The 57296-nt window shown below is 64.6% G+C and carries 54 protein-coding genes (1 of these 54 running past the window's edge); 16 read left to right on the top strand and 38 right to left on the bottom strand.

Annotated elements, in window-relative coordinates; translation table 11 throughout:
- Positions 1-698, top strand: partial view of an SLC13 family permease gene (locus QMA10_RS11030; RefSeq protein ID WP_290168332.1) — the 3' portion only. It extends 823 nt beyond the left edge of the window; only the last 698 of its 1521 coding nucleotides appear in the window; its start codon lies off the left edge, out of view; it ends in the stop codon at positions 696-698.
- A gap of 27 nt (positions 699-725) precedes the next feature.
- Entirely contained in the window at positions 726-1928 is a 1203-nt protein-coding gene (locus QMA10_RS11025; protein ID WP_290168329.1) for a glycerate kinase, read from the top strand.
- Positions 1929-2026: 98 nt separating this feature from the next.
- Here QMA10_RS11025 and QMA10_RS11020 read toward each other — a convergent pair whose 3' ends face one another.
- From QMA10_RS11020 to QMA10_RS11000, 5 genes are all read right to left on the bottom strand, one after another.
- Positions 2027-2950 carry a F510_1955 family glycosylhydrolase gene (locus QMA10_RS11020; RefSeq protein WP_290168327.1) on the bottom strand — a complete coding sequence of 308 codons (924 nt, stop codon included), beginning with the start codon at positions 2948-2950 and terminating at the stop codon, positions 2027-2029.
- Positions 2951-3003: 53 nt separating this feature from the next.
- Positions 3004-3645, bottom strand: a complete 642-nt coding sequence (locus tag QMA10_RS11015; protein ID WP_290168325.1) for a DUF305 domain-containing protein — start codon at positions 3643-3645, stop codon at positions 3004-3006.
- A gap of 99 nt (positions 3646-3744) precedes the next feature.
- On the bottom strand, positions 3745-4224 hold the full coding sequence (locus QMA10_RS11010) for a hypothetical protein (protein WP_290168323.1): 480 nt from the start codon (positions 4222-4224) through the stop codon (positions 3745-3747).
- A gap of 73 nt (positions 4225-4297) precedes the next feature.
- The gene (locus QMA10_RS11005) at positions 4298-6439 is read right to left on the bottom strand and encodes a 3-hydroxyacyl-CoA dehydrogenase NAD-binding domain-containing protein (RefSeq protein WP_290168321.1); all 2142 of its coding nucleotides are present in this window, start codon (positions 6437-6439) and stop codon (positions 4298-4300) included.
- The gene (locus tag QMA10_RS11000) at positions 6439-7686 is read right to left on the bottom strand and encodes a thiolase family protein (protein WP_290168318.1); all 1248 of its coding nucleotides are present in this window, start codon (positions 7684-7686) and stop codon (positions 6439-6441) included. The genes QMA10_RS11005 and QMA10_RS11000 overlap by 1 nt, the downstream gene beginning before the upstream one ends.
- Positions 7687-8030: 344 nt before the next feature.
- On the opposite strand from QMA10_RS11000, the gene QMA10_RS10995 reads away from it, so the two are divergent.
- The 6 genes from QMA10_RS10995 to QMA10_RS10970 all read left to right on the top strand — a co-directional run bounded on the left by QMA10_RS10995 (position 8031) and on the right by QMA10_RS10970 (position 16652).
- Complete coding sequence (locus QMA10_RS10995; protein WP_290168316.1) at positions 8031-9380, top strand: hemolysin family protein; 1350 nt, start codon at positions 8031-8033, stop codon at positions 9378-9380.
- Entirely contained in the window at positions 9377-10417 is a 1041-nt protein-coding gene (locus QMA10_RS10990) for a hemolysin family protein (protein WP_290168313.1), read from the top strand. Before QMA10_RS10995 ends, QMA10_RS10990 begins: the two co-directional genes overlap by 4 nt.
- A gap of 196 nt (positions 10418-10613) precedes the next feature.
- Positions 10614-11285, top strand: a complete 672-nt coding sequence (locus tag QMA10_RS10985) for a hypothetical protein (RefSeq protein ID WP_290168311.1) — start codon at positions 10614-10616, stop codon at positions 11283-11285.
- Between the two features lie 266 nt (positions 11286-11551).
- A complete protein-coding gene (gene uvrA, locus QMA10_RS10980) occupies positions 11552-14107 on the top strand; it encodes an excinuclease ABC subunit UvrA (protein ID WP_290168310.1) in 2556 nt (851 codons plus the stop codon).
- Positions 14108-14204: 97 nt separating this feature from the next.
- Positions 14205-14735: a GNAT family protein gene (locus QMA10_RS10975; RefSeq protein WP_290168381.1), complete on the top strand. Its 531-nt coding sequence runs from the start codon at positions 14205-14207 to the stop codon at positions 14733-14735.
- A gap of 123 nt (positions 14736-14858) precedes the next feature.
- Complete coding sequence (locus QMA10_RS10970) at positions 14859-16652, top strand: 5'-nucleotidase C-terminal domain-containing protein (RefSeq protein WP_290168307.1); 1794 nt, start codon at positions 14859-14861, stop codon at positions 16650-16652.
- 128 nt (positions 16653-16780) lie between these two features.
- On the opposite strand, the gene QMA10_RS10965 is transcribed toward QMA10_RS10970, so the two are convergent.
- Genes QMA10_RS10965 through QMA10_RS10955 form a run of 3 tightly spaced genes read right to left on the bottom strand, consistent with a single transcriptional unit; the run spans position 16781 to position 18236 of the window.
- A complete protein-coding gene (locus QMA10_RS10965) occupies positions 16781-17281 on the bottom strand; it encodes a hypothetical protein (RefSeq protein WP_290168306.1) in 501 nt (166 codons plus the stop codon).
- Complete coding sequence (locus QMA10_RS10960; protein WP_290168305.1) at positions 17278-17808, bottom strand: hypothetical protein; 531 nt, start codon at positions 17806-17808, stop codon at positions 17278-17280. Before QMA10_RS10960 ends, QMA10_RS10965 begins: the two co-directional genes overlap by 4 nt.
- Entirely contained in the window at positions 17805-18236 is a 432-nt protein-coding gene (locus tag QMA10_RS10955) for a GNAT family N-acetyltransferase (protein WP_290168303.1), read from the bottom strand. The genes QMA10_RS10960 and QMA10_RS10955 overlap by 4 nt, the downstream gene beginning before the upstream one ends.
- 309 nt (positions 18237-18545) lie before the next feature.
- Here QMA10_RS10955 and QMA10_RS10950 point away from each other — a divergent pair, with 309 nt between their 5' ends.
- Entirely contained in the window at positions 18546-20294 is a 1749-nt protein-coding gene (locus QMA10_RS10950) for an immune inhibitor A domain-containing protein (protein WP_290168302.1), read from the top strand.
- Positions 20295-20408: 114 nt separating this feature from the next.
- Here QMA10_RS10950 and QMA10_RS10945 read toward each other — a convergent pair whose 3' ends face one another.
- From QMA10_RS10945 to QMA10_RS10910, 8 genes are all read right to left on the bottom strand, one after another.
- Positions 20409-21704 (bottom strand): HRDC domain-containing protein, encoded by a 1296-nt coding sequence (locus QMA10_RS10945; protein WP_290168301.1) that lies wholly within the window; start codon positions 21702-21704, stop codon positions 20409-20411.
- Positions 21705-21792: 88 nt separating this feature from the next.
- A complete protein-coding gene (locus QMA10_RS10940; protein ID WP_290168380.1) occupies positions 21793-22422 on the bottom strand; it encodes a DUF3000 domain-containing protein in 630 nt (209 codons plus the stop codon).
- A 91-nt stretch (positions 22423-22513) separates the two neighbouring features.
- Positions 22514-22684: a hypothetical protein gene (locus QMA10_RS10935; RefSeq protein WP_290168300.1), complete on the bottom strand. Its 171-nt coding sequence runs from the start codon at positions 22682-22684 to the stop codon at positions 22514-22516.
- Positions 22685-22816: 132 nt separating this feature from the next.
- The gene (locus tag QMA10_RS10930; RefSeq protein WP_290168298.1) at positions 22817-23908 is read right to left on the bottom strand and encodes a low specificity L-threonine aldolase; all 1092 of its coding nucleotides are present in this window, start codon (positions 23906-23908) and stop codon (positions 22817-22819) included.
- Between the two features lie 61 nt (positions 23909-23969).
- Positions 23970-24743 carry an SDR family NAD(P)-dependent oxidoreductase gene (locus QMA10_RS10925; protein WP_290168297.1) on the bottom strand — a complete coding sequence of 258 codons (774 nt, stop codon included), beginning with the start codon at positions 24741-24743 and terminating at the stop codon, positions 23970-23972.
- Positions 24744-26135: a DUF6421 family protein gene (locus QMA10_RS10920; protein WP_290168296.1), complete on the bottom strand. Its 1392-nt coding sequence runs from the start codon at positions 26133-26135 to the stop codon at positions 24744-24746.
- A gap of 181 nt (positions 26136-26316) precedes the next feature.
- The gene (locus QMA10_RS10915; RefSeq protein WP_290168295.1) at positions 26317-26637 is read right to left on the bottom strand and encodes a hypothetical protein; all 321 of its coding nucleotides are present in this window, start codon (positions 26635-26637) and stop codon (positions 26317-26319) included.
- 100 nt (positions 26638-26737) lie between these two features.
- A complete protein-coding gene (locus QMA10_RS10910) occupies positions 26738-28318 on the bottom strand; it encodes a peptide chain release factor 3 (protein ID WP_290168378.1) in 1581 nt (526 codons plus the stop codon).
- A gap of 314 nt (positions 28319-28632) precedes the next feature.
- Here QMA10_RS10910 and QMA10_RS10905 point away from each other — a divergent pair, with 314 nt between their 5' ends.
- Positions 28633-29799 carry an acetyl-CoA C-acetyltransferase gene (locus QMA10_RS10905; protein WP_290168293.1) on the top strand — a complete coding sequence of 389 codons (1167 nt, stop codon included), beginning with the start codon at positions 28633-28635 and terminating at the stop codon, positions 29797-29799.
- Positions 29800-29947: 148 nt separating this feature from the next.
- Here QMA10_RS10905 and QMA10_RS10900 read toward each other — a convergent pair whose 3' ends face one another.
- The 15 genes from QMA10_RS10900 to QMA10_RS10830 all read right to left on the bottom strand — a co-directional run bounded on the left by QMA10_RS10900 (position 29948) and on the right by QMA10_RS10830 (position 43145).
- The gene (locus tag QMA10_RS10900) at positions 29948-31294 is read right to left on the bottom strand and encodes a M14 family zinc carboxypeptidase (protein ID WP_290168291.1); all 1347 of its coding nucleotides are present in this window, start codon (positions 31292-31294) and stop codon (positions 29948-29950) included.
- 468 nt (positions 31295-31762) lie between these two features.
- Positions 31763-32362, bottom strand: coding sequence for a V-type ATP synthase subunit D (locus QMA10_RS10895; RefSeq protein ID WP_290168290.1), 600 nt, complete (start codon positions 32360-32362; stop codon positions 31763-31765).
- 7 nt (positions 32363-32369) lie between these two features.
- The gene (locus QMA10_RS10890; protein ID WP_290168288.1) at positions 32370-33851 is read right to left on the bottom strand and encodes a V-type ATP synthase subunit B; all 1482 of its coding nucleotides are present in this window, start codon (positions 33849-33851) and stop codon (positions 32370-32372) included.
- Positions 33838-35673 (bottom strand): V-type ATP synthase subunit A, encoded by a 1836-nt coding sequence (locus QMA10_RS10885; RefSeq protein ID WP_290168286.1) that lies wholly within the window; start codon positions 35671-35673, stop codon positions 33838-33840. The genes QMA10_RS10890 and QMA10_RS10885 overlap by 14 nt, the downstream gene beginning before the upstream one ends.
- Entirely contained in the window at positions 35658-36185 is a 528-nt protein-coding gene (locus QMA10_RS10880) for a hypothetical protein (protein ID WP_290168284.1), read from the bottom strand. The genes QMA10_RS10885 and QMA10_RS10880 overlap by 16 nt, the downstream gene beginning before the upstream one ends.
- Positions 36185-36412 (bottom strand): hypothetical protein, encoded by a 228-nt coding sequence (locus tag QMA10_RS10875; protein ID WP_290168281.1) that lies wholly within the window; start codon positions 36410-36412, stop codon positions 36185-36187. The genes QMA10_RS10880 and QMA10_RS10875 overlap by 1 nt, the downstream gene beginning before the upstream one ends.
- Positions 36409-36867 (bottom strand): ATP synthase subunit C, encoded by a 459-nt coding sequence (locus QMA10_RS10870; protein WP_290168278.1) that lies wholly within the window; start codon positions 36865-36867, stop codon positions 36409-36411. The genes QMA10_RS10875 and QMA10_RS10870 overlap by 4 nt, the downstream gene beginning before the upstream one ends.
- Positions 36864-38306 (bottom strand): V-type ATPase 116kDa subunit family protein, encoded by a 1443-nt coding sequence (locus tag QMA10_RS10865; RefSeq protein ID WP_290168277.1) that lies wholly within the window; start codon positions 38304-38306, stop codon positions 36864-36866. The genes QMA10_RS10870 and QMA10_RS10865 overlap by 4 nt, the downstream gene beginning before the upstream one ends.
- A complete protein-coding gene (locus QMA10_RS10860; RefSeq protein WP_290168276.1) occupies positions 38293-39339 on the bottom strand; it encodes a hypothetical protein in 1047 nt (348 codons plus the stop codon). The genes QMA10_RS10865 and QMA10_RS10860 overlap by 14 nt, the downstream gene beginning before the upstream one ends.
- Positions 39336-39821: a hypothetical protein gene (locus QMA10_RS10855; RefSeq protein ID WP_290168275.1), complete on the bottom strand. Its 486-nt coding sequence runs from the start codon at positions 39819-39821 to the stop codon at positions 39336-39338. Before QMA10_RS10855 ends, QMA10_RS10860 begins: the two co-directional genes overlap by 4 nt.
- A 146-nt stretch (positions 39822-39967) precedes the next feature.
- Positions 39968-40306 (bottom strand): hypothetical protein, encoded by a 339-nt coding sequence (locus QMA10_RS10850; RefSeq protein WP_290168273.1) that lies wholly within the window; start codon positions 40304-40306, stop codon positions 39968-39970.
- Between the two features lie 215 nt (positions 40307-40521).
- Positions 40522-41067, bottom strand: coding sequence for a flavin reductase family protein (locus tag QMA10_RS10845; protein ID WP_290168270.1), 546 nt, complete (start codon positions 41065-41067; stop codon positions 40522-40524).
- 4 nt (positions 41068-41071) lie between these two features.
- On the bottom strand, positions 41072-41515 hold the full coding sequence (gene msrB / locus QMA10_RS10840; RefSeq protein ID WP_290168268.1) for a peptide-methionine (R)-S-oxide reductase MsrB: 444 nt from the start codon (positions 41513-41515) through the stop codon (positions 41072-41074).
- A gap of 14 nt (positions 41516-41529) precedes the next feature.
- Positions 41530-42021: a hypothetical protein gene (locus QMA10_RS10835; RefSeq protein WP_290168266.1), complete on the bottom strand. Its 492-nt coding sequence runs from the start codon at positions 42019-42021 to the stop codon at positions 41530-41532.
- A gap of 71 nt (positions 42022-42092) precedes the next feature.
- Positions 42093-43145 (bottom strand): dipeptidase, encoded by a 1053-nt coding sequence (locus tag QMA10_RS10830; RefSeq protein WP_290168264.1) that lies wholly within the window; start codon positions 43143-43145, stop codon positions 42093-42095.
- 210 nt (positions 43146-43355) lie between these two features.
- Here QMA10_RS10830 and QMA10_RS10825 point away from each other — a divergent pair, with 210 nt between their 5' ends.
- A complete protein-coding gene (locus QMA10_RS10825) occupies positions 43356-44642 on the top strand; it encodes an alpha/beta fold hydrolase (protein WP_290168262.1) in 1287 nt (428 codons plus the stop codon).
- 81 nt (positions 44643-44723) lie between these two features.
- On the opposite strand, the gene ybaK is transcribed toward QMA10_RS10825, so the two are convergent.
- From ybaK to QMA10_RS10810, 3 genes are all read right to left on the bottom strand, one after another.
- Complete coding sequence (gene ybaK, locus QMA10_RS10820; RefSeq protein WP_290168260.1) at positions 44724-45233, bottom strand: Cys-tRNA(Pro) deacylase; 510 nt, start codon at positions 45231-45233, stop codon at positions 44724-44726.
- A gap of 47 nt (positions 45234-45280) precedes the next feature.
- Complete coding sequence (locus QMA10_RS10815; protein WP_290168258.1) at positions 45281-45745, bottom strand: SufE family protein; 465 nt, start codon at positions 45743-45745, stop codon at positions 45281-45283.
- An 80-nt stretch (positions 45746-45825) separates the two neighbouring features.
- Positions 45826-46725, bottom strand: coding sequence for a sulfurtransferase (locus QMA10_RS10810; protein WP_290168257.1), 900 nt, complete (start codon positions 46723-46725; stop codon positions 45826-45828).
- 295 nt (positions 46726-47020) lie between these two features.
- Between QMA10_RS10810 and zapE the strand changes: the two genes are divergently transcribed.
- The 5 genes from zapE to QMA10_RS10785 all read left to right on the top strand — a co-directional run bounded on the left by zapE (position 47021) and on the right by QMA10_RS10785 (position 53119).
- Complete coding sequence (zapE, locus tag QMA10_RS10805; protein ID WP_290168256.1) at positions 47021-48058, top strand: cell division protein ZapE; 1038 nt, start codon at positions 47021-47023, stop codon at positions 48056-48058.
- 70 nt (positions 48059-48128) lie between these two features.
- Complete coding sequence (locus QMA10_RS10800) at positions 48129-49079, top strand: AraC family transcriptional regulator (RefSeq protein WP_290168255.1); 951 nt, start codon at positions 48129-48131, stop codon at positions 49077-49079.
- 156 nt (positions 49080-49235) lie between these two features.
- Positions 49236-51062, top strand: coding sequence for an FAD-dependent monooxygenase (locus tag QMA10_RS10795; protein WP_290168252.1), 1827 nt, complete (start codon positions 49236-49238; stop codon positions 51060-51062).
- Entirely contained in the window at positions 51059-52135 is a 1077-nt protein-coding gene (locus QMA10_RS10790) for a maleylacetate reductase (RefSeq protein WP_290168250.1), read from the top strand. Before QMA10_RS10795 ends, QMA10_RS10790 begins: the two co-directional genes overlap by 4 nt.
- 123 nt (positions 52136-52258) lie before the next feature.
- Positions 52259-53119 (top strand): dioxygenase, encoded by an 861-nt coding sequence (locus QMA10_RS10785; RefSeq protein WP_290168376.1) that lies wholly within the window; start codon positions 52259-52261, stop codon positions 53117-53119.
- Between the two features lie 43 nt (positions 53120-53162).
- Here QMA10_RS10785 and QMA10_RS10780 read toward each other — a convergent pair whose 3' ends face one another.
- From QMA10_RS10780 to QMA10_RS10765, 4 genes are all read right to left on the bottom strand, one after another.
- Positions 53163-53852: a phospholipase gene (locus QMA10_RS10780; protein ID WP_290168249.1), complete on the bottom strand. Its 690-nt coding sequence runs from the start codon at positions 53850-53852 to the stop codon at positions 53163-53165.
- Positions 53853-53859: 7 nt separating this feature from the next.
- Positions 53860-54822 (bottom strand): VOC family protein, encoded by a 963-nt coding sequence (locus QMA10_RS10775; RefSeq protein WP_290168247.1) that lies wholly within the window; start codon positions 54820-54822, stop codon positions 53860-53862.
- A 301-nt stretch (positions 54823-55123) separates the two neighbouring features.
- A complete protein-coding gene (locus tag QMA10_RS10770; RefSeq protein WP_290168246.1) occupies positions 55124-55381 on the bottom strand; it encodes an antitoxin in 258 nt (85 codons plus the stop codon).
- Positions 55382-55489: 108 nt separating this feature from the next.
- Positions 55490-57151 carry an HNH endonuclease signature motif containing protein gene (locus QMA10_RS10765; RefSeq protein ID WP_290168244.1) on the bottom strand — a complete coding sequence of 554 codons (1662 nt, stop codon included), beginning with the start codon at positions 57149-57151 and terminating at the stop codon, positions 55490-55492.
- Between the last annotated feature and the right edge of the window lie 145 nt (positions 57152-57296).

Below are 57296 nucleotides of genomic sequence, written 5' to 3'. Positions count from 1 at the left end.
CCGCGCTTCGGCAAGGCAGCAGGCAGCGCCTTTCAGGACCGCTTGACCTGGATGAGCAGCGCTCGGTCCTGCTGTTGTGCGCGGTTGTGGCGTTGTGGTGCACCGAACCCATCCACGGGCTGGACCCCGCAATTGTGGCTTTGGTGGGAGCCCTGGTGGTATGTCTGCCGGCCTATGGTTCCGTAAATCTGGGGACGGCGTTGAAAAAGGTGCCCTGGTCCATGCTGATCTTCATGGCGGCGACGCTGGCGCTGGGATCCAGCCTGGTCACCACCGGTGCCGCCGACTGGCTTGCCGCCTCAATGCTGGCACCGGTGCAGGCGCTCGGTGCCGCCACACCGTATGTCTTCGTGGCAGTGGCGGTCCTGGTGTCGACCGCCGCGCACCTGGTGATCCAGTCGCGCTCAGCCCGTTCCGCCGTCCTGATTCCGGTCATTGTTGCCGCAGCCGGTCCCATGGGTGTAGATCCCATGGCTGCGGCGTTTGCCTCCACGGCCGCAGCCGGTTTCTGCCATACGCTGACCAGTTCCGCCAAACCGGTGGCGATTTTCGCCGAAACGGACGGGCAGCCCAACTATGAGCCGGGCGATCTGCTGCGCCTCTCCAAGTGGCTGGCTCCCCTGAGCGCGGCACTGGTCATCCTCTTCAGTTTTGTGGTGTGGCCCCTGCTGGGCCTTCCGCTTCTCATTCAATCCTAATCCCAAGAAAAAGGTGTCCTCATGGTCATGACCATTCCGCAGCGGATTCTTGTTGCACCCTCAGGATTCAAGGAAAGCCTCGACGCGGTGGAGGTAGCTGCTGCTATTTCCGCCGGCATCAGGCGGGCCATTCCGGGTGTCAGCATCACGTCCCTTCCCATGGCCGACGGCGGTGAGGGGACGGCAGCGGCTCTCGCCTGTGCCACGGCTGGACATCTTGTTCCTACGACGGTTACCGGGCCGGTGGGGCAGCCGGTGGAATCCCACTTTGCCGTCCTCGGCGGCACCGGGCTGCCGACTGCCGTCGTCGAAATGGCAGCGGCGGCCGGGCTGGCGCTGGTCCCCGCGTCCCTGCGCCATCCGGGCAGGACCACCACCAGGGGAGTCGGAGAACTGATTCTGGCAGCCCTGGACTGCGGCGTGCAGAGGATTGTGGTGGGCTGCGGTGATTCCGGCACGTCCGACGGCGGCGCCGGTGCCCTGCGGGCGCTGGGGGTGAGGATTCTTGACGCAGAGGGCCTCGAGCTGCCCGAAGGCGGAGCAGCGCTGGCGCGGGCAGCGAGCGTCGATTTCTCCGGACTCGACCCCCGGCTCGCCGGGTGCAGCCTGGAACTGGCGTTGAACCCCTACAACGTGCTGTGCGGCCCGCAGGGCGTCGCGAGGGTATTTGGCCCGCAAAAGGGAGCATCGCCGCAGGAGGTGGAGGAGCTTTCCCTCGGCTTGGAGCACTGGGCCCTGCTGCTGGCCGGTGCTTCCGGGGTGACCAAAGACTCGTTGCGCTACGGTGCCGGAACAGGCGCTTCCGGGGGACTCGGAGCCGGACTGGCGGCCATCGGCGGGAAGCTGGTGCCCCGCTTTGAGCTCCTGCTCGATTCCGGACTGGCGGGCATTGACCTGGATGCCGCGATTGCGACGGCGGACCTGGTGGTTACGGCCGAGGGTGCCATTGATTTCCAGACGCCGCGGGGGAAAGTGCCGGCGGAAGTGGCACGGCGGGCGCAGCGGGCAGGGGTGCCGGTGCTGGCGTTCGCCGGCTCGATCGGCAAGGATGCCGCCGATGTTCATGCCGCGGGAATTGACGCGATTGCCGGCATCATTCCCATTCCCATGGGTCTGGACCAGGCCGTGGCGGAGGGTGCCGTCCTACTGCAGGAAGCTGCCGAACGCACCTTTCGGGTACTGCTGCTGGGGTCTGCGATTTCCTCGCGGGTGGCGGCGGCAGCAGCCTGAGGCGGAGACAAAATGCAGAGAAGCAACGCAGAGAATGGAACAGCCAGAGCCTGCAGCAGGCTTCGCCTGACGGCGGCAGCCTGCTGCAGGCCAACGGGCTAGGAAGCGGCGCCGGGTTGCTTCACCACGGTGTGGAACTGCTGCCCGCCGTCGATGGAATGTTCCAGCCCGGCGTCCGTCATAACCCAGATGTGCAGCCCGTCCGGAGTTTCGGCTGCTGTTACGGCGACGGGATAGCCGGTGACCGAGCCGGCCGCTGCCCACGTACGTCCCTCGTCCGCGCTGGTGACGATTCCGCCGTCGGGCAGCACCCCTACGATTCGCGAGGAGTCGGTGACGGCGGCAACCACGATGACCGGAGCGTCCGGAAGCGCGCTCCACTGGTCGCCGGCATCCCGCGAAACATACGGACCGGATTCCGAGGTGGCGACGGCCAGGGGGCCGGCCGGGGAACCGGCCAGGCTGTAGGGACGAAGCTGCGTCCGAGCCTCGGTCCAGGTCTTGCCGTCGCGGCTCAGGCGGAGGGTGCCGTCAAAGCCGATGATTCCGCCGCTGGTGGCCGTCAGGGCATGGAAATCAGATTCCCCGCCCAGGGACTCCACACTCCAGGATTCGCCGTCGACTGAGCTGATCAGCCCCGCGGGTTCCGGCAGATCGACTCCCGGCCCGGGATGCCCCGAAGCCAGATAGTCTCCATCAGCGGCAACCGTGAAGCCCATCAGGTCTACGTTGGCGCCGGTCGCCGTGAGGGCATCGCCTGAGACCTCGAAAATGCCTTCATGGCTGGCAATCAGGACCTCGGTGGTGCCTGGCTTCAGGGCGAGGGCATGGACGTGGGTGGGAAACGACGGGGCGGCACCGGCTCCTTCAGCGCCCGCTGCCGCGTCCGGAGCTGACGTGTCGGTTGCGGACGGGGAGCAGGCGGCCGCAGCCAGCACCAGCAGGACAGCTGCGGCTGCCGGCGCATACCGGCGCCTTCCCTGCCAGGATGTGTGCCGGCCAGGGCCGGCAGGAGGGGTCATGGACAGGAACGGAAGGGCATGGAAAATGTCCGATCTTCGAGGTACGCAACGAGTCAGAGGTTCCGCAGCAGATTGTTCATCTGCTCGATCTCGGCGTTTTGGTCCTCGATGATGGCCGTAGCCAACTCCATGGCCTCCGGACTTGATCCGTCTTCGAGTTCGGTCCGGGCCATGGCCACTGCGCCCTCGTGGTGGGCGATCATCTGCTGCAGGAACAGTCGGGCAGCCGCTGTATCCCGCGCAGCGTCCAGCTCAGCGAGTTCCTGCGGAGACAGCATTCCGTCCATGGAGTGGTCACCGCTCATCTCCCGAGGTTCGTCCCAGGCAGCGAGCCAGTCTGCCATTTTCTGAATTTCGGGTCCCTGGGCGGCTTGAATGGCTTCCGCCAGCTCCGAGACGCGGGGATCGATCCCGGTTTTCGCGAGCATCATCTCGCTCATGGTGACTGCCTGCTCGTGATGCGGAATCATCATTTGGGCAAACATTGTGTCGGCGCTGTTGTGCGCTGGGGCGGCTTCCGTAGCTGCATCGGCTGCCCCGTGATCCGGCGTCTCAGTGGCACCGTGATGGCCGGTGCCGTGCGTGTTAGTCGTGGCGGCGGGCGCCGTATCCGCAGACTCGGCGTCAACTGCGCATCCGCCCAGGGCGACCAGGGCACTGAGAGCAAGCACGGACAAGGGCATGGGCTTTTTCATGAGTAAGTTCCTTCGGTACGTTTCAGTTTCCGGCAGTCAGCGAGGCCGGGGGGGCACGCAGGGGGCAAGCGCTCCGCAAAGTCATCGGAGCAGGCCTTTTTACGTGCGGCTGATACAGAGCTGAACGAGCGAAGGAGCCCGCGGGAGCGTTGCGGACACAGGGGATAGGAAGCGGACCAGACGGCCGGGACCGCGGAACCTGAGCTTGCCGCTAAACCCCGGAATGATGCCCCCCAGACCGGTGAGGAGCAGGAACAGCAGGCAAGCTGCGGTCAGGCATCCGGAGGGGCCGCAGTTCGCGCAGCCGTGGTCCGCGTGCCCGCCGTCCTCCGGGGCCGCCTCAGCGGCCGGGAATGCGCTGTGGGTCTGCAGCGTCGGCATGGCCGATAGGGCCGAGGCAGCCAGCGGTGAATGCGGCGCGGATGCCGCGTGTGCTGCCGGTGACCCCAAATCCGTGACCAGATGCATCCCCAGGATGCCGGCTACCACGGCCAGCAGTCCGAGGACCGTGGCCGGAAGCCGGGACGCCGACCGAATGGTCGCCGCCGGCCGGACTGCAGCTCGGATCCTTGTCCTCATAATGCCCACCACCTTACCCGGAAAAGGCAGAAGGCTCCCGCCGGAGAGCGGGATCCTTCTGGACTGCGCGGAACTAGGAAGCGGTCTGCGCCGGTTCCTTCTCAGCATGGAACTTCCTGCCGTTCACGCGCTCGGAGGCGCCGACACGGTCCAGGTACGGCGTGATGCCGCCCAGGTGCATCGGCCAGCCGGCGCCCAGGATCATGCACAGATCGATGTCCTCGGGACCTGCCACAACGCCTTCATCCAGCATGCGGCCGATCTCATCCGCCAGGGCATCCTGCGTGCGGCGCAGAACTTCCTCGGAGGTGGACGGCGTGTTGCCAAAGTCCAGCATCTCCAGGGTTTCGGCCGGAATGTACGGCTTCCCGTCCTCGTCCTTCTGCCAGAGGGACTTGATGCCGGCATCGATGATCTTCTGGGAGTTCTTCGACAGCCAGAACCGCTCGCCGAAGGCTGCGTGGAGGGATTCCTGCACATGCTGGCCTACGGGCAGGCCCACCAGGGCGAGCAGCGTGAACGGTGACATCGGCAGGCCCATGGGCCGCAGCGCATTGTCGGCCGTTGCGGCGTCGGTGCCCTCGTCAAAGACAGCGGTGATTTCACCGAACATGCGGCCCAGGATGCGGTTCACCACAAACGCGGCGTCGTCCTTGACCAGCACGGCGGTCTTCTTCAGCGCCTTGGCCAAGACAAACGCGGTGGCCAGCACGGCGTCGTCGGTCTTGGGGGCGCGCACGATTTCCAGCAGCGGCATGACAGCCACCGGGTTGAAGAAGTGGAAGCCCACCACGCGCTCGGGGTGCTCGAGGTCAGCGGCCATCTCCGTCACGGAAAGTGAGGAGGTGTTGGTGGCGAGGATGCATTCGGGGGAGACAACAGCCTCGACCTCGGCGAAGACCTGCTTCTTGACGGAGAGTTCCTCGAAGACGGCCTCGATCACGAAGTCCGCATCGGAGAACGCTTCCTTGGATACCGAGCCCGAAACCAGCGCCTTGGTGCGGTTGGCGGCATCGGGGGAGATGCGCTTCTTGGCCAGCAGCTTGTCCACCTCGGCGTGCACGTAGCCCACGCCCTTGTCCACGCGTGCCTGGTCAATGTCCGTCATCACCACGGGAACCTTGAGCTGGCGGGCGAACAGCAGGGCAAGCTGGCTGGCCATCAGGCCGGCGCCCACCACGCCCACCTTGGACACCGGGCGGGCCAGCTTCTTATCCGGAGCACCGGCGGGACGCTTGCCGCGCTTCTGGACCAGGTCCAGGAACGCGTAGACGGTGGAGTGGAACTGCGGGGTCTGCATCAGCTCGGCCAGGGCCTCGCACTCGGCGTCACGGGACTGCTCGGCGGTCCAGTTCTTGCCGGCCTCCAGCAGGTCCAGCACCTTGGCAGGTGCGGGAGCGGCGTTGGAGGTGCGGGCTTCCACCACGGCACGGCCGTGTGCGACGGCGGCGTCCCAGGCCTCGGGGGTGGCGGCAGGATCGGCCGCGTTGGGCCGGGATACTTCCTCTTCGCCCATGATGACGCGGGCGGCCCAGGCAAGGGACTGCTCCACGAAGTCGGCCGGTTCAAACATCGCGTCGGCGATGCCCAGCTTGAACGCCGCCGGACCGGAGAGGGTCCGGTTGTTGCTCAGCGGGTTCTCGATCATCACCTTGACGGCATTCTCCGGTCCGATCAGGCGCGGCAGGATGTAAACGCCGCCCCAGCCCGGGACCAGGCCGATGAAGGCTTCCGGCAGGGCCAAAGCACCGGCGCCGGTGGAGACGGTGCGGTACTGGGACTGCAGGGCAATTTCCAGCCCGCCGCCCAGGGCCACGCCGTTAATGAAGGCGAAGCTGGGTACACCCAGGGTGTGCAGCTTGCCGTAGACCTCGTGGCCCAGACTGGCCATGGCCAGTCCGTCCTCGTAGGAGGCAAGCTTCTGCGTGGCGGACAGATCGGCGCCGGCCACCAGATAGTGCGGCTTGCCGGTGACGCCGACGCCGACAATTTCGCCCGCGCCGGCGCGTGCCTTCAGGGAATCCAGCACCTCGCCCAGTTCCAGCAGCGTGTTGGGGCCCAGCGTGGTGGGACGGGTGTGGTCGACGTCGTTGTCCAGGGTGATCAGCGCGAAGGTGCCTGCGCCGCCGGGCAGCTCGATGTCGGAGACGTAGGAGTGGGTGACAACCTCGGTGGGGAAGAGGCCCGCGAGGCGCTGGTAATCGGGAGCAGACATTACTTCGTGGCCTCCGTGGACTCGGTGTCGGTGTTGTAGCCGGGGTGGTTCGGGTTTTCCCAGATGATGGTGGCTCCCATGCCCAGACCAATGCACATGGTGGTCATGCCGTAGCGCACGGAGGGATCTTCCTCGAACTGGCGGGCGAGCTGGTTCATGAGGCGTACGCCGGAGGAGGCCAGCGGGTGTCCGACGGCGATGGCGCCGCCGTAGCGGTTGACCCGGGGGTCGTCGTCGGCGATGCCGTAGAAGTCCAGGAAGGACAGCACCTGGACGGCGAAGGCCTCGTTGATTTCAAACAGGCCGATGTCCTCAATGGACAGGCCGGTCTGCTTCAGGACCTTTTCGGTGGCGGGCACGGGGCCGTAGCCCATGACCTCCGGTTCCACGCCGGCAAAGGCGTAGCCGACCAGGCGCATCTTGACCGGCAGGCCGAGTTCCTCGGCGGCGTCGGCGGAAGCGAGCAGCGCGGTGGTGGCGCCGTCGTTTAGGCCGGAGGCGTTACCGGCGGTGACGCGGCCGTGGGCACGGAAGGGGGTGCGCAGGTCGGCAAGGTCCTCCACAGTGGTGCCCGGGCGGGGTCCCTCATCCACGGAGTTCAGCGTCCAGCCCTTGCCGGCCTTCTTGGAGGCGACCGGGACCAGGTCCGGCTGGATCAGGTTGTTGGCGTAAGCCTTGGCAAGCTTCTCCTGGCTGGCGGCGGCGTACGCGTCGGTGCGTTCCTTGGTGATGTCCGGGAAACGGTCATGCAGGTTCTCGGCGGTGTTGCCCATGTTCAGGGCAGCGGGGTCCACAATCCGTTCGGTGACAAAACGGGGGTTGGGATCAGCGCCCTGGCCCATCGGGTGGTTGCCCATGTGCTCCACACCGCCGGCGATGACGACGTCGTACGCGCCGAAGCCGATGCCGGAAGCCGTAGTGGTCACAGCCGTCATGGCGCCGGCGCACATGCGGTCGATGGCGAAGCCGGGGACGGACTGCGGCAGGCCGGCGAGCAGTGCTGCGGTGCGGCCGATCGTCAGGCCCTGGTCGCCGGTCTGCGTGGTGGCTGCAATGGCTACCTCGTCAACGCGCTCGGGCGGAAGGGAGGGGTTGCGCCGCATCAGTTCACGGATGCACTTGACCACCAGGTCATCGGCACGCATTCCCGCGTACATGCCTTTTTCGCCGGCTTTTCCGAACGGGGTGCGCACTCCGTCAACGAAAACTACGTCCCTGATCTGCCGTGCTCGGCTTTGTGGGCTCACGTGCAACTCCTCTTTGAGATATGAAACGGAACACTGTCCGGCAACCGATGTTACTCGTGAGTAACATAGCCTGCAACCACCGTTCAGTCGACACTACCGACATACCGCCGGCCGGCGTAACGGATGACGGCGCGGGGCAGATGTGCGGCCTGAGGAGCGGGCTGCGGGACGGGGATCGTTTCTCCACTGTCTTCGCTCACCTGTGAGCGAACGGCTGCCCGCTCAGCAAATGTTCAGTCTTTTCCCGTATTATCGTCTGACTATGGATGACCCTCCCTCACATAAACCCTTGCCCCTCCACGCTCTGACCGGACTTCCGGCCACAACCAGAGAGGGGCGCCTCAATGTATGAACTGATCATGCTCGCGGTCGGCCTCGTTCTTACGGTCGGAACCGGGCTGTTCGTTGCCTCGGAATTTGCGCTGGTCAATCTTGACCGCAATGACCTGGAGGCACGGCAGGCCCAAGGCGAAAAACGCCTGGGCCCCACCATCAAAGCCCTCAAGATCACCTCGACGCACCTTTCCAGTGCGCAGCTGGGCATTACGCTCACCACACTGCTGACGGGCTACACCTTTGAACCGGCCATCAGCTCCCTGCTGCGTGAGCCGATGCTGGCTGTTGGAGTTCCGGAGGCAGTGGTCGGCGGAGCAGGTGCCGTTATCGGTATCTTCCTGGCTACCGTGTTTTCGATGATCATCGGCGAACTGGTGCCGAAGAACTTCGCCCTGGCCCTCCCGCGGGAAACCGCCAAGATTGTTGTTCCGTTCCAGAGCCTGTTCACCACGGTGTTCAAGCCAGTCATTCTGCTCTTCAACAACACCGCCAACGCGATTATCCGTTCTTTCGGCATCGAGCCGAAGGAAGAACTCTCCGGTGCCCGCAGCGCGGAGGAACTCAGCTCCCTGGTTCGCCGGTCTGCGCTGGAAGGCGTCCTGGACCAGGATCACGCACAGCTGCTCAGCCGCACCCTGCGGTTCTCGGACCACACGGCCGCCGATGTCATGACTCCCCGCGTCCGGATGCGCTCCGTCGCCGCAACCGACACAGCTGAGCAGGTGATTGAGGCAGCCGTTTCCACCGGGTACTCCCGGTTCCCGGTGATTGGCCGCGATTCCGACGACATTCTGGGCGTACTGCACGTGAAGCAGGCCTTCGCCGTCAACATCGCGGAGCGCAGCGGGATCACCGCCGGAGAGATGATGGTCGAAGCTCTTCGGGTGCCCGAGTCCATGGGTGTGGACTCCCTTCTGGGTCTGCTGCGCCAGCAGGGACTGCAGGTGGCTGTGGTCTCGGATGAACACGGCGGCACCGCCGGCATTGTGACGCTGGAAGACCTGGTCGAGGAGATCGTGGGCGAGCTTGAGGACGAGCACGACCGCGCCCGTGTCGGCGTCGTCCGGTCCGGCCGCTCGCTGACGTTTGACGCGTCGCTGCGCCCGGACGAACTGCGGGACCGCACCGGAGTCGTCGTACCCGACGGCGAGGAATACGACACCCTCGCCGGCTTTGTCACCGACCGTCTGGACCGGATTCCGGAACTCGGCGATGAGGTAACCCTGGATAACGGTGTCCTGCGCGTGGAGCGGGTGGTCGGAACCCATGTTGAGCGGCTGCGCTTTACCCCCACGGAGGGATCGCTGCCGAGCGCCCATGACCAGATCATTGACGAGCTGACGAAGGACCTGGCATGAGCGAATATCTTCCCGGAATTATCTGGCTCTTTGTCCTCCTGGCTGTCAATGCCTTCTTTGTCGGTGCAGAGTTTGCCGTTATTTCAGCCCGCCGCTCACAGATTGAGCCGAAGGCTGACGCCGGTTCCAAGGCTGCCAAAACCACCCTTTGGGCCATGGAGCACGCCACACTCATGCTGGCCACGGCGCAGCTGGGCATCACCGTCTGCTCCCTGGTGATCCTGAACGTTTCCGAACCGGCCATTCACCATCTGCTGGAAATCCCGCTGGGGTTGACCTCGCTTTCGGCTGACGCCATCAGCATCATCGCCTTTGCAGTGGCTCTGATGCTCGTGACGTTCCTGCACGTAGTCATTGGCGAGATGGTCCCCAAGAACATCTCGTTCTCCGTGCCCACCCGTGCCGCGCTCATTCTGGCTCCTCCGCTGGTGATGGTGGCCCGGATTTTCAAACCGGTGATCTGGTCGCTGAACGGGATAGCCAACAGCATCCTTCGCCTGTTCAAAGTGGAGCCCAAGGATGAGGCAACCAGCGCCTACACCATGGACGAAGTGGCCAACATCGTGGAGCAGTCCACACGCGAGGGAATGCTGGCCGACGCCAGCGGCACCCTGAGTGCTGCCTTCGAGTTCACGAACAAGACCGTTGCCGACGTTGAGGTTCCCATCGACAGGATGGTGCTCCTGCCGGAAACCGCCACCCCGGCAGACATCCAGGAGGCTGTGAGCCGCCACGGCTACTCGCGGTACATCCTGACGGACGGTGACGGCGTTCCGAGCGGCTATCTTCACCTCAAGGACGTCATGGACCTGACCCGGCCGGAAAAGTTCACCGCTCCGGTGCCCGCCAAGCGCATCCGCCGGCTGGCTTCCGCCTTTGTCGGCAGCGAGCTCGAGGACGCCCTGGCCACCATGCGCCGCACCGGTGCCCACGTAGCCCGGGTCTTCGACGCCGAGGGCAACACCACCGGCGTGCTGTTCCTGGAGGACATCATCGAAGAACTGGTGGGCGAGGTGCAGGACGCCACCACCGTGTAGCGTCCGACATCGATCTCCGGTTGACTGACCGCTTCCGCCGGCTGCCCCTTCATGGGGGCCGGCGGAGCTGTTTAAACCGGCCGGGCTCCTGCAGCGACAACGGCAGGGGACTGGGCGGTTTTCGGCCGAATACCCAGGGCTCACTAGAATGGATGGGTTCCCGTCCCGCCGCACGTTCAGAAATGTGGAGTCTGCATTGTCCCGAGGAAAACACCATCCGCCGCGGCCCAAGCCGGCCAACAGCGAAGGCCTGCTGATTGCCAACGACCTGAAGAAGGACCGCGGCTGGACGGACACGCAGATCAAGACGTTCCTGCCTGAACCGGACCAGACCGCGCGCAATCCGTTTTCCCGCAAGGCCGCTCCCATGAAGCTGTACGCGCTGGAGCGCGTCGAAGCCATCGAAGCCACCCCCGAATACCGGAAGGCGCGGGAAGCGTCCCGAACCCGGCAGATTGCGGCCCGGACCCGCGCGCTGGCGAAAAAGAAGGAAGCCGTTGCGGCAGCCGAGGCGCTGGAGCTGCGGATCGAGCCTGAGCCGTGGCAGCAGATGCAGGACAAAGCTATCGCCCACTTCAACAGCAGGCTCCGGCGCAGCCAGTCTCCGGCCAGCCGCAAGACGTCCAAGGCACGGCTTGACCGGCTGACCGTGAACTATCTGCGGCACAAGCAGACCTCCTACGAGGAAGAACTCAAGGAATTCAAGGGTGTCGTCGGCGTGGGGGAGGCCTACCTGGTGGTGCGCAACCGGATCCTGGATCTCATCGCGGACACGTACCCGCAGCTTCGCGATGAGTGCGATCGGCAGAAGTTCGAAGCTCCTGAGCTGCCCGAAGGCGTCACGCTGCCGGACACGTTGGTGCGCTAAGCGGACCGGCCTTTTGGGAACAGGATGCTGAGCCGGATCCTTCGCGCAGATAACGGCATCTGCCGAAATCCTTCGTGCAGATCAAGGGACCAGAAGGGACTAATCGACGTGTTTGGGCCCCGGAGCTGCACGAAGGATCCGCGGACCGGCGGTTTGAGCCCCGGATCTGCACGATGAAATGGCAAAACTTGGCTGCAGTCACGCGCTAAGCGGAAAGCAGGCTTACCATTTAGCCCTGCCCCGCGCTCCTCGGTACCCTGAAAAGGATGAGTATCGCTGAGTCCTCCCCAGAAACCGCCCCGCCCGTGAGTTCGGACGTGAGCTCCAACGGCATGGTCCGTGTGCGCGGAGCGCAGGAGAACAACCTGCGCAATGTCGACGTCGAGATCCCGCGCGACGCGATCGTTGCCTTCACGGGAATCTCCGGTTCCGGCAAGTCATCCCTTGCCTTCGGCACCATCTACGCAGAGGCCCAGCGCCGGTACTTTGAGTCCGTGGCACCCTATGCGCGGCGCCTGCTGTCCCAGGGCCACACCCCCAAGGTGGAGGAAATTACGGGCCTGCCTCCCGCCGTCGCGCTCCAGCAGCGCCGCGGCACGCCGAGCTCACGCTCCACCGTGGGAACGCTGACTACCCTCTCCAATTCCATGCGCATGCTCTTCTCCCGCGGCGGCACCTACCCGGCGGACGCAGAGCCGGGCAGCCTGGACTCGGACGCGTTCTCACCCAACACGGCGGCCGGCGCCTGCCGGGAATGCTCCGGACTGGGGATTGCCCACACCGTCACCGAGGATTCGCTGGTGCCGAACCCGGACCTGAGCATCCGCGACGGCGCCATTGCCGCCTGGCCCGGTGCCTGGCAGGGCAAGAACCTGCGCGACATCCTCATCCAGCTCGGCTACGACGTCGACGTGCCGTGGAAGAAAATGCCGAAGAAGGACCGCGACTGGATCCTTTTCACTGACGAACAGCCCGTGGTCATGATTACCCCGCAGCGGGACCGCGTGGCCAAGCCCTACAAGGGGCGGTTCTGGAGCGCAAAGTCCTACGTGCTGCATACCCTGGCCGACTCGGGCAGCGAGCAGATGCGCACGCGCGTGCTCGAATACATGGTCTCCGGCCCCTGCCCGGTCTGCGGCGGCGCCGGCCTGCGCCCCGAGGCGCTCGCCGTCACGTTCGCCGGCCGGAACATCGCCGAACTGAACGGCGCCACCCTGGGCGAGCTGGCGGAAATCATCCGGCCGACGGCGGAGCTGAAGGCTGCGGGAACGGCGTCGCGGTCGGCAGCCTCCAACGAGGACACCGAAGTTGCCGTCACCATCACCCGGGACCTGCTGTCCCGGCTGAAGATCCTGATCGATCTGGGACTGGGCTACCTGAGCCTGTCCCGGTCCACGCCCACGCTGTCGCCGGGTGAAATGCAGCGCCTGCGCATCGCCACCCAGCTGCGCTCGGGCCTGTTCGGCGTCATCTACGTCCTGGACGAGCCGTCCGCCGGCCTGCATCCGGCCGATGCCGAGCCGTTGCTGGCCGTTCTGCAGGAGCTGAAGGAAGCCGGAAACTCCGTCTTCGTCGTCGAGCACAACATGGACGTGGTCCGCAGCGCTGAATGGATTGTGGACGTGGGACCGCAGGCCGGCGACGGCGGCGGCACCGTCCTGTACAGCGGCCCTGTGGAGGGGTTGGCGCAGGTGAAAGAAAGTGCCACCCGCCCGTTCCTGTTCCGGGAAGCGGAGGAACCGGCCTCGGCCGACCGGACGCCCGAGAGGTGGCTGAACCTCAAGGGCATCAGCCGGCACAACCTGCGAGAACTCGACGCCGAGATTCCGCTGGGTGTCCTCACAGCCGTCACCGGGGTCTCCGGCTCCGGAAAGTCGACCCTCGTGAGCCAGGTGCTGGCTGAAACCGTGGGTCAACACGTCAACGGGTCTGCGGCCATGGCCGCAGAGCACGCAGGGGACCCGGAAGCGGATCCGGAGGACGACGTCGATCCCGGCGCCACGGTGCGCGATATTGCCGGGCTTGAGCATCTGGACCGGCTGGTGAAGGTGGACCAGCGTCCCATTGGACGCACACCGCGTTCCAACCTGGCCACCTACACCGGGCTGTTCGATGCCGTGCGCAAGCTCTACGCGGGCACTGATGAGGCCAAGGCCCGCGGCTACACTGCCGGCCGGTTCTCCTTCAACGTGGCCAGCGGACGTTGCCCGACCTGCCAGGGCGAAGGCTTCCTCGCCGTCGAACTGCTGTTCCTCCCGGGAACCTACGGTCCCTGCCCGCAGTGCCACGGTGCGCGCTACAACGAGGAGACCCTCGAGGTCACCTACCGCGGCAAGAACATCGCGGATGTGCTGGGCATGCGGGTGGAGACAGCGGCGGAGTTCCTTGCCGATGTCCCGGCAGCGGCACGGAGCCTGCAGACCCTGCTCGACGTCGGCCTGGGCTACCTGCGCCTGGGCCAGCCGGCCACCGAACTCTCCGGCGGCGAGGCCCAGCGGATCAAGCTGGCGACCGAGCTGCAGCGGGCCCGGCGGGGGCACACCCTGTACCTGCTGGACGAGCCCACCACCGGACTGCATCCCCAGGATGTGCGCCTGCTGCTGGCCCAACTGAACCGGCTCGTGGAGACCGGGAACACCGTGGTGGTGGTGGAGCACTCCATGAACGTGGTGGCTGCTGCGGACTGGGTCATCGACATGGGCCCGTCCGGGGGCGACGACGGCGGCCGGATCATCTGTGCGGGAACCCCATCCGAGGTGGCAGCGTGTGATGCCAGCCGGACGGCGCCCTACCTCAAGGCGGCTCTCCAGACGCTCCGGTAATTCATGGACGCCTTCCGGCTCTTGCTCCGGGTTAGGCTGTGACGTGCTCACCGACCCGCAGGACCTGCCCGCCACCTTACTGCCCGGCGCCATCCGGATGTCCGTGTTGACGGCTGAAGACGCCGCAGCCCTCGCAGCCGCATACCAGCGGAACCGGAGCTATCTTGCGCCGTGGGAACCGCTGCGCCCGGGCCCCTTCTTCACCGAGGAAGGCCAGCGGTCCGTCATCAACGCCAAGCATGCCCTGTACCGGGACGGCAGCGAAGTGCCTTGGGTCCTCGCCGGCGGAGACCGGATAGTCGGGACCGTGACTCTGGCCGGAATCGTCCGCGGCCCGTTTCTCTCAGCGAACCTGGGCTACTGGATCGACGGGGAATACGCCGGACGCGGCCTTGGCACAGCGGCGGTGAAAGCCGTGGTCGAAACCGCACGGGCGCACCTGGGCCTGCACCGGATCCAGGCTGCGACCCTGCTGCACAACGCCGCGTCACAGCAAGTTCTGAACAACTGCGGGTTCGAAAGGATCGGACAGGCTCCGCACTACCTGAAAATCGCCGGGTACTGGCAGGACCACCTTCTTTTCCAGCGGATCCTCGAACCGCCGATAAAGCGGGAAAAGGAATCCTGACGCTTCCTTCATCACGAAAATTCCCCGTGAATTTTTCGTGCGCCTGTTCCCGAATTGCCGTGAAACCTGCAAGGGTGCCTGAGGGGGACAATGCACGCACTATGAGGAGCTGACCAAACATTGATGTTTCCATTCACCCGGCGGCCGGGTGCTGCCACCGCAGTCACCGCCGTTCTCGCACTGACACTCGTCTCAATGGCTCCGGCAGCCGCCGCACCGCCGGAGCACGCAGGTAAGGACCAGAAAACAACCGTCACGGTTCTGGGCACTTCGGACCTGCACGGCTACATCGAAAACTGGGATTACTTCAAGGACGGCGAATACGACGACGCCGCCTCCAACGACGTTGGACTGGCCAAGATCTCCACCCTGGTGGACACCGTTCGGGCCGACAGGGGCCGGGCTTCCACGCTGCTGATCGACGCCGGCGACACCATTCAGGGCACCTCGCTGACGGACTACTTCGCCAACACGGAGCCGATCACCGAAACCGGGGAAATTCATCCGATGGCTGCCGCCATGAACGCGATGGATTATGACGCAGCGGCGCTGGGCAACCACGAATTCAATTATGGGCTGGACCTGCTGCGGAAGTTTGAAAGCCAGCTGGATTTCCCGCTGCTCGGAGCAAATGCTGTGGATGTGAAGTCCGGGAAGCCGGCTTTCACCCCGTACATCATCAAAACGGTGAAGACCAAGGGCAACAAGCCCGTGAAGGTCGGCATTCTGGGCCTTACGAATCCCGGGGTGGCCATTTGGGACAAAAACAACGTCGACGGCAAGCTTGAGTTCCCGGGAATTGTGGAACAGGCACAGAAATATGTGCCGCAGATGAAGGCCCGGGGCGCAGACGTTGTGGTGGTCAGCGCCCACTCCGGAACCTCGGGAACGTCCTCCTACGGTCCCGAGCTGCCGCTGGAGAACGCATCCACGCAACTGGCCGAAACAGTGCCCGGCATCGACGCCGTCCTGGTGGGACACGCCCACCAGGAAATCCCGGAACGCTTCGTGACCAACAAGGTCACCGGCGATCAGGTGCTGCTGACCGAACCGCTGAACTGGGGGATGCGCCTGTCCGTGATGGACTTTGAACTGACCAAGGTGCGCGGCCAATGGGACGTTACCTCGGCGTCGTCCTCGCTGCTGAACGCCAACACCGTTGAGGCGGATCCGAAAATCTCCAAGCTGGTGGCCGAACAGCACCAGCGGGTCATTGATTACGTCAATACGCCCATCGGCACGGCCACCGAGTCCATGCCTGCGGCGGAGTCACGCTACCGCGACACAGCCGTCATGGACTTCGTGAGTTCGGTCCAGGCCCAGGCGGTGGACCGGGCGCTCGACGGCGGCCCCAGCGCGGATCTGCCCGTGCTCTCCCTGGTGGCTCCTTTCAGCCGTACCGCTGAAATCCCCGCCGGTCCGGTGACCATCCGCGACCTGGCCGGGCTGTACGTCTTTCCGAACACCCTCTTCGGGGTGGAGATGACCGGTGCCCAGGTCAAGGATTACCTGGAGTACTCAGCGAAGTACTTCATTCAAACGGCGCCGGGCGCCCCGGTGGATCCCGCCACGCTGACCAACGCCGACGGAACTCCGGACTACAACTACGACATGCTGTCCGGCATTGACTATGACATCGATATCAGCCGCCCGGTGGGGGAGCGCATCGTCAACCTGAGCTTCAACGGTGCTCCGGTGGATCCGGTGCAGCGCTTCGCGGTAGCCACAAACAACTACCGGCAGTCCGGCGGCGGCAACTTCCCGCACATCGCCATGGCTCCGGTGCTGGTCAACCAGCAGACGGAAATCCGCCAGCTGCTCATTGACTACGTGGTGGCTCAGGGAACCGTTAACCCGGCGGACTTTGCCGACAACAACTGGCGCCTGGTCCGCAGCGGGGTTCCCGTCTTCGACTAGGCACCCTCTTGCCCGCATAGTTCCGCGCAGCTGGAATCCCGGATCCAGCTGCGCGGAACAAGGGGAGGGCAGAGGTCTGCCCTGCACCGGCGCAGGACGCGGGAGCGTTCCCTAATCGGGTGAAGCTCTCAGCGCATCAGGTAGCCGTCGTTGAACTCTCCGACCGGCTCAACAACGGCCCAGTCGCCGGGGGTGGTGCCGACAATCCGGACCAGGGAACCTTTAGGCAAAGCCTCTTTCTCTGCGAGGCCCCGGGTAATGGCATAAACAGTGCGTCCGTCCTCGATCTCCACCGTGCCTTCCAGATTCAATCTCCCGTAGTCAAGGCTCGTAATAGCTTCGGTGACAACGCCGTGCCGTCCCACATAGGAAGGCAATTCCTCCGCGCGCAGATGCTTTTTGCGGTATTTGGCCGATGCCCAGAGATGCACGGCGACGGCTGCAACTAATCCGACAGCGATGCCCGCAAAAGGGGACTTCGTTGACACGGCGGTGATAAATCCGACGACGCTGAACGGCAGGGTTGTCCACCACCATGAGGGCGGAACATAGCCGCGTACCTCGATGGTGTTTTTCAGCAGGGACCACAGTCCGAGCGCCCATGCCATGACGAATACGCCCATGATCATGGCTGATCCTCCGGCGCGGGGCGGTGCTGCGGGCCCCGCAGCGAGGCGGGTTCGATAAACGCCGTCAGGGACGCGGACGGGGCAGCAAGCAGAATGTCCCCGCCGCCGCTGCGGAAGCTTGCGATGTGCCAGCCGGGGTTGAACCGGAACAGGGATTCGGAAAGTTCGGCCCTGCGCATTCCTGCGAAATGGGAGCTCTGCAGCACCAGCGGGTCATCATTGGGCCCAGCACTGCGGGACAGCGGCTGCAGCGTCAACCAATCGGGATAGGGGGTTGCGAGAGCACGGGCCCACCGTGGCCGGGAGGCGGCAGCTGCGGCGGGCCGGACCCGGCACTCAAACTGGTTCCTGGCTGCATAACGGCGGCCGGTCCGGCGCTCCCGGCGGATCTGCATCGATGCCATGACGAAACAGTACCCGCAAAACACCCATGCAGCGGGGTCATTGCCGCGGACAATCAACACCACAACGGCGGCGGCACAAGACAGCAGAATGACTGCGGCGCCGTGTTGCACAGACTGCTTCATGAATCGAACCGGACGAATGCCCGCAGCGGCAATCCGCTGCCGGTGTCACCGCCTGCCTGCCGGTAGCCGAGCGATTCGTAGAACGCCTTCTGACCGGGCTCGGTGTCGGTGAGCAATACCTTCTGGCGGACGTGGGAGTACGGCGCCAGGACAAATTCGACCAGTCTCCGGCCCAATCCGGTTCGCTGGTGCCGGGGATCAACCAGGACATCCTGCAGGTAACAGACGGAGTGACCGTCGGAGATAATCCTGGCCAGGCCCACCAGGGTGCCGTCGTAACGGGCAACCGCCAGCAGCGTGGAGCCCGCGAGGGCAGCTGCCAGGTTGTCCGGGTCGCTGGTGTAGGCGCTCCAACCCACCGAGTCATAAAGCCGGACGACGTCGGTCAGCGGCAAATCGGGTCCGGCGGCGTATTCCAGTCTGGGCACGGTGACAGCCTATCTGTACGTCTGGGTCAAATGCCCTGGAATTCCGCCAAAATCCATGGCGTCTACTCTGTACAGGGAGAAGAGGATTTTAGAAAGAGGTGCATTGGATATTTCTCTGCATTTCCTCGAAATAGCCAAACAGTGCCGCTGTGTTTTCCGTCCTAATCCAAACGGGCCGTACCTTTGTCCCATCACACTTCCACCCGTGAAGTTTTGTTCTAAGGGGATCACTTGATTCGTCGAAACAGGCGCAGGAATGCGCGGAAAGCAGCAGTGCTGGCTGTCAGCAGTGTCCTTTTGCTTTCTCCCTTGGCCGCTGTAGCCGCTCCGCCCTCCCAGCCGGGCGCAGGGGACGGCGGTTCCGTTGCGGGATCTCCGGGAGCCGGCGGCAGCCCCGGGAAAATGGATGACCGTCCGGACGCAGCTGCCGCCGAAAAGCGTGCGCTGAATCAGCAGGCGGTGGAAAAGGTGATCCGCGGTGAAGCCCCGGTCCAGAACCGCGGCGGGTCGAAGGCCGTGCAGGTTGCCCCGGGGCAATGGGCCGAATACGGACTCGAAGACAGCGACCAGATCCTGTCCTTCCTCATTGGCTTTGGTGACCAGGCTGATCCGCGGTTTCCGAATACCTCGGCCGGACCGTCGCAGAACCAGATTCCGGAACCGGACCGGAGCACGGACAACTCAACCTACTGGGAGCCGAAGTTCGACCGCGAGCATTATCTGGATATGTTCTTTCACCCCCGGGAAGAGTCCATGAAGACTCTCTATGAAGAGCTTTCGAGCGGCCGGTACACGGTGGACGGTGACGTCAGCGACTGGGTCACCGTGCCGTACAACTCGGCCAGCTATGGGGAAACCGAGAGCCAGACGGACATGACCCGTTTTGTGCAGGATGCGGCCAACGCCTGGTACGACTCCCAGATCGAGGCCGGAAAGTCAGCCGCGGACATTGACGCGTACCTGGCCACGTTCGATCAGTGGGACCGCTACGACTACAACAAGAACGGCAACTTCGACGAGCCGGACGGTTACATCGACCACTTCCAGGCCATCCATGCCGGTGAGGGAGAAGAGGCGGGTGCGCCGTCGTCGGCCATTTGGTCCCACCGGTGGTCAGTAGGACAAGCGGGACGGGGTACCAGCGGCCCGGCAATGAACCTTTACGGCGGCATCAAGATCGGAGCTTCCAACGTCTGGATCCGGGACTACACCACGGAGCCCGAGAACGGCGGACTGGGCGTTTTCGCTCATGAATATGCCCACGACCTTGGCCTTCCGGACCTCTATGACACCGCCGGCGGCGACAACGGCACCGGCTTCTGGACCCTCATGAGTTCAGGATCCTGGCTGGGCCACGGTGACGGTTCCATCGGCACCACGCCCAACCACATGGGCGCCTGGGAGAAACTGCAGCTCGGCTGGCTGGACTATGACGTGGCTGCCGCGGGCACAAAATCCACGCATAAGCTTGGCCCGTCCTTCCATGCCACTAAGAAGCAGCAGGCCCTGGTGGTCACGCTGCCGCGGGACGCCGCCGGAAACGGCCGGTATTACATCGCCGAGAACCGCCAGTACATGGGCTACGACGGCACGCTGGAAACCGGTCCGTACAACTTTGGCTGGGCACTCAGCGCCCCGGACACCGTGGAACACTATCCGTACCAAAACGGGATGCTGATCACCTACTGGAACGCCGGGCAGCGGAACAACAACACGTCACAGCATCCAGGTGCGGGCCTGGTGCTTCCGGTAGATTCACATCCCCGGAGCCTGGTCTGGTCTGACGGCGCGTATGCCCGCAACCGCATCCAGAGCTACGATGCGACGTTCGGCAAGGAAGCTACGGACCCGATCAGTCTGCACCGCGAGACGGCGGCCGGCATGACCACATTGAACGTTCCGTCCCAGCCAGGTGTTGCCGTTTTTGATGACACCAATCCGAACGCCTACTACGATCCGGCCAATCCCCAGGCCAGCGTTGTCGTGGCAGGAACGGGTACCAAGATCCAGGTCATCCAGAGCAATCCCAAGGGAATGATGACCGTACGGGTCAACTAAGACCAACCGCCGGCCCGGCGCATCTTCGCCGGTCCATAAGTAAGGGCGTGGCCCCGGGAATCCTCCCGGGGCCACGCCCTTTGCTGCTGCGGGTGCCGATCGCTCCGCCGGGCCCTACCGGGAGCCGGCGGTGTCTTTTTCCTTTTCCACCAGCGGGTCCGGATCAAGGAAGGCCACGGTCAGGACGGCAGCCGTCTGATCAATCTGCCACCGGCGTGCGCCCAGGTCACGCAGTGCGGAACTGATGGACTCCAGATTGATCTGGGCCGGAGGACGCCAGGCCACCCGGCGAAGGGTGTCGGGAGTCAGCAGGTTCTCGACGGGCAGGTTCAGCTGCTCGGCTACGGCGGCCAGCCGCGGCTTCGCGGTCTGCAGGCGTGCCGCTGCTGCCGGATCATTCTTGGCCCATACCCGCGGGGGCGGCGGCGCGTGGGTGGGAATGTGCAGCGGGGGCAGGTCTGATGCGGACCGGCCGGCGGAAATGCAGCGCAGCCAGCGCGGTGCTTCCTTCTGGGCGGCGCGGCCGTGGAAGCCCGGGGTGCCCAGCAGCTGAGGGACGGTGGCGGGCATGGCCCGTGCGGCCGCCACAATTGCGGAATCGGGAATGAGCCTGCCCGGTGCGGTGTCCCTGTTCTCGGCCAGGTGCTCGCGCTCGGTCCACAGTTCGCGGACAACGGCAAGCTGACGGCGGTCGCGCAACTGGTGCATGCCGCTGGTGCGGCGCCACGGGTCCACGCGCGGGGGAGCCGGGGGAGCCGTGCGGATCGCTTCGAACTCCTGTTCCGCGAAGGAAAGCTTACCGGCGTCGTCGAGTACCTTGATCAGTTCTATGCGGAGCTCGGCGAGGACCTCAACGTCCAGGGCGGCGTAGCGCAGCCACGGCTCGGGCAGCGGCCGGGTGGACCAGTCGGCTGCCGAATGCTCCTTTGCCAGGGTGAAGCCGAGCAGGTTCTCAATCACGGCGGCCAGGCCGACGCGCGGCAGTCCGGCCAGCCGTGCGGCCAGTTCCGTGTCGAACAGCTTGTCCGGCCACATGCCCAGTTCCGAGAGGCAGGGCAGGTCCTGGGTGGCGGCGTGCAGAATCCACTCCACCCCCTGCAGGGCGTCGTTGATGATGTCCAGGTTGTCGAACGGTTCCGGATCGATCAGCCACGTGCCGGATCCTTCCCGGCGAATCTGGACCAGGAAAGCCCGTTGGCCGTAGCGGAAACCCGAGGCCCGTTCAGCGTCCACTCCTGCGGGTCCGGTGCCGGCGGCGAGTGCCCTGGCAGCCCGTTCCAATCCGCGGGGAGTGTCGATGACCAGGGGCACCCCGTCTCTCGGAGCCTCCAGCAGCGGAAGCTCAACGGGTTCGTCGGTCAAATCGGCGGAAGGGTTCTGGGCGGGGGAGCCGGGTATCTGCGCGGTCATAAGGACTTCAGTCTATCGAGTCCGGCGGTGCCGCAGTGACACACGGGTGCCCCGCCTGTTCCGATGCTCCAAAGAGGGGTGCCGCAGCCTAGCTTCGGCGCGCCCTGGGCAGCGGCGTCACGCCCTCGGGCAGGGGAGGAAGCCCGGCGAAGGTGCAGACCATGTCCGACCATGCTTCCAAATGCTCCTGCACGTCGGCGGAATCCGGTGTCCAGGATGCCCGCAGTTCAATGTCGATTGCGTCGCCGCGGCCGGCGAGTGTGCCGTAGCTTTCGGAGAGGATGCGGGTGGCGGTGCCGCCGGCGTTGGAGTATCCGGCATGGTGTTCCTGCAGGGCTTCCACGAGCCAGGTCCAGGCGACGGAGCCAACAAGTTCATCGTTGCCCATATCAGGTTCCAGCTCGGCCCGGATGTAGGTGACAATCCGGAAGGTTCCGTTCCACACGTCCGACCCCTCCGGGTCATGAAGGAGGATGAAGCGGCCGGTGGCCAGCTCGGTTTGTTCCGGAATGACGATCCCGGACGGACCGTGGCCGAGGCCTTCAGCACGCGCCAGCGGTCCGCTCGCGAGGATCTCCGCACCCAGTGACACGGCAAAAGGAGCCAGTCGTGCCGGTGCCGGGATCTCGTTCAGATGCAGCTCAGGGCGGCACCGGGCTCGCCGCAGCGAACCGAGGGCTTTCAGGAAGTCTGGGGGTACTTGTGATAAGTCACCGATTGCACTCACCTTCGCAGGTTACTGGCGCAGGACTCGGGCAAAGGTGCAGGCTCGCCGAAGTGTCCCTTTTGTTATCTGCCCAGCCTAGGCCTCAGTTGCCGGCGGCGGGAGGGTTCCGGGTTGTTTGCCGGGGCGCACCGCCGTCACTGCCGGTCCGGGCAGGGGAGTTCTTCCTGACGAAGTACACCAGGCCCGCAGTTGCTGCAGCACCCACAAGCAGGATGACCAGGAGTGTTATGTGCCAGAGCTGGATGGAGCCCATGTTGGTCCTTCTTTCCGGATGTCAACGGCGGACGGTTGCGTCCCACCGTAGCGGAAGTGGGACCGCTTTCCGGGATACCGGACAGGTGGTTCCGGTCCCGGAGCTGCAGGTACGGCTCCGGGACCTCAGCTGTTAGCTCAGTGCGGACACTCCGGGAGCCTCGGGATCAGCGGCAACCTCCCGGGCAATGGCCTCGGCGAATGCGTCGACATCGGCTTCGGACGTGTCGAACGTGCACATCCAGCGCACCTCTCCCGTGGCCTGGTCCCAGTCGTAGAACCGGAACGAGGAGCGCAGACGGTCCGCAACTCCGGCCGGAAGATTGGCGAAGACAGCGTTGGACTCGGTAGGCTGGGTCAGCTCCACGCCGTCGATCTCCTCCACCGCGGCCCGCAGCCGCCGGGCCATGGCGTTGGCATGTGATGCTGAACGCAGCCACAGGTCGTCCTCATACAGCGTGACGAACTGGGCGGAAATGAAACGCATCTTGGAGGCCAGCTGCATGTTCATCTTGCGCAGGTAATCCAGGCCGGGGGAGGCCTCCGGATTCAGTGACACAATGCACTCGCCGTACATCATGCCGTTCTTGGTGCCGCCCAGGGACAGGATGTCCACGCCGGCGTCGGTGGTCATGGCACCCATGCCCACGCCGAGCGCCGCAGCGGCGTTGCCCAGCCGGGCCCCGTCCATGTGCAGGAGCATACCGTGCTTGTGGCAGTGCTCGGCGATCGCGGTGATTTCCTCAACGGTGTACAGCGTGCCGAGTTCCGTGGACTGCGTGATGGACACGGCCAGCGGCTGGGCGCGGTGCTCATCTCCCCAGCCCCAGGCTTCCTGATCAATCAGTTCGGGCGTCAGTTTGCCGTCCGCAGCGGGGATCTGCAGCAGCTTCATGCCGCCAATCCGTTCCGGTGCACCGTTCTCGTCCACGTTGATGTGGGCGGTGGAGGCGCAGATGACGGCACCCCAGCGCGGCAGCAGCGACTGCAGGGCGGTGACGTTCGCGCCGGTGCCGTTAAAAACCGGGAAGGCGCGCATTTGGGCGCCGAAGTGTGCGGACAGGACCTCGCGCAGTTTGGCTGTGTAAACGTCCTCACCGTAGGCCACCTGGTGGCCCCGGTTCGCAGCGGTCAGCGCATCCAGGATCTCCGGATGGACTCCGGAATAGTTGTCCGAGGCAAACGCGCGGATGGATATGTCATGCAGGGGGGAAATGTTGGTCACAGTGTCCAGTATCTCTTACGGGTGTTCGGTTTTTGTCCGGGGTCAGGACCGGGCTGCGGGCTCAAGGCTGCGGCACCAGTGAGATGCGCTGCCCGTTCAGCTGCGCGGCATCCCGGGTAAAGAGGCCGACGGCGGCTCCGGCCAGAGTCTGCACATCAGTGTAGGTGCTGAAGTCGCGGTCCGGCTCGGCCGCACGCATGGAGTCATCCACCAGAGCCTTGACCACAAACACGACGGCAGCCGAGTGCTGCGGCTGGGGATTGTCCCCGGCGCCGGACTGGGCCCGGCGGAACCCCTGGGCGATAGCCTGCACCCAGGCTTCGGCTGCGGCCTTGGCTGCGGCATAGCCGGCCCCTCCCGCGGTGGGGGAGTCCACGGAGGTGGAGGAGACAATGGCGAGCCGGCCGTCGTCGGAGGCTGCCAACTGGTCATAGAAGCTGCGGCTGACGTTGCGCAGGGTCTGCAGGATGTTGGTCTGCAGGAAATCCCAGTCATCTTCCTTCTGCCCGGTGATTCCGCCGCCGCCGCGCCAGCCGCCCACCAGGTGGATCAGCCCGTCGATCCCGCCGTAGATTTCCTGTAGATCCTGGGCGAGTGCGTCCACGTCTCCCGGACGGGACAGGTCGCAGGTGCGCAGATCGGCGTCAAGCAGGTCAGAAAGGGCGGTCTCCAGCCGGGCTCCGTCCCGGCCCACGGCCACGACTTTCGCTCCGGCGGTCTCGAGCGCCGTGCAGACGGCGGCGCCGGAGGCCGAGGCGGCGCCGGCCACCAAAACGGTACGGCCCCGCAGGGACTGGTCAGGGGCGGACGTTTCGCTGGCCGGCGTTGAGTTCATTTAGTTCGTACTTCCTGTGATTCCCGAGGTGGATTCGATGACCGGGGCCATCTTCTTGGAGAGCGCTTCGTAGAACATGGACAGTGGAAACTCGTCGTCCAGTACCTGGTCGGTCAGCCCGCGCGGCGGTCCGTCCAGCGGCAGCGCGTCCGGACCCTTGGCCCACACGGAGGCGGGGTTGGGAGTCAGGGTGGCGGACACCAGATCGTAGGCGGCAAGCCAGTGGGCGGTCTTGGGCCGGTCAATGGAGCGCCAGTACAGGTCCTCGATGTTGGCGCCCAAGCGGACAACGACGTCGGCCGCGTCTTCCCAGTCAATGCTCAGCTTGCCGTCGGTCCAGTGCAGGACGTGATTCTGATGCATCCAGGCGAACAGGAGCTGCCCGCCGAGGCCGTCATAGTTGCGCACCCGGCTGCCCGTAATGGCGAACCGGAAGATCCGGTCAAAGATCACCGCGTACTGCACCAGCGTGGCATGCTTGCGCGCTTCCGGGGAAGCGTCCTCATCCTTTTCGATCTTCACAGCTTCGCGGAAGGCGGTCAGGTCGCAGCGCAGTTCCTCCAGGGAGTAGAGGAAGTACGGCATGCGCTGTTTGATCATGAAGGGATCAAAGGGCAGGTCCCCGCGCATGTGCGTGCGGTCGTGGATCAGGTCCCACATGACGAAGGTGTCCTGGGCCAGTTTCTGGTCATCCAGCAGCGCCGCGGCGTCCTCCGGCAGCTGCAGTGAGGTGATCTCAGCTGCGGCCCGGAGGACGCGGCGGAACCGGGCTGCCTCACGGTCAGCGAAGATGGCACCCCAGGTGAAGGTGGGGGTTTCGCGGACGGCCACGGACTCGGGGAAGAGCACCGCTGAGTTGGTGTCGTAGCCCGGGGTGAAGTCCAGGAAGCGGATCGGCACAAAGAGTTTGTTCGAGTACCCGCCGGCCTCCAGCTCGCCGATGAACTCCGGCCAGACAACTTCGATGAGCACGGCTTCCATGTAGCGGTTGGTGGAGCCGTTCTGCGTGTACATGGGGAACAGCACAAGGTGCTGCAGACCGTCCGTGCGGTCCAGCTGCGGGGAAAACGCGAGCAGGGAGTCCAGGAAGTCCGGTTCGCCCAACCCGTTGGCAACCCAGCGCTCGAGGTCGCTGACCACCAGGGTCAGGTATTCGGCGTCGTGCTCGAAGGCGGGAGCCAGCACTTGGACAGCGGCAGCAATGACCGCAATGAGCTCTTCGGCAGCGGCGCGGTTTTCCGCCTCCACTGAGCCGTTCTTGTTCTGCAGCGGCTGCAGTGCCGTTGCTGCGGATTTCAGGGCCAGCCAGGCTTCGGAGTTTTCCGGCGCGGTACCGTCGGCAACGGCGGGGAATGCAGGGCGGGAAAGCGAGGGAAACGCTGAGACAGACATGGCTGCGACCTTCCGGAGGGAGGCCGCCCCTAACCAGTGGAGCGGCAGTGAAGTATTTCGTTGAGCATACTCACGAAAAACTAACGCTTACGCTGTTTCCGGGAAAAGATAAGGATTACTTATGCTCACGCTCGCCGTTCAGTGTGACGACCGTAACTCCTGCTGCAGGTCACGGGTCCAGTCAGCTGTCCGATGCGGCATGCAGGTCCACTGCTCCGTCACGGATCACGATCTGCTGGTCCGGGCAAACGCGCTCGGTGAGGACAATCTCCCGACCGGACGGGAACCGGACTGTGGTGTCCCCCTCCGTGCAGCCGTAACCCAGGATGTGAACCCCGCCGTCTGATTCGACGGTGAACTCCTGGTCTCCGGTGGACACCGTGACGTCGTCGGGGCCCTCGTTGCTGAACGCGAGGTCACCGCCGGAGGAGCACCCAGTGAGTACAGCGGCCAAGGCCGCTGCAAGGAGGGTGCTTCCCGCGAGCTTCTTCAGCTGTCTCATAGCGTCCCCCGCCGGCTCGTTCAGTCAATTTGACGCGAACCTATACCCGGGTTTCTGTTTTGTCGAGGGAAGCCGGAGTATCAGCGGGTTGATGCGCTCACTAGTAGCCGCGGCTGTTCGGGGACTCCGTGCCAATCACCGTGAGTGAAACCTCGGGGTGGTTCTTTTCCACCCGGCGCAGTGCCCAGATGTCATTGAACACCGCCACATAGGCGCCGTCCGTCCGGACCAGGACCTCGGCCCCGTGCACGTTGGACAGGATTTCAGCTGCGTCGGCGGTGGTGAGCCGGGCCAGGGAGTAGGAGAGCTGCTCGTAACGCATGGGGGCGTTGAAGTCCTGCGTCATGCGGTCCTCCACCACTTCGAACTGCATGGGGCCCACGGCGGCCAGTACCGGCGCCTGGTCTCCGCGCCGGTCCGAACGCAGCACCTGGATGATGCCCTCGTGTTCGAGCTGGTCGATGCCGCGGCGGAACTGCTTGTAGCGGCTGGGATCCTTGGACCGGGCCACGCGGAAGTGCTCGGGGGAGAAGAACGGGATGGGCGGGTACTCCACCGGCTCCTCCACATACAGGCTGTCGCCAACCCGCAGTGCCGAAGCGTTCACCAGGCCGACGACGTCGCCCGGGTAGGCCTGGTCGATCACTTCGCGTTCACGGCCGAACAGATGCTGGGCGTACTTCGTGGCAAAGGTCTTGCCGGTGTTGGAGTGCGTCACCACCATGCCGCGCTCAAAGATGCCGGAGCAGACGCGGATAAAGGCGACGTGGTCGCGGTGGGCCTTGTTCATTCCGGCCTGGACCTTGAAGACGAACCCGGAGAACGGTGCTTCAACCGGGCGGAGTCCGCCGTCCTTGTCTTCGCGCGGTCCTGCCGCCGGCGCCAGGTCCACGAGTGCGTCCAGGATCTGCTTCACGCCGAAGTTCAGGGCGGCGGAGGAGAAGAGGATGGGTGTTGCCTTGGCGTTGAGGAAGGCGTCCCGGTCAAACTCGCGGCCGTCGATGACCAACTCGGCTTCGCCCAGGGAGTCCTCCCAGACATCGCCTTCGCGGGCCAGGGCGTCCTCGGGGCTGAGATGTTCTTCCTTGGCCAGCGACGCGCCGGAGTTCTGCCGTTCAAAGTGGACGTATTCGTCCTTCTGCAGGTCCCAGACGCCGCGGAAGTCCCCGGCAATACCCACGGCCCAGGTCAGGGGCATGGGGGTGAGTCCGGTGCGTTCGGTGATCTCGTCCATGAGGGCCAGGGGATCCAGGCCGGGACGGTCCCACTTGTTGATCACGGTGATGATCGGCAGGTTGCGGGCGCGGCAGACCTCGAACAGCTTCATGGTCTGGGTCTCCAGGCCCTTGGCCGCGTCCACCAGCATGACGGCGCAGTCAACGGCGGCCAGCACGCGGTAGGTGTCCTCGGAGAAGTCGGCGTGGCCCGGGGTGTCCAGCAGGTTGATGACGGTGTCCCGGTACGCGAACTGCAGCGCGGTGGAACTGATGGAAATGCCGCGGTCCTTTTCCATCTGCATCCAGTCAGAGACCGTTTCCCGGCGGTTCTCCTTGCCGTTTGTGGCACCGGCCGTGCCGATCACTCGGGCATGCAGGGCCAGGGCTTCCGTGAGCGTGGACTTACCGGCGTCGGGGTGCGAGATCACCGCAAAGGTGCGGCGGCGGGAGGACTCGCGGACAATCGCCGCGGTCGCTTTGCCTGCCGGGCTGTTGGTGGCGCTGACGGTGGGCTGAACCTGTAAGGACACTCCGCTGCTTTCACGTGTGGTGGGATGCGGCCGCAGGGGGTGAAACACCCGCGGCAGTGCTGCCGGCAATGACAGCCTTTCCATTCTAGCCGTTCGGCCCCTGCGCTCCGGACGGCGGGGCCTCTCAGTCGTGTGGCAGTGCAGGCACGCCGGGGCAGGACGCATACCGGTGGATTGGTGTCCGCGTGGCCTGCATCACTTAGGGTGGTGGAAAACACACACAACCCCTCAACGAAAGGCCTGCCTTCATGGCTGAAGCATTCATTATCGACGCCGTCCGCACTCCCGTGGGGCGGCGCAACGGAGGACTGAGCAAGGTCCACCCCGCCGACATGGCCGCCCACGTCATCGCTGAAACGGTGCGCCGCACCGGCATCGATTCCGCAGAGTTTGACGAGGTTATCCTCGGTGCCATTGATCAGGTGGGCCCGCAGGCCATGGACATTGCCCGCACCTCCTGGCTGGCTGCCGGGCTGTCCGAGCGCGTGCCCGGCACCACGGTGGAGCGCCAATGCGGCTCCGGACAGCAGGCGGTGTCCTACGCGGCGCAGGCCGTCATGAGTGGAACCAGTGACCTGGTCCTGGCCGGCGGAGTGCAGAGCATGTCCTCCATCCCGATCTCGTACGCCAACACTGCTGCCCGCGAGCTGGGCTTCCCGGATCCCTTCACCGGATCCGCCGGCTGGGCTGAGCGCTACGGTGACCAGAAGGTGTCCCAGTTCATCGGCGCCGAAATGATGGTGGACAAGTGGGGCCTCACCCGCTCGGAAATGGAGGACTTCGCCGTCGAATCCCATGTCCGGGCGCTCGCAGCCCAGGCACAGGGCCGCTTTGACCGCGAAATCCTTCCGCTGAACGGAATTACCGCAGACGAAGGTCCGCGGGAACCGAACCGCGCCAAGATCGAGTCCCTGGCACCGCTGTCCGACGGCGGCCGTCTCACCGCTGCGACGTCATCCCAGATTTCCGATGCTGCCGCCGTGCTGCTGCTGGCCTCTGAGGACGCCGTGCGCCGCTACGGGCTCAAGCCGCGTGCCCGTATCCATTCCATCTCGGCCCGCGGTGATGATCCCATCATGATGCTCAGTGCCCCCATCGAAGCCACCCGGCATGCACTGGGACGGACAGGGATGAGCCTGGACGAGATTGACCTGCTGGAAATCAACGAGGCCTTCGCGTCCGTGGTGCTGGCCTGGCAGCGGGAACTGGATGTGGACATGGACAAGGTGAACGTCAACGGCGGCGGAATTTCCCTGGGGCACCCCATTGGCGCCACCGGTGCCCGGATTATGACCACGCTGCTGCATGAACTTGAGCGCACCGGCGGCCGTTACGGGCTGCAGACCATGTGTGAGGGCGGCGGCCAGGCCAACGTCACCATCATCGAACGCCTGGACGAGAGCTTCCGGCTGTAGGGCACGTTCCCCAGCGTCAGTAGGGGCCGCCCGAACCCGGCCTGGCATGGATGTGAAACACCGGAAAGGGAGACCGCCATCGCCGATGACGGTCTCCCTTTCCAGTGTGCTCCTGCCAAGAGAACCAATCCTCTTGATGTGTTCTCCTTTATGGGCAGGTGTCCAACGGGGCGGCTTCGCTGACGTTGAAGGGTGCACGCGCATCAAAGATCAGCGGAATAAGAGTCTTGGCCGGCTGGGCCATGGTGACAATGGCTCCGTCTCTGTTCCTCTTCCACGTAATACCGTGCAGCTCCAGAACCGGCCGCAGTTCCGTCAACTGAGTAGCGGAGAGCTGGTAACCGCACATCGGGTGGGGCTCTGCACCCTCAGGGGTGGTGGGCACCATGTCATCCTGGCCGTCGAAATACACAACCCCGGAACGTTCGGCGCCGGCCTGGGCAGCCTTGCTCGCGGCATCGACTGATGCCTGCGCCAGAGTCTGCCGGTTCTCGATGAGCATCGATACCGATCCCACGGCACTGTCATACTGACCCACCACGCGGCGCCGGTTGAGCAGCGTCACGTCGCTTTCTTCCTCCGGGGTCACAGCATCGGCGGCGGTTTCAGTTAACTGACCCGTGATGTGCTGCAGGCCAGCGTAGTTACGGAGGATCCTGCCCTGCCCGTCGCCCGCGATCTGCTGGAAGGGAACGCCGTCTTTGACCAGTTGTCCGTAGATGCTCGTGGTGTAGCCGTCGGACGCGACCTGCGCCAGAGAGTAGTCATTCACCATGGTCTTGGAGAGAGCATGAATCTGCGGATCTACGTTGCGGTTTCGCGGCCACAAAGCCAACACCTGTGCGTCATAAAACTCACGAGGGCCGAATTCGTGCAGGTCATTGAGGACATCCGGCTTCCAGTCACGCATGACCTTGGCCAGAGCGCGGGCTTCGGGTGTGGCGAGTGCAAGGAAATCGCGGTTGATATCAATACCGGCAGCATTCCCGCGGGTGTCAGCCTGCCACCCATCAGGATTAATAGTGGTGAACAGCACCGTTGTCTCCTTCAGCAGGCGGATCCAGGACGGATTTGTTGTAGTGGACATGTCCCGTGCCAGCTGCATGCATCCTTCTCGGCCGGAAGGCTCATCGCCGTGAATGGAGCAGTTAAAGAGAATCACTGATCCTCTGGCAGCCTCGGAAACGGGTTTGGGCTCCGGATATCCGACCGAGAGCATTTGAATCGGCTGTTTGGCTCCCGAGGTTCCGATCCGTTCCACCTTGACCCGCGGACTGCTCTCATCGAGCCGCTGGTTGAATCTGCGTGCCTCAGCCACGGACGTCCACGCAGCGCCGTTACTGATCTCGAACGGCGTCCTGAGGTCCCGGGCCTTCCCAGCTGTTGCCCGGACCGAGGAGTCCTTCAGACTCGTGGGCGCTTCCTCCAACGCCCTCTTCAGCTCCTCTGCGGATGTATCCGACAGCGAGGACACACCGGCTACGGTTCGTGGCACCGCAGATGTCACCGGTGCGTGACCGGAGGTCAGCAGGGCGCCTGTTATTGAGGTAATGCAAATTAATATCGCTGAGCGTCTGAAATGCATACGATTTCCCCTTTGCGATTGATGCCATCGCATTCGCAAACGGTGAGTGCACCGCGCCATGCGATGCGATCAACCTGCCATAGTGCCGGGGCGGTTTTTCCGGATCGCCAACTAAAAGACGGATTCAGAGGTTTAACATGGCTCCGGAGGGTGTTGAGGATTACTGTTCCGATTTGGAGCCGGAAATCCGAACACCTTACCCGCCAATTTTTTGTCTGCAATGCACGGCACTCCGAATCGGCACGCCAAGCGGCGGCCGCGCCGACCGCGCAGGAGGGCAGTTCCTAGGGGTTGAACGTGGTTCCGAACGCCAGATGAAACGGCGGCGGCCCCGTTGTCCACTGGGCGGAGACAAATCAGTTCATTGAGGAACGCGACTCAGACCAGCCCGGCAGACCAACGCAGCCGCAGGCTTTCCTCCAACTCCTGTTCGGCGATTCGCCGTCCAATCTCTGTGAGCTGATCCTGCAGCCGGGGAATCCAGCGGTTCTCGACGGCACGCTGCCGGGTGCGGGTGGCGAGCAGTTCCCGGGACACCAGGAGCAGAGCCCGCTCGGTGCTCGCCGCAGTGACTGCGGATTGCAGGGCTTCCCGGTGCGCTGCGGCGGCATAAGCCAGAGCCGAACTCCCGCCGGTCGGGGGCGGAACGGGGAGCAGACACTCGGCACCCTGCGGATAAGAGATGCCCATGCTCCCGCCCCACTGAACCGTCACCCGGGCGGGGTCATCCGGTGCTGACTCAATGATCCGGTCATCACCGTCCAATCCGGCGGCACGCTGCAGCCACACGGCAGCCCGGCGGGCCTGTTCCTGCCACGCGAGGCGGGCGGCATCCGCCTCCTCCTGCAGCCCGTCGATAGCGAGCCGGAGAATGCGCTGTTTGCGGTCCAGCAGTTCGGCACCCCGGGTGGCGGTTGCCAGACGGCGCTCAACATCGGCCCTGTCGGCACGGCTGCCGGTGCTGCGGAACCCGCTCATATCCCGCTCACAGCCGTGCACCGCCCACAGGACCCGGCAGATACTTGTCCAGGAACTCGGCGGACAGCATGTTCAGCTCACGCCGGGGCAGCAGTGACAGTGCCTGCCAGGCACGCGTCATGGTTTGTTCGAAGGTCCGCAGCTCGTCCCTGCCCTGGTTGAGCAGGTCATGCTCCACCACATCGCGGAACTCTATGTAGGCGTTATCGGTCTCGCTGAGGGCTGCCGTTCCCACCAGTTCGGCCAGTTCCGCGGCGGACCGCGCGCGGGCCATGGCCGAGAGAATCTGGGCGGCCACGTCAAGATGATCCTCACGGGTGCGGCCCTTGCCCGCACCGCTGCGCATCAGCCGGGACAGCGAGGACAGTTCATCCACGGGCGGGTAAATACCCCGCGCATCGATGTCCGGATCCAGGACCACCTGCCCTTCGGTGATGTATCCGGTGAGGTCGGGGACGGGATGGGTGATGTCTCCGGCCGGCATGGTCAGGACCGGCACAATGGTCACGGAGCCCTCCCTGCCCTGCACCCGGCCGCAGCGCTCATAGAGAGTTGCCAGATCGCTGTACAGGTAGCCGGGATAGCCGCGGCGGGCCGGGATCTCCCGCCGGGCGGCGGAAACTTCGCGGACTGCCTCGGCGTAGCTGGTCATATCCGACATGACCACCAGGACATCGGAACCGTGGTCATAGGCGAGGGACTCGGCCACCGTCAGGGCAATGCGGGGCGTGAGGATGCGTTCGATCACCGGATCATCGGCGGCGTTAAGCAACAGCACCAGTTCGCCGGCGGCCGAGCGCTCTTCGAGTCTGTCCCGGATGTAGGCAATGTCGGCGTGCGTCATGCCCATGGCCGCAAACACCACCCGGAAGGCCCGGCCGGAGGAGGTGGTGGCCTGGGCGGCAATTTGGGTTGCGAGGGTGAGGTGGGGCAGACCGGGGACCGAGAAGATCGGCAGCTTCTGGCCACGGACCAGCGTGGTGAGGGCATCGATGGCGGAGATGCCCGTCAGCACGGGGTCTTGAGGGGGTTCTCGGTAGACGGGGTTCAACGGCCAGCCGCCCACCGGCGTCGGCGCTCCGCCCGTCACTGGAGGGCCGCCGTCAAGCGGCTCGCCGCGCCCGTTGCAGACCCGGCCCAGCCAGCCGGGGCCCGAGGGAACTGCCAGCGGGCGCCCCGAGAAACGGACCTCTATGCCGCCCAGCGACAAGCCCTCGGTTCCTTCAAACACCTGCAGGGTGGTTTCATCCCCGTCCACCTCGAGCACCAGGCCATGCCGCTCCGGCTGTCCCGCGACGGCCACGGTCGCGAACTCATCCCAGCCAACGCCGTCGGCGTCGCCCAGCACCAGCAGCGGCCCGCGCAGCTCACGCACGTCGCTGTAGCCGACACGGGGGACGGATAAAGCCGGCTCACTGCGGGAACCTGCGGGATCAGGAACGGGCACGCCGGGAAGCACCGGGTTCTGTGTGCCGTCATGTGCCGCCATCGATGCCTCCTGAAGATTCCGTGGCTCTGCCGTGGTCCGGACGGTCAGGCCCGGTTCCGTCCATTTGCTGCAGCCGGGCCAAGAATCCGCGGCCCTGCGCCCACACTCCGTCGGCGTCGGTGGGGCCGGTGTTCTCCCGCAGCCGGAGAATAGGGGTGAAATCCACGCGTTCGACGTCGGCGGCCGGCACTCCGCGCGCCACCAGCGCCTGGCAGGCATCAACCACGTCCAGCACAATCTGCAGCAGGGCAGAACCCTTCTCCGCCGAGGAGTAGCCGTCATTGGGACTGAGCGCGTTCTGGAGCAGGACGCCGTCGCGCACCAACCGCCCGCCCAGCAGCACCATCTGTTCATGCCCGGGCAGCGAGGAGGTGCCGATGATCTCGGCCAGGGCAGTCAGCCGGTCCGCTTCGGAGAGCAGCAGAGTGGCCGAAGCCCGGCGCCGGGCCCACAACGGATCCCCGTTGGCGGAGTGCCAGCGGGCCAGGGCCTCCGCGTCACGGGAGAAGGAACCGCGCCAGCTGACCGCAGGATAGTGCCGGGAGTAGGCGAGCTCGCGGTCCAGCACCCAGAGCGAGCGGACAAAGCGCTGGGTATCCGTGGTTACCGGTTCGCTCATGTCTCCGCCGGGAGGGGACACAGCTCCAATGACGGTGACCGACGCCGTTGCACCGCCAAGGGTGCGGACGCGGGCCGCGCGTTCGTAGAAGGCGGACAGTTCACTGGCCAGTGAGGCCGGATAGCCTTCCTCAGCCGGGAGATCGCCGTTGCGGTTGGCGAACTCACGCAGGGCCTCGGCCCACCGTGAGGTGGAGTCCGCAATGACGACGGCGTCATACCCCATGTCGCGGAAGAACTCCGCGACGGTGACTCCGCTGGCGATGGAAGCCTCCCTGGCCATCATGGGCATGTTGGAGGTATTGGCAATGATCACGGTGCGGTCGATCAGTTTTCCTCCGGTCCGGGGATCCTCCAGATCGGAGAGGCCGTCCAGCACATCGGCCATTTCATTGCCGCGCTCGCCGCAGCCCACATAGACAATGACGTCGGCGTCGGACCACTTGGCGATCTGCTGCAGGGTGAGGGTCTTGCCCGTGCCGAAGCCTCCCGGGACGGCGGCCGCCGAGCCGCGGGGGAGGGGGAAGAGCAGATCCAGGACCCGCTGTCCCGTGTGCAGGGGCAGTGCCTCGGTCAGGCGCTCGCCGAAGGGCCTCGCGGTATGCACAGGCCACTGCTGGGCAAGCGGCACTTCAACGCCGTCCACGCGTGCCACCGGGTCCAGCGGATGGACAGGACCGTCGGCGAGCCATTGGACGACGCCGGCCACGGCGGGCGGCACCATGACACGGAATTCCACGGTGCCCGCTTCCGGAACCGTGCCGATGACCTGCCCGGGCTGCACCGTGTCGCCGACCTTCACCGAAGGGGTGAATCCCCACTCGGTTTCCAGCACCGCCGGATCTTCCGCGGAGGCCTGCCGGTCCTGGGTCAGCCACAGGGGAGCGGAGGAAAGGGGACGCAGCAGCCCGTCGAAGACTGTTCCCAGCAGCCCGGGGCCCAGCAGGCCGGAAAGCTGGTGGCCGGAGCGTTCCGCGCGGTCTCCGGACTTCAGGCCGCCGGTGTATTCGTAGGCCTGGAGGGTGGCGTTTTCTCCGTTGATCGCCACTACCTGGGCGGAGATCCGTTCCGGGCCGATGGCCACGATTTCCAGCATGGACAGTCCGTGCAGGCCGGTGATTTCCACCAGGGGTCCGCTGACCCGGGTGATGGTTCCTGCTTCAGGCCCGGAACCGGTGCCGGCGGCGCTCACTCGGCGGCCCATAGCAGGGGCACCTCGCCGGCACGGTTCGCCAGTGCCTGCTCGGCCAGCGCGGGCAGCGAGAAATCCAGGTGCCTGGACCCTGCCGTGGCGTTCACCCCGCCCTTGTAGCTCTCCGTCACCGACGCCATGGGCCCCAGAATGCTGTCCGCCCGTTCGGTGAGGATACGCAGCATCCGGGGATAGCGGGGATCACTGCGGAGCTCCTGTGCCTGGTGCTGAACCTGTTGGATCAGTTCGGCGCGGAGGGCCTCCTGCTGGGCCAGGACGGTGCGCCGTGCCTGCCTGCGGATGCGTGCGGACCGGCCGGCAGCCTCCGTGCGGGCAGCTTCGCGGCCCTGCCGCTCGGCCGTTTTCCGGATCTCCTCCGCTTCGGCGCCCGCGGCGGCGAGGATGGACTCGGACTGGGCCCGGGCATCTTCTGCCAGACGCCCTGCTTCCGTGTCTGCCCGGCGCCTCAGGGCATAACGGACAGACTCAAGGGAGGCTTCGGATCCGGAGGGCAGCTTGCTCATCAGGGCATCACCGCGGTGAGGGGAGACGTGGGGGCATTGATCTCCCCGCTGAGTATTTTTGCGGCGTCCGGAGTGAGGATCACGGCGGAAACGGTGTCGGGCAGGCCGGACCAGGCAGCCTTGACCTGCGCGGCACCGGTGGCCGGATAAAGGGCGGCACCGGCGAGCCGGAAACCCTGAAGCAGCGCCGGCTCACCAAGCGCGGCCACTGTGCCGGCGTCGTTCATGCCTGCCCGATCAGGATGATCGAGATGATCAGCCCGTAAATGGCGATGCCTTCGGCAAGGCCCACCACCACCATGGCCCGGCCAAAAATCTCGGGCCGTTCACTCATGGCAGCCAGTGCCGCTGACCCGGTGTAGGCAACGGCGATGGCGGCACCAATCGAAGAGCCGGCGACGGCGATCGCGGCGCCGATCAGGGCGGCGCCGCTGCTGTCGCTTCCCTCCGTCGCCATGGCGACGGCGGTGGAGGCAGAGCCGCCGCCCACCCCGGCAGTGGCGGGTGCAGCGTTCAGTGCCGCCGCAAACAGGGCCAGCGCTCCGGCCATCAGCAGGGCGTTGAGGCCAAGAAGTGCCTTGATGCCGGTGCGTCGGTTGCGGCGCATCAGTGCCACTGCGCCGACGGCGAGCAGGACAGCGAGGATAAGGACCAGCGGAAGGCCGGCAAACCAGGGGCTCATGGGTGATGCCTTTCAACTGATGCAGATGAGTGGAGGGGACCGGGTTGTGCACTGGCGCCGTGGTGCTCAGAGGGTTCGGGCCCGGTGCCGGCAGCTTTACCGCGGCCGGATGCTTTACCGCGGCCGGATGCTTTACCGCCGCCGGACGCTTTGCCGGCGGCGGAAGACCCGCCGGCAAAGGGATTCCAGGGCCGGAAGCGCCGTCCTTCGTCCTGGAATACGCGGGAGAACAGTTCGTAATACTCCAACCGCAGGGCCTGGATGCCTGCCACCAGTCCCTCGAGGGCAAAGGTGAGGGCGTTGCCGATGAGGAAAACCAGGATGGCCAAAACGGCCCGCCAGTCCGGAGCCCACAGGGCGGAGGTGGCCTGCCACACCACCATCATGAGGGCGGCGTGGGTAAGGCCGAAGGCCGCCAACCGGGCGAAGGAGACCAGGTTGGAACCCAACTGGACCACGCTGTCCACCAGTTCCACGCTGGCCTGCAACCCGCCGGTCGCTCCACCGCCGGATTCGGTAAACAGGCCAATGAACATCAGCACCAGCGCAATCAGGGCCGCCAATGCGGCGATCACGAGAATGACGGTACTGGACGCAAGCAGGCCCCAGGCCACCAGCCCAACGGCAGCGAACAGCAGGGCTCCCGCCAGTCCGGACCGTGCGTACAGGGCATAGCCCCAGCCGCCCTCACGGACCCTGTTGATGGTGCCCAGAGTGTAGGAACCGGCCAGCAGGACCGCCCCCAGGACCACGGCGGCGACCAGGAGCGGAATCGGCTCCTCCAGCGGTTCCAGCCACAGCACCGGGATCACGCCGGTGGGCCCGAAAAACTCCCCGTAAAGGAACCCAAAGAACACCGCGGCCACGCCGGCACCGGTGATGAAGAGCCAGGTCCGGCGGAACCTTTCCAGCCAGGGAACTTTCAGGAACCGGATGAGCAGCCCGGCGATGGCCAGCAGCGCGCCCTGGCCGGCGTCCCCGAACATCATGCCGAACATGACCACGTAGGCCACCCCGGCAATCCGCGCCGGATCCAGATCTGCATACGGAACAGTGGTGTAGGTGTCCACCAAAAGGCGGGACAGCGCCGGTACCTGCTGGCGGCGCGGTTCGTCGCCGGTCAGCAGCGTGGGAGGCTCCACCCCGCGCGGACGCCGAATGACGACGGCGGAAGCTCCGTGCGGTTCCAGCGCCGCCTGAAGGTCAGGCAGTGCCCGCGACGGCGACCAGCCCACCAGTGCTGCCACCGGACCGTGGACGACGGAGGCCTCCGCGGCCCGGTCGAACTCCTCCGGTCCGGTTCCCGGCTCATACGGCAGCTCCAACTCAACGGCGTCGCTGCGGGCCACTTCCGTCAGCATTTCGTGCCGGGCCTCCAGCGGGGCAACCAGGGCCACCCGCTCCATCCGCACCGGACTCAGGGTTTCACGCCACGGCATCGAGCACCTCGCTGCTTCCTGCGTTCACTGCAGCGGCAGCAAGAGCTGCCCTCACCCGCCAGGCGTCCACAGCCAATACCGCCATGGCGCCCAAGACAACGTCCGGTCCGGGCAAACCGGCCCGCAGCAGACGGAACCCGTCCATTTCCACCCGCGCTGCGAGCATGGCTTCGGCACGCCACAGTTCGGTGGGAATCTGCAGTCCGTTCAGCACCTGCGCCGTCCCCGGGGGAAGGGCGGCCCGCAGGGTGTCAGGGGAATCGGCACCCACCCAGCCGGTTCCGATCAGCGGCCGCAGCAGTGACAACAACCGCTCACCGGGAGCGGACCCGTCAACAAAGACCAAGCGGGCAGAGAGCAGGGCACCCGTTGAAGCAGCCCAGGAACGTGCCGTCGGAGCCCCATTGGCGAGCCGGCGCAGCCACACCACCGTGAGCACGTCCGAGAGCGCGGCGTCCGGTCCCGGATCGCCCCAGGGCGAGGAAGCCAGGGCGGACCGCAGCTCGTCGGCGCTGGCGGCCGTCCGGAGCCGCGGCCACGCTGTTGCCAGTCCGCCGAGCTCAAACGGCTGTTGGTCCCCGCCCGAGACGGAACCCGGGTTTGGGTCTGGTCCGGGGTTTGAATCCGCTCTGTCCCGGGGGGTCTGCACCTGCTGCACTGTCGGCACTGTCTGCACTGGTTGAGCTGGTTGAGCTGCCTGCGCCGCCTGTTCCCGGCGCAGCTGCAGATCCAGGGACAGGATGTTGTCCGCTTCGAACGCAGCGGCTGCTGAGCGAACCAGCCGTGCGCCTGACGCCGGGAGCCAGCCGGCCAGAACTCTCAGCTGCCATAACACTGTCCTGCGGGTGGCACGCTGAGCCGCAGCGAGTGTCCGGGCGGATTCCACTTCATCGGCATATGCGCTGTCGGCAAGCCGGTCCAGCGCTGTCCGCAGATTATGTGATCCGGCGATTCCGCGGCAGGTTCCCGCGCCGACACGACGCTGTGCCATGGACCGCGCACGAACTGAGGCCGCGACCCAGTCGGACCTCATGCGCCTTCATCTTTTCCGCGCTGCCTGTCATCAGGACCTTCGTCCTGCTCCGGGCTTGAGCCGAGCAGATCACTCACCAGGTCCGCCACAATGGCAGCAGCCAGCTGCGGTAGCCGGGACTCACCTCTGCGCTTCAGCTCCGCCGCCTCTTCATCGGCTTGGCGCAGCATGTTCTTGTCCGCGGTTTCGGCCTCCCGGGAGACTTCGGCGGCGGCGTTGGCCCGCACTGCGCCGCTGTCCATCCGGGCTTGTTCAACCATGGCTGCCGCCCTGGTCCGGGCCTGGGAAACGGCGTCCGCTGCCCGCGCTGCCGCGTCGTCAACCAGCATTCTGCCGTCGCGGATGGTTGGATCGAGAGCCTCAAACACCGGAACAAGTTCAGCTTCCGGACCCTGGTCATCCGTCGCAGGCACTCCTGAAGGGCCGGCGGGTCCGGGCGCGCCCACAGGCCGGAACCGGTCGAGCAAACTGTTGCGTGCCATTGATGCACCTCCTGGGAAGCAGTTGTGCCGTGTGCTGCTAAACCGTGTCCTGCTAAACCGCGTCCCGCTGAATCGTGTCCTGCGCAGTGGGCCGTGCCTGCCAGCAGCGGGCCGCAGTAACAGAACCGGGCGGCGGCTGGTTTCGCTCAACCGCCGGAAGCGTCGTCGTCTCCGGTGGCTTCGGCTTCGGAGGCCTCGCCGTGCTGCACAATGTCTCCGTCGGTAAAGAGGATTCCCCGTGCAATTTCCCGCCATAACGGCGTCCGGCGCAACAGGAACTCCAACTCCATGCTGAAGTGCTTGAACTCCTCGCCGAGGGAATCGTGCATGATGGCCCGGGACTCGGCGTCGGGCTCAACGGCCATCCGCTGGACGTACCAACCGATAGCTTCAGCCTCTTCGCTCAGGCTGGCGCACATCCGCGCGAAGGTCCTGGTTTCAGCGGGAAGTTCCGATGGCGGCTCGTGATACTGCTCTGTGCCCATGCTCGTCTCCTGGTGCGGCCCCGTTGCGCCCCGGAATCGGCGCGGTTCGCGTAGTGTGCCCTGTCCTTCGAGGTTACGGTTGGGGCTGCGGCGAGACAATGGTCAACCCTTCGGGGTCCGGGGGAGACACGCAAAAGGCCCGGACGCCAAGGAGTAAAGCGTCCGGGCCTCTCTGATACTGGTTCTTGGGTTCCTTCAGCGGAATGCTGTTCGAATCAGGCGAGCCGGCCGTAGGCGGACGCGAAGTGCACCAGCGGATCGGCCTCGTCGCCAGCTGTTGCACGCCGCCCCATTGCCAGCACTTCGCCCACCACCAACTGATGGGTGGCCGCCGCCGTCACCTGCGTGGTACGCACCTCAAACCAGGCGATGCAGCCTTCGATGACGGCGGCTCCGGTGGCGGGACCGCGACCGTAGTCAACCTGGCTGAGCAGTCCCTCCAGCGGGGATCCGGGGCTGGCCAGCCAGTTGGCGGTGCCGCGCTGGCGGGCGGAGAGCAGGCTCAGCGCCCAGGTGCCGCTGTCCAGTACGGCCTCGGCGATTCGGGAGTCGGCGTATAAACTCACCAGCAGTGTGGGCGGATCGTAGGAAACCGAAAGGAACCCGCTGACCGTTGCCGCGTAGTCACGGCCGCGCAGCCGGGTGGAGACAACAGCCACCCCGGAAGCAATATCGGCGCTAAGCAGCCGGTAGCTGTCGATCGCCTCATCGGTGACTTCCGGAGAAGGAACCAGCTCTCCCGGAAAGACGCCGTGTTCCACGCTGCTAGTTTGCCTCTGAGGAGCCGGAATCCGAGGGAACCAGCTTCACGGAGATGGAGTTGATGCAGAACCGCTGGTCGGTGGGCGTGTCAAAACCTTCGCCCTCGAACAGGTGGCCCATGTGGGAGTCACAGTTGGCGCAGCGAACTTCAATCCGGTCCATCCCCATGCTGCGGTCGTGGAGGTAGCGGACCTTGCTTTCGGCCAGCGGCGCAAAGAAGGACGGCCAGCCGCAATGCGAGTCGAACTTCTCGCTTGAGGTAAACAGTTCGCTGCCGCAGGCCCGGCACTGGTACACGCCGGCGGTCTTGGTGTCCCAGTACTCGCCGGTGTACGGGCGCTCGGTTCCGGCCTTCCGCAGGACTTGGTATTCCTGGGGAGTCAGCTCTTCACGCCACTCATCGTCTGTCTTCTGTACGGGCACGGTTCCGGTGGTGTCTTCAGTCATACCGGGGTCAACGCTTAAGAGTCGCCAATAAATCCCGAGCCCGAGTAGAGGTGCAGCACGGGTACCCCCAAACGGTCCTGGGCTTCGTTTGCCCAGTCAGTGCGGAACGTGTCTTCCACGGCGTGCGGCGTGGTGATCACTACCACCTGCTGTGCATTAGTTTCCTTGGCCGTGGCAACCACGGCCTGGACCGGGTCCTCGCCCGTAACGGCGCCGGTGGCTTCCAGCCCGGACGAGGCCAGCAGCTCCAGGGATTCAGCCAGCTCCACCTCGGCAGCCTTCGTCTCCTGGTCCTTTGTTGGTTTTTCCCCCGTCAGACCGCGGAACGCTTCGGCAAACTGCAGCAGGCTCAGGTTGTCCAGCACGTCCACGAGGAGGTTGCGTCTGGTATCGGCAGGTACCAGCACCTCAAAGCGGGCGGGGTTGTCCTGGATCAGATACCGCAGGTTGGAAATGTCCGTTTCATTGAGGGACTCTTCGGTCAGCACCACGATTGTTGCACTCATGCGGTCAGCTTACGTTATGAAAAACGCCCCGCTGCGTACTCGAATTGCGGCGGTTCCCCCGCCGCTTCGGCTCATTTGGCTCCGGCCTGCAGGAAGGACCGGTAGTTCTCATCTGCGCTTTCAAGGACCCGCAGGACGTTTTCATGGGCAAGTTTGTTCAGGTCCTCATTGGTCCAGCCGCGGGATGACAGTTCAGCAAAGAGGTTCGGATAGCCGGCAACCGTGTCCAGCCCATCAGGCATTGCATCCGAGCCGTCGAAGTCCCCGCCCAGGCCAACGCCGTCGATGCCTGCGACGGACCGCACGTGGTCCACATGGTCTGCCACGGTGCGGACATCCACCGGCGGCATCGGACCCTCCTTGCCGGCCAGCGACCAGGCGCTGCGTTCGGCAGACATGAACGAAGGCACGAAAGTAACCATGTGAACACCTCCCGCTGCTGCCACCCGCCGGATCACGTCATCGGGAACATTGCGGGGATGAGGGTTGACTGCATAGGCCCCGGCATGGCTGTTGATGAGGGGCATCGCCGACGCGTCCAGGGCATCGTGCATGGTCTTGACCGAAGTGTGGGCAAGATCCACCAGCATTCCGATGCGGTTGATCTCGGCGATCACGTCCCGCCCGAATCCGGTGAGACCGTTGTTGACCGGATTGTCGGTGGCCGAGTCGGCCCAGTTGCTGCTGGAGGTCCATGTCAGTGTCATGTAGCGCGCACCCAGGCGCGCATAACTGCGCAGCACGGCCAGCGAACCGTTGATTTGGCTGCCGCCTTCGACGCCGATCAGGGAGGCAATGCGGCCATCCTTCATGCTTCGGCGGACTTCGTCTGCTGTGGACGCCAGCCGGAACGTTTCGGGGTACCGGGCAGCCATGCGGTGCACAAAGTCGATTTGTTCCAAAGTGGCCTGGACCGATTCTGCGCCGTCGATGGCGCTGTGAACCCATACCGACCAGAACTGTCCGGCAACACCGCCTTGCCGGAGCGCCGGAATGTCGGTTTGCAGGCTGAGCCTGTCATCTTCCATTCCCTCAACGGAGTATCCGCGCATGGTGCGTGAGGTCCAGGGAAAATCATTGTGCCCGTCAATGACAGGGATGGTTGGCAAGCGGCTGGCACTCATTAGTGGCTCCCTGTGTGGTGGGGCCGGCACGGTTGGCCGGGGTCATGACACCCGAGCGTAGTACGTGTCCGAACCTGTGACACCCGGGACAGCACGTGAAATTCGCGGGAGAAAAGGTGATGCCGCCCGAAGACTGTGGCGCCAGCGACATTTGGCCGTTCGGCGGCATGGGGCGCCGCAGCACGAAGAACAATCGGTAAGAATGGAGGTATGCCTATCTCCATCCGCTCGCTTCCGTTCCCGGCTGTCTCAGACGTTCCTGCAGCACCCACCGGGCTTTCCGCCCCGTGGATCAAATGGACGGCTTTCGGAGCAGGGGTTGGAGCGGCGGCAACAACGGCACTTTTCGCTGCGACGTCCGGTCTAGGCGTCTATTTTGCCCGCCAGGTGGTCACCCCGCGCCGCACCCGGGATGCCAACCTGGAGATCCTGGCCGTTTTCGATTCGGAGCACGGAAAGCAAATCATTCTGCCCGCCAATGAGGACACCACGGTGGATGGAACCTACAGCCTGTACTTCGACGGCGGAGAGGGGCATGCACGGATAGGTGCCATCCGTTCCTACGTGCCGCGCGAAGGCACGGTGCAGCGTGACGTTGAAGAGATCTACAGCGGTGATCTTGCCAAGGCCGTGCGGGGCTGGTGGAGCGGTGCCATCTATCCCTCGCCCGCCGCCGTCGGCCTGGCCGAGGAAGAAGTCCTGGTTCCCGTGGACGGGGGAATGGCCCCGGCCTGGCTGGTCCGGGCAGATCCGGAAGCGTCCACCTGGGCCATCATGGTGCACGGCCGGGGCGCGGAACGGACTGAATGCCTGCGTGCGGTGCGCACGGCCCGGGCGGCGGGGCTGACGAGCCTGCTCATTTCCTACCGGAACGACGGCGAGGCCCCCTATGCGTCCGACGGCCGGTACGGCCTGGGGCTCACGGAGTGGCACGACGTCGAAGCAGCCATCCGCTATGCCCTGGACCACGGGGCAAAGGACGTTGTCCTTTTCGGGTGGTCGATGGGCGGAGCCATCAGCCTGCAGGCCGCTGACCGGTCGCCGCTGAGGCGGCACATCCGGGCCCTGGTGCTGGATGGACCCGTCATCAACTGGGTGGATGTGCTGGCACACCATGCCCGGCTTAACCGGATCCCGGCGCAGGCCGGGCGGCTGGGCCAGTGGCTGATTTCCAATACGGCAGGGCGGGCCTTGACCGGCCTTGCCGCACCGCTGGACCTCAAGAGCATGGACTGGGTTTCACGGGCGGATGAGCTTCGGATTCCGACTCTGATTCTGCACAGCGAAGACGACGAGTTTGTTCCCTCCGGCCCGTCCGCCGAGCTGGCTGAAAAGAATCCCGGAGTGGTGACGTTTGAGCGCTTCTCGAAGGCCGGCCACACCAAGGAGTACAACGTGGATCCCGAGCGGTGGGAGACCACCGTCCAGGTGTGGCTCAACAACATCCTGGGCCGTACCCGGCATCCCGCTGTGCGCCGGGCGGAGGGGCAGGGCTAGTTTTGGCCGCGGGCCGCAACCGGGAGCTGCACCGGTTCAGGCATCTGCACCGGTCTAACCAACTAAACCGGGCCAAGCCAACTACGCGGGCTCAGCCGCGATCGGGGCTGTGAGGGCTGAGGTGAGCCGGATCAGATCAAAAGGCGAAAGCCCGATCTGGAGTCCCCGGCGCCCGCCGGAGACATAGACGGTGTCCAGCAGTTCCGCCCGGCTGTCGATTCCGGCGTGGGAGGGATGCTTTTGCCCCAGCGGCGAGATGCCTCCCACCACATATCCGGTGCGCTTTTCCGCCTCGTGCCGGTCTGCCATCACAGCCTTGCGGGCGCCCATCAGGGCAGCAAACTTCTTCAGGTCAAGGTTCATGGCCACGGGCACCATAGCCACCGCCAGCCGGCCGCCCAGATCCACCATCAGCGTTTTATAGACAACCTCCGGCGGCAGGCCCAGTTTCTCGGCAGCCTCCAGACCGTACGAGGGCGCACCGGCATCGTGCTCATACTGCCGCACCGTGTACGGAACTTTGGCTTCATCCAGCAACCGGGTGGCCGGCGTCGCGCCCTTGCCCGAATGCTTGTCCCGGTTTCCTGCCATGACTCCAGCCTTTCCTGTGCCAATGCCGCTGACGACTTGGTGGCGGCCTAACCCTGGTTCAGTTTTTCGTGCTCGGACAGACGGCGCTTGATACGTCCCAGCATGGCTGACATGCCGCGCATGCGCAGCGGTGTGATTGCTCGTGTGAGGCCGAGACGGTCAGGAACATCCGCGGGGACGGCCAAAATCTGCTTCGCAGGCAGACCGTTCAGGCCTTCATACAGCACGCTGGCGAAGCCGCGGGTGGTGGGAGCCTCCGGCGGTGCTTTGAAGAACAGGGACACCAGGTGATCGGGGGAATCGTCCACATCCAGGCTCAGGAACACCGGCGACTGGCACTCAACAACCTGTTCCAGCAGTTCCGGCCGGTCGGCGATTTCGGCGGGAAGATCCGGCAGGCTGCGGGAGAATTCCAGCAGCAGTTCAAGCCGCTCGGCTTCCTCGAGGGCCTGGAAGTCGTCAACAATCTCAGCGAGCGAGTCGGGGACGGCGGTTTCGGGGGTGACGCTCATGAAGGTGTTTCTCTCTGCAGGTTCCAAGGGTGGGTCGACTTCCAAGGACCGGTCGCGGCCCATGGGTGGGTCGAAGGGGATCAGCTGGGGGCGTTTCCGGGCTCTTCGCCGCGGGCAATCGGCACGCGGACGGCGTTGCCCCATTCGGTCCAGGAACCGTCGTAGTTGCGTACGGAATCGAAGCCGAGCAGGTGCTTCAGCACAAACCATGTATGGCTGGAACGTTCGCCGATGCGGCAGTAGGCCACGACGTCGTCGCCCTCGCGCAGACCGGCGCCGTCCTTGTAGAGGGCTTCCAGCTCTTCGCGGGTGCGGAAGGTGCCGTCTTCGGCGGCGGCCTTGCCCCACGGCACGGACTTGGCGGTGGGAATGTGGCCGCCCTTCATGGCACCCTCATCCATGTAATCGGGCATGTGGGTGCGTTCGCCGGTGTATTCGGCGGGGGAGCGGACGTCGATCAGGGGTCCCTTGCCCAGGTGGCCGACGACGTCGGGCAGGAAGGCGCGGATCTTTTCATCGTTGCGTTCCACCACCGGGTAATCGGTGGGGTCAACAACCACCTTGTCCGTGGTCATGGGGCGGCCTTCGGCAACCCATTTGTCCCGTCCGCCGTCAACGAGGCGGACATCCTCGTGGCCAAAGAGGGTAAAGACCCACAGTGCGTACGCGGCCCACCAGTTGGACTTGTCACCGTAGATCACCACTGTGGAGTCACGGGTAATGCCCTTGCGGGACATCAGCTTCGCGAACGCTTCACCGTCTACGAAGTCACGCGTGTCGGCATCGTTGAGGTCCGTGTGCCAGTCGATCTTGCGCGCACCCGGGACATGGCCCGTTTCGTACAGGAGGATGTCCTCGTTGGATTCGAGGACCACCAGGCCTTCGGCGTCCAAGTTGTCGGCCAGCCACTGCGTGGAAACAAGGCGCTCGGGATGGGCATATTCGGCAAACTTGGATTCGGTGTCAGGGGCGATCGACATGTACGCGGCCTCTTTCGGGTCAGATTCTCTGCTGCCGGACGCGAAAGCGGCGGCACGGGCTTACCTCTAGCCTAACGATGTGCGCCGGCGAAAACTTCCTGCAGGTCCACCGGCGTTATTCCCGGCGTGATCCGTGGCGCCGAAACAGGACGTCCTGTAGAGGTTGGACACGCACTGTTGGCGTATCGTTGCAACGGCGGCATTTTGCCGGCGGCAGGCTTGGTACCACTGTCCGCAGTACCGTGGGACCCAATATGACGGCTAAAAAACATCGGATGGACGGAAATTGCGCACAGTGGCACAAGTGGAGCACCTTGCAGAGCGGACTCCCCAGGTCTCGACCGACGAACTGCTGAAGGGTTTCTTTCCCTCGCCCCGGTTCGGCGAGGTTTCTTTCGACAGTTACCGTCCGGACCCGGCGCAGCCGTCGCAGGCGAAGGCCGTCACCGCCATGCGGGAGTTTGCCGTGGCTGTCGACGTACCCGAACCCACCGGACTGCGGAAGCTTTTTGGTGCCAAGAAGCCTGACTCCAAGGCCGGTTTCTACCTGGACGGCGGCTTCGGCGTTGGCAAGACCCACCTGTTGGCCTCCCTGTGGCACGCGGTTGAGGGTCCTAAAGCTTTCGGAACGTTCGTTGAGTACACGAACCTGGTGGGAGCGCTCTCCTTCCGCAAAACCGTTGACGCCCTGAGCGCCTACAAGCTGGTCTGCATCGATGAATTCGAACTCGATGATCCGGGGGACACGGTCCTGATGTCCCGCCTGATGCGGGAACTGGCCGACGCCGGCGTCAAGCTGGCTGCCACCTCCAACACCCTGCCGGGTTCTCTTGGCGAGGGCCGTTTTGCCGCCGTGGATTTCCAGCGTGAGATCCAGGTCCTGGCCGACCAGTTCGACGTCGTGCGCATTGACGGCGAGGACTACCGCCACCGCGGCCTGCCGCAGTCTCCGGACCCGGTCAGCGAAGCGGATCTGGACGGCCGTGTGGCTGACGAATTCAGCGGCAAGGTTGTTGCCGATGACGATTTCACCACCCTTATCAACCACCTCTCCACCGTTCATCCGAGCCGTTACCGCCAGCTCATCGACGGGGTGGATGCTGTTGCCTGGCACAATGTCACCACCATCACCGAGCAGTCTGTTGCCCTTCGTTTTGTGGTGCTGGCTGACCGGCTGTATGACAAGGATGTTCCAATCCTTGCAAGCGGTGTTCCGTTCGATCAGCTCTTCACCGAGGAAATGATGAACGGTGGATATATGAAGAAGTACTTCCGTGCGGTTTCCCGTCTCACTGCGCTGGCGCGCGAAGGGCAGACCGGAGAAGCAGCCTAGCTGCCTGGCCCTGATGTGACGGCGGGGCGGACCCGTCCGGGCGGGCCGGGGCGTCCTTATACTGTGTCCCATGACACATTCTGCTGCCCCGCGGGCAGCTGGGTTCACCCGGTTCACCACGGAATCCTGGCCTGAGACCCGGCGGGTTTTGCAGTGGGAGAGACACAACGCCCGTGCACTGCTGGGTTTAACGGCCCGGACTGATCCCCGAGTTCCGTTCCGCGCCACCGAGCTGACCCTTGCGCTGCCGCGGCTGCAGCTTGCTCAGGTTACCGGTTCGGCCCACCGGGTTGCCCGCCGTCCGCTCCACATTGCGCAGACTCCGGCCAGCAGCGTCGTTGCCTATTTTGCCCTGCGCGGGACCGGTCAGTTTTTCCACTTGGATGGCTGCGAAACGGTTGCGCCCGGACAAGGCATCGTCGTGGACGCGGACCTGCCGTTTGAGCGAGGCTTCGCCCAGGGCTTGTCTGAATTGGTGGTCAAGGTTCCCAGGGCGGCCCTTCCCGGCCCGGTCAGGTCCCGTAACCGGCCCCGTCCGCTGGCCTTTGAATTTTCGGGCACGTCCAATCCGGCGGCCGCGGCTCTGGCCCGGCTGGTCGGCGGTGCCCTCGCAGGCAGGCCGTCGGACTGGGAGCTCCTGGAGGAAGAGATTCTCGCCCTGTTCACCGATGTCATGGTCGGCGGTTCCACCCTGGATCATCTCGGCGCAGCCGAGGAATTCATCCGAACGAACTACCAGCGTCCTGAACTTTCGGCCACGGGCATAGCGGCAGCCGTCGGGATCTCCGAACGGCAGCTTTCCCGCCTGTTCGCTTCGGCCGGAAGGACGGTACCGCAGGCAATCCTCGCTGCACGCCTCGGGGAAGCACATCGGCTGCTGAGTTCACCCGAGGCCGTGCACCTTGCCATAGCCGACATCTCGGCCCGCTGCGGTTTCAGCTCCCATGCCCAGTTCTCGCGCAGCTACCGGGCCTGTTTTGGGATGCCTCCCCTGCGTCACCGGCGCGGGCTGCTGGCCTGATACTTGCCGGCAGCTGCTGGTTTAGGCCGGGCAAAAGGGGAATTCTTGACGGTTTCCGCCGTCACGGCCGGGTCCGGCCCAGGCGCAGGCATGGTGCGGGCAAGCTGAAGGCACACCCGCCGGCAGCGAAGCCGGCCAGCAGCTCAAGGAGTAACCATGGTGATATTCCATGACGGCGTCCCGGCCACGGGGACCCCGGAAAGAGACGTAGTGGAAACCGATGTACTGATCGTAGGCTCGGGGCCAGCCGGTTCATCTGCCGCCCTGTTCCTGTCCTCGCTCGGGGTCCCGAACATCATGATCACCAAGTACCGCTGGACCGCGAACACACCCCGGGCCCACATCACCAACCAGCGGACCATGGAAATCTTCCGGGACCTGGGGATCGAGGAGCAGATCCTGGCTGATGCCACGCCCCACCATATGATTGGCGACACTGTCTTCTGCACGTCGATCGCCGGCGAAGAGATTGGCCGGATCCTCACGTGGGGCAACCACCCGACGCGGCATGCAGAGTATGAACTCGCCTCACCGTCGCTGAACTGCGACATTCCGCAGACTTTCCTGGAGCCGATCCTGGTCCGCAATGCCACCATGCGCGGGACGCAGGCTCAGTTCTCCACCGAGTACCTCTCCCACACCCAGGACGAGGACGGAGTGTCTGTCCTCGTCCTCAACCGCTTGACCGGTCATGAGTACACCATCCGCGCCAAGTACCTGATCGGAGCCGACGGCGCTCGCTCGAAGGTTGCCGCTGATATCGCCCTTCCGATGCAGGGGCAGATGGATATTGCCGGCTCGATGAATATTACGTTCAAGGCCGATCTTGCACAGCTGGTGGGACACCGGCCCTCGGTTCTCTATTGGGTGATTCAGCCCGGCTCCAATATTGGCGGCATAGGTGCGGGTCTGGTGCGGATGGTCCGCCCGTGGAATGAATGGCTCGTCGTATGGGGTTTCGACATTACCCAGGGCACGCCGGAGGTCTCGGCAGAGAATGCCCTGGAGATAGTGCGCAACCTGATCGGGGTGCCGGATCTGGATGCCGAAATTACCGGTATCTCGCTGTGGGGCAACAACGAGCAGTATGCGACGTCGCTGCAGTCCGGAAGGGTGTTCTGCGCCGGTGACGCCATTCATAAACATCCGCCAAGCAACGGCCTGGGCTCGAACACCTCCATTCAGGACTCGTACAATCTGGCGTGGAAAATCGCGGCCGTCCTGACCGGGCAGGCCGGGCCTGCGCTGCTTGACACGTACACTGCGGAGCGTGCGGCGGTGGCCAAACAAATTGTGACGCGCGCCAACCAATCAGGCCGTGAATTCGTCAAGCTGTTCGAAGCGCTTGGGCTCACCGAGGTGGTAACCGAGGCTCAGATGCAGGCGGCCATCGAATCACGCAAGGAAAACAGTCCGGCCGGCGTCGCCAAACGGGCTGCCATCCGTGAGGCCATGGAGATCAAGAATTACGAGTTCAATGCCCACGGGGTGGAGTTGGGCCAGTTCTACCGTTCCTCCGCCGTCGCGCCGGATACCGGGGAGCGCGAGCGGCCGGCACCTGCCCGCGACCCGGAACTCTATTACGAGCCCTCGACCTACCCGGGCGTCCGGTTGCCGCACGCATGGGTGGGGGACTGGCAGCGAAAGCTCTCCACCCATGACCTCGCCTCCTATGACCGGTTTACGCTCTTCACGGGAATCGCCGGCGAAGACTGGGTCGAGGCCGCCCGGAAGGTCTCGGCCCGGCTCGGCGTCGCCGTCGAGGCGGTGGTGATCGGACCCGGCCGGGAAGTCACCGACCTGTACTTCGACTGGGAACGCCTGCGCGAAGTGGCAGAGGACGGCGCGGTTCTGGTACGTCCGGACAAGCATGTGGGCTGGCGTGCACACCATCTGCCGGATTATCCCGAGGCCGCCCTGCATGACGCAGTGTCTCACATCTTGGGGCACAGCGGCGGTTCGGAATTCGGCGGCGAGAGATGAGCCTCACCTTCGAGCACGTGACCCTCGGTCAGCGGGTCCTGTTTGGATCCGGCCGGGCGGCGGAGCACCTTGCCGCTGAGGTGGCCCGGCATGGTGCTGCGAGAGTCATGATCATCACGTCGAAATCAAACCTGCAGATGGCCCGGAACATCGCGGGCGGTATTGACGTCGCTCTGTGGCATACCGACGCCGTCACGCATGTGCCGGTGGAAACAGCCGAAGCTGCGCGGGCTGCGGCCGGCCGTGCGGGGATCGATCTGATGATCTGTATCGGGGGCGGGTCGGCTACCGGACTCGCAAAAGCTGTTGCCCTGGCCACTGGGATTCCCATCATTGCCGTCCCGACGACCTACGCCGGGTCCGAGGCCACCAACGTTTGGGGTCTGACCGAAGCCGGCCGCAAGACCACCGGGGTGGATGACCGCGTCCTGCCGGCCACCGTGCTGTATGACGCCGCGTTGACCCTCCCGCTGCCGCTGGACATGTCGGTGGCGTCCGGACTGAACGCTCTGGCCCACTGCATTGACTCATTCTGGGGTCCGCGGCCAGATCCCATCAATGCGGCCCTGGCCACCGAGGGTATCAGGGCGCTGGCAGGCGGGCTCAGGCTGATCAGGACCGAACCCTCCGCACTGACGGGCCGGGAACAGACGCTTTACGGGGCGTACCTGGCCGCGGTTTCCTTCGCCTCTGCTGGATCCGGGATGCACCACAAGATCTGCCATGTGCTCGGCGGGGCGTTCAATCTGCCGCATGCTCAGACCCACGCCGTTGTCCTTCCCTATGTGCTCGCTTTCAACGCTCAGGCAGCGCCCGACGCCGAGGCACGCATTGCTGCTGCCTTCGGCTCCGGCACGGCCATCGAGGGGCTCCAGCTTCTCCGGCGGGAACTCTACGCACCGAAGGGGTTGAAGGACTTTGGTTTTGCCCTCGAGGATGTCGCGGAGGCTGTCGAGCTGGCCTTGCCCGCTATCCCGGCAGGCAACCCCCGACCGGTCTCCCATGCGAACCTGACCGAGCTGTTGACCGGGGCGCTGACTGGTGCCAACCCCCTGAACCTCACGTACCTGTAAGGAGATACGGACATGACCCGCAACGAAACCAGTGCGACCACAGCCTCCACTATCCGGACGAGTGCCCCGCAGAGTGGCCCGCAGAGTTCCAACGACCCTCAGCAGATAAAAGCACAGCAGCGGATGGAGCAGGAGCTCGTGGACCGTGTGGTGGCATCCTTCGACAACTGCGGCAGCGAACGGCTAAAGCAGCTGATGCAGTCCCTCGTTCAACACCTGCACGGGTTCATCCGAGATGTGCGGCTGACAGAGGAGGAGTGGAACGCCGCCATCGCCTTCCTTACCGCCGCAGGGCAGATCACCGACGATAAACGCCAGGAATTCGTCCTGTTGTCCGACGTACTAGGGGCCTCGATGCAGGTTATCGCCGTCAACAACGAGTCCTACAAAGACGCCACCGAGGCCACTGTTTTTGGGCCGTTCTTTGTCGAGGACGCTCCGGAAATTGCCCAGGGCGGCGACATTTCCGGGGCTGCCGCCGGCCAGCCCTGCTGGGTCGAGGGGACGGTCCGGGACGCGGACGGTAATTCGGTCCCCGGGGCAAGGATTGAGGTGTGGGAGGCAGATGAGGACGGGCTCTACGATGTTCAGTACCCGGACCGGCGGGTAGCCGGGCGGGCGCACCTATACGCGGATGATCAGGGGAAGTACGCGTTCTGGGGTCTGACCCCCACTCCGTATCCCATTCCCCATGACGGACCGGTGGGCATGATGCTCCACTCTGTGGGCCGTTCGCCCGTCAGAGCCGCGCATCTGCACTTCATGGTCACTGCCCCCGGTCTGCGGACGCTCATCACCCACATCTTCGTCGAAGGTGATCCGCAGCTGCAGATCGGGGACTCCGTGTTCGGCGTTAAAGACTCCCTGATCAAGCCGTTTGAAGTCCAGGAAGCCGGAACTCCCACCCCGGATGGGCGGGATGTGGGTTCCACCGGCTGGGCACGAACACGGTTCGATGTGGTTCTGGCCCCGGCCTCAGTCTGACACTCCGTTTCGTCCTGCCCCGAGTCGTCCTGCCGGATATGGATCAGTGCCCGGCAGGCTGGTCCCCGGTCGCATTATGACCTGGAGACAGTCCGGCAACCTGGCGGAGATAACGCCGGAGGGCGCCGACGGAGTCATCGTTGACGTGGTGTTCAGGGTCATCGTAGACAGTCAGTTCCACCGTGGCTCCGAGCGAACGGAAGGCTGACCGTGTGGCTTCCACGCGCTGCAGCGGGACCCAGGAATCGTTGCGGGCGGTAAACATCCTGACACTCAGATCGGCCATGGTGACCAGGTCGGAAACGGCCCCATCCCGTTCGGACGGGCCGAGGTACCCACCGGTATGGAGAACTGCTCCGGCCAGACCCGGCTGATCCCGCAAGAGATACTCGGACAGCAGGCATGCGCCCTGGGAGAATCCAAACACCACTACTGGCGGACCCTCCCGCCGTCCCAGCACACCGTCCAGGTGCGTCCTGACGGTCTCCAGGGCATTATCCAATGCCGGTTGATTCTCAGTGAGGGGCGCAAGGAAGCTCTGCGGATACCAGCTTTGGTCATGGGCAGCCGGTAACAGCCACGCCACACCGGGAAGGTCCACGCGATCGGCAACCTCCATCATGAACTCCGGCGCCTGACTCCGTCCGTGGACCCCGTAGACCATCAGGCGGGCTTGTTCCATCGGCGCCCCGTAGTTCACGGGGTTCTGCAACAGATGCTGATTGGTCTTCACCCCTGGCTTAGTCCTCGTCCGTAGTGACTGGCTCGAGCTGGGACATAATGTGTTCGCGTTCATGCTCGAACTGTGGGGGAAGCATGAAGGCGCGCCCCAGTTCTTCAGGTGACTCATCGCAGTCCCAGCCGCCGTCGTCGTGCGTGACTGCGAGCTCGAACAGGGCCCCGCCGGGTGAGCGGACATAGTGGGATTTGAAGTAGGTGCGGTCCTTCAACTCGGAAATATCGGTGTACCCCGCACCCTCTATCTCAAACTTTGCCCGCTCCTGGTTGGCCAGCGTGTCCAGATTCCAGGCGAAGTGGTGATAGGTTCCGGCCCCGTAGCGCCACGTGCCCTGCTCATCCGTTCGGTTTCCCGTGAGTTCGATCCAGTTGCCGTAGTCGTCTTTGCCGACTTGGAATCGTGCCCGCTCACCCTCCTCCAGAATCTGCCCCCTGGCAAAGAAGGCCTCGTTGCCGAAGTCGACCATGCGGTCCGCGTCATATACGTGAATGCCGACGCCGTGGATACCGTGGATTGCAGCCTCGGGAGTTACACCGTGGCCGGTGAACCCCCGGCGGGGATCCCCGGCGTTGCCTACCAACTGGTATTCGATTCCGGACGGATGACGAAACGTCACCCGCCGTTCCCCGAAGAGCTCCACCTGTTCATTCTCCACGTCGTGAGCGGTGAGCCGCCTGGTCCAGAAATCCAAGGAATCTGCGGGGACCGAGAGCAATACCTCCCGGGCCTGATTGGTTCCGCGGGTGCCGTAAATGCCGTGCTGCGCCCACGGGAACGTGGTCACGACCGAAGAAGGATCTCCCTCGGCATTGGAATAGTAGAGATGGTAGACGGGGGCGGATCCGTCGTACAGCACCGTCTTCTTAATGAAGCGCATGCCGAGGATCCGGGTGTGGAAGTCCACGTCTTCCTGAGCCCCGCCCACTGAGAGAGTTACATGGTGGGAGCCGACGAGATATGTCATGTGAGATCCGTCCTTGTCGTTTCGAGGGAGCAAATACCACCGATATAAGAGGTTTGTCCGTCGCCAAACCTGGCTGTCGGTGAGCTCTGCAACACGCCATTGTGCCTCCGAGTCCCCACCAACCTCGTCCGGGCGCTATCAATATCTCCCACTTCCGCCAATCCCACAAGGAGGCAAAGGAGCGCAATTGTCCGGCGATCACCCGTCCACGTTGAGGCAGGCCGTTTAACCGGGCTGTTTAACCACGAAGGTCCCGACCCCACCGTGCGGCGGGACCGGGACCTCTCGGGTGCTCTTGAACTTATACGGCCGGAGGAGTTGGTCCGGGTTCGGTTCCCGTGGCGGGTCCCTGGTTGCGGTCGACCTTGTCTACCGCTTCCGAGGCCTTGTTCTGGAAGCCATCGATCTTGTCGGAGTACTTTCCGCCGGTTTTCTCGTCGACGAATTTCCCCGCGTGATCGATGCCGCCCTTGATCTTGTCAGCGTTTTCGCCCACAAGCTCGGTAGCCTTGTCCTTCAGCTCACCGGCCTTGCCCTTGAGCCCGTCAAATACAGACACGGACCACCTCCTTTCACTGGGGAAACCAGACGTCTCCCGTTCACCATCAATGATAAGCCCGCTGAGTATGAGGACCAAGGAGTGCAACCCTGGAATTCTGAGGACTTCTCACGACTGTTCACTGGAACGAAACGGCTCACGGGACGGTAACGGCTCGGGGGATGGAAACGGTTCAGGGAATGGAACCGTACGGGGACGCAGCGGATGGAAGTACGTGTTCCTCAGCGGCGTCTGGAAAGGATCAACGTAGGTTGGCGGTATAAACCATGGTGCACCCCGCCGAACGCTGATCCGCCACTTCTCGCGATGGATCAGGTGATGGTGGAATCCGCAGAGCAGGACACCGTTGTCTGTGCTCGTGGTTCCTCCGTGAGAGTGGTATTCGACGTGGTGCGCTTCGCACCAGGGGGCCGGCGTGGAGCAGCCCGGGAAAGCGCATCCGCGGTCTCTGGCAATCAACGCCTTCCTGAGGTGCGGCGGAAAATAGCGGGCCGCCGTTCCAACGTCCAGAACCCGGCCCTCGCCGCTCAGGATTACAGGGATGATGTCCGCGTCGCAGGCGATGCGGCGGATCTGGCGGGCCGGAACAGGGCCGGCGAAGGCCAGCATCCCGTTTTCCGGGGTTCTGGTCGGGTCTGTCTTTGCGGTCTTGGGGCTTCCCCCGCCGTCGCTTGTCAAACGGTCGCTTAGCTGGTCGTAGGGAATGACCGCCAGCACCTGCGGTTTGGACCCGCCGCTGGCGGGAAGCCGGCCGGATAACAGTGCCATCCGGCAGGAGCTCACAAGTCCGTCCAGGCACTTCTGCGGATAGCTGCGGGGATCTGGCGGGACTACATGCTGCTTGCCCGCAAGGTCTGCGCAGGAACCTTCAGTGGGCTCAGGGTCCGCGCAGGAACCCGCATTGGCCTTGGTGCCGTCCAAGCGCGGGTTGGCCTCCGGTGCCAGTGCCGTCATCAGGGTTTCGAATTGGTCTTCGGTGGCAAATATGTCTATTCGGTGCAGTCCCCGGTACTTCCGGCGGATAAATAGTCCCTGCAGGTCGGCTTTTTGCTGTTCGGACGGCTCTGTTCCGTCGGGATCGAGATGATTGATCCATGCTTGGGCCACTACGTTGAGCACGTCCAGATCTTGGCTGACGGCCACGTCCGTCAAGGCGGTCTCCATGGCGGTGCGATCCTCACGGGTACCACAGCCCTGCACGCGTTTCAGGGCCATGCTGATCACCTGTACAGCTTCACCGGCTAACCGGCCCTCCGCCGTCGACTCGGCCAACACCGGGAACTCCGGCTCGAGGGTTTCCCCGGACAAACTTGTTGAGGAGGTCAGCGATGAACCAAGCCGAATGCGCCTCCACGCTTCACGCCGGCTGATCCGAAGACGGTGGCGCAGGTACTCTGCCGTGTTCTTGTACTCCTGCTGGACTTGCCCTGATGGAAGGGACCACGAATCAGCTGCGACGGATGATATCCGTGCGCGTTCGAGGGCAGCGGCAGCGACGATTTGAAGGTGGTCAACAAATCGTGAAAGTGACTCGACATCTGTCGCCAGAGTGACCAGATCCGATGATGAAAGGAAGGGAATCTCGTCGCCAAGATCACCGACAATACGGTGCACGGCGGGGACCAGATTGCTCAGAGCTGCACTCGCTGGAAAGGTTCCGCGGGCAGAAAGGGAAGAGCGGGCCTCTGTCCCGGCTGACCAGGGTCCTGCTTTGTCCTCCGGGGCCCGGGACGAGGGTCCCGTGGTGCCGTTTTCCAGATCGTCTTCCATGGATCAAGATTCTCAGTATCAAGATCCCTATTCGAAAGTTTGTTCGAGTTTGTGGAAAAGATTGCGTCCGCGGAGCATTGACCGACGTCTGTGGAGGAGGAATGCTGGGGCCGCATGAGGGAACGTAAGCGGGGGAGGTGGCTGC

The organism is Arthrobacter sp. APC 3897, assembly GCF_030407495.1.
Lineage (GTDB): Bacteria > Actinomycetota > Actinomycetes > Actinomycetales > Micrococcaceae > Arthrobacter_B.
This window is presented reverse-complemented; position numbering and strand designations above follow the sequence as displayed.

Coding starts and splice junctions, on each gene's coding strand:
- QMA10_RS11025 (WP_290168329.1), top strand. CDS start 726: ATGACCATTCCGCAGCGGATTCTTGTTGCACCCTCAGGATTCAAGGAA.
- QMA10_RS11020 (WP_290168327.1), bottom strand. CDS start 2,950: ATGACCCCTCCTGCCGGCCCTGGCCGGCACACATCCTGGCAGGGAAGG.
- QMA10_RS11015 (WP_290168325.1), bottom strand. CDS start 3,645: ATGAAAAAGCCCATGCCCTTGTCCGTGCTTGCTCTCAGTGCCCTGGTC.
- QMA10_RS11010 (WP_290168323.1), bottom strand. CDS start 4,224: ATGAGGACAAGGATCCGAGCTGCAGTCCGGCCGGCGGCGACCATTCGG.
- QMA10_RS11005 (WP_290168321.1), bottom strand. CDS start 6,439: ATGTCTGCTCCCGATTACCAGCGCCTCGCGGGCCTCTTCCCCACCGAG.
- QMA10_RS10995 (WP_290168316.1), top strand. CDS start 8,031: ATGTATGAACTGATCATGCTCGCGGTCGGCCTCGTTCTTACGGTCGGA.
- QMA10_RS10990 (WP_290168313.1), top strand. CDS start 9,377: ATGAGCGAATATCTTCCCGGAATTATCTGGCTCTTTGTCCTCCTGGCT.
- uvrA (WP_290168310.1), top strand. CDS start 11,552: ATGAGTATCGCTGAGTCCTCCCCAGAAACCGCCCCGCCCGTGAGTTCG.
- QMA10_RS10975 (WP_290168381.1), top strand. CDS start 14,205: ATGTCCGTGTTGACGGCTGAAGACGCCGCAGCCCTCGCAGCCGCATAC.
- QMA10_RS10970 (WP_290168307.1), top strand. CDS start 14,859: ATGTTTCCATTCACCCGGCGGCCGGGTGCTGCCACCGCAGTCACCGCC.
- QMA10_RS10965 (WP_290168306.1), bottom strand. CDS start 17,281: ATGATCATGGGCGTATTCGTCATGGCATGGGCGCTCGGACTGTGGTCC.
- QMA10_RS10960 (WP_290168305.1), bottom strand. CDS start 17,808: ATGAAGCAGTCTGTGCAACACGGCGCCGCAGTCATTCTGCTGTCTTGT.
- QMA10_RS10945 (WP_290168301.1), bottom strand. CDS start 21,704: ATGACCGCGCAGATACCCGGCTCCCCCGCCCAGAACCCTTCCGCCGAT.
- QMA10_RS10935 (WP_290168300.1), bottom strand. CDS start 22,684: ATGGGCTCCATCCAGCTCTGGCACATAACACTCCTGGTCATCCTGCTT.
- QMA10_RS10925 (WP_290168297.1), bottom strand. CDS start 24,743: ATGAACTCAACGCCGGCCAGCGAAACGTCCGCCCCTGACCAGTCCCTG.
- QMA10_RS10920 (WP_290168296.1), bottom strand. CDS start 26,135: ATGTCTGTCTCAGCGTTTCCCTCGCTTTCCCGCCCTGCATTCCCCGCC.
- QMA10_RS10915 (WP_290168295.1), bottom strand. CDS start 26,637: ATGAGACAGCTGAAGAAGCTCGCGGGAAGCACCCTCCTTGCAGCGGCC.
- QMA10_RS10905 (WP_290168293.1), top strand. CDS start 28,633: ATGGCTGAAGCATTCATTATCGACGCCGTCCGCACTCCCGTGGGGCGG.
- QMA10_RS10895 (WP_290168290.1), bottom strand. CDS start 32,362: ATGAGCGGGTTCCGCAGCACCGGCAGCCGTGCCGACAGGGCCGATGTT.
- QMA10_RS10890 (WP_290168288.1), bottom strand. CDS start 33,851: ATGGCGGCACATGACGGCACACAGAACCCGGTGCTTCCCGGCGTGCCC.
- QMA10_RS10885 (WP_290168286.1), bottom strand. CDS start 35,673: ATGGGCCGCCGAGTGAGCGCCGCCGGCACCGGTTCCGGGCCTGAAGCA.
- QMA10_RS10880 (WP_290168284.1), bottom strand. CDS start 36,185: ATGAGCAAGCTGCCCTCCGGATCCGAAGCCTCCCTTGAGTCTGTCCGT.
- QMA10_RS10875 (WP_290168281.1), bottom strand. CDS start 36,412: ATGAACGACGCCGGCACAGTGGCCGCGCTTGGTGAGCCGGCGCTGCTT.
- QMA10_RS10870 (WP_290168278.1), bottom strand. CDS start 36,867: ATGAGCCCCTGGTTTGCCGGCCTTCCGCTGGTCCTTATCCTCGCTGTC.
- QMA10_RS10865 (WP_290168277.1), bottom strand. CDS start 38,306: ATGCCGTGGCGTGAAACCCTGAGTCCGGTGCGGATGGAGCGGGTGGCC.
- QMA10_RS10860 (WP_290168276.1), bottom strand. CDS start 39,339: ATGAGGTCCGACTGGGTCGCGGCCTCAGTTCGTGCGCGGTCCATGGCA.
- QMA10_RS10855 (WP_290168275.1), bottom strand. CDS start 39,821: ATGGCACGCAACAGTTTGCTCGACCGGTTCCGGCCTGTGGGCGCGCCC.
- QMA10_RS10850 (WP_290168273.1), bottom strand. CDS start 40,306: ATGGGCACAGAGCAGTATCACGAGCCGCCATCGGAACTTCCCGCTGAA.
- msrB (WP_290168268.1), bottom strand. CDS start 41,515: ATGACTGAAGACACCACCGGAACCGTGCCCGTACAGAAGACAGACGAT.
- QMA10_RS10835 (WP_290168266.1), bottom strand. CDS start 42,021: ATGAGTGCAACAATCGTGGTGCTGACCGAAGAGTCCCTCAATGAAACG.
- QMA10_RS10830 (WP_290168264.1), bottom strand. CDS start 43,145: ATGAGTGCCAGCCGCTTGCCAACCATCCCTGTCATTGACGGGCACAAT.
- QMA10_RS10825 (WP_290168262.1), top strand. CDS start 43,356: ATGCCTATCTCCATCCGCTCGCTTCCGTTCCCGGCTGTCTCAGACGTT.
- ybaK (WP_290168260.1), bottom strand. CDS start 45,233: ATGGCAGGAAACCGGGACAAGCATTCGGGCAAGGGCGCGACGCCGGCC.
- QMA10_RS10815 (WP_290168258.1), bottom strand. CDS start 45,745: ATGAGCGTCACCCCCGAAACCGCCGTCCCCGACTCGCTCGCTGAGATT.
- QMA10_RS10810 (WP_290168257.1), bottom strand. CDS start 46,725: ATGTCGATCGCCCCTGACACCGAATCCAAGTTTGCCGAATATGCCCAT.
- QMA10_RS10800 (WP_290168255.1), top strand. CDS start 48,129: ATGACACATTCTGCTGCCCCGCGGGCAGCTGGGTTCACCCGGTTCACC.
- QMA10_RS10795 (WP_290168252.1), top strand. CDS start 49,236: ATGGTGATATTCCATGACGGCGTCCCGGCCACGGGGACCCCGGAAAGA.
- QMA10_RS10790 (WP_290168250.1), top strand. CDS start 51,059: ATGAGCCTCACCTTCGAGCACGTGACCCTCGGTCAGCGGGTCCTGTTT.
- QMA10_RS10785 (WP_290168376.1), top strand. CDS start 52,259: ATGGAGCAGGAGCTCGTGGACCGTGTGGTGGCATCCTTCGACAACTGC.
- QMA10_RS10775 (WP_290168247.1), bottom strand. CDS start 54,822: ATGACATATCTCGTCGGCTCCCACCATGTAACTCTCTCAGTGGGCGGG.
- QMA10_RS10765 (WP_290168244.1), bottom strand. CDS start 57,151: ATGGAAGACGATCTGGAAAACGGCACCACGGGACCCTCGTCCCGGGCC.